Consider the following 41,731-nt stretch of genomic DNA (forward strand, 5'->3'; position numbering starts at 1 on the left):
GGGCGTCAAGGGTTAATTTGCGAGTTATTGAAATCAGCTGTTATTGCTCAAAAAACGCTCAACTCCTCCTCTCTTTTGGGCAATGCCGATTTCTACTGCTAATCGTCATTTTCTTCCTAGCTCGCCTTGCACGGCCAGCAGCACACTCTGCGCCGTTGCCACCCCTCAGTGGCTGCACACTTCATAACAATCACAACAAGAGGTGCCAGCGTGAAAATAGAGCGACTGGGTGTGAATGCACGTTATAGCCAATGCGTGATCCACGATGGCCGGATCGAGACAGCCGGCTTCGTCGCTCGCGATCCGAGCCAGGGCATTGCCGAACAGACCCGCGACGTCCTGCAGCAACTGGAGGACGTCCTGGCCCTGGCACAGGCGAACAAGTCCCACCTCACCCGCATACAGATCTGGCTCGCCAGCATGCACGACTTCGCGGCGATGAACGAAATCTACGACGCCTGGATCGATCCGCTCAATCCACCGGCCCGGGCCTGCGTCGGCGCCGAACTCGCCGATGCTCGCTACAAGCTGGAAATCCAGGCCTGGGCCGTTATCTGAGTCCATGCCGACCGCTCGACCCGGTTCTTCTCTCTATAGCCTCGCGAGGTGTTCATGTTGCATGACGTCGTATTCCTGGACCGTGACGGTTTCGCCGAGAGCGTGACCATTAAAGAGCTGCCATTCCCGCACCGCTGGACCACCCATGGCTATACAGCGCCCCAGGACATGGTCGCGCATTTGAAGAATGCCACGATCGCCATCTCCAGCGGAGTGCCGATTACAGTGCAGCAGCTTGAGCAACTAACCTCCTTGCAAATGATCTCGTTGGCAATGACCGGCACTGACGCGGTGGATATGGAGTATTGCCGCCAACGAGGTATCCAGGTTGCCAGTGTTCCCGGCTACGGCACCCATGCGGTGGCCGAGCACGCACTGGCGATGATCTTCGCCCTGATGCGCAACGTCGCTCGTTATCATCAGTTGCTGCTGAGCGAGCGCGAACGCGGCGGCCCCATGCGCAGTGCCTATTTCGATTTTCCGATCTTTGATCTGCGCGGCAAAGTGCTCGGCATCATCGGCCATGGTCCGATCGCCCTGCGTCTGGCGGAACTGGCCACACGACTGGAGATGGTCGTGCGCTTTCATGATCGCGACGGCCACTACCAGGGTGAACAGTACCTACCCCTCCAACAATTGTTGGCATCCAGTGACGTGGTCTCGATCAACTGCCCGCTCACGCCCCAGACTCGCCACCTGATCGGCCGCGAACAATTCCAGTGGATGAAAGCCAATGCCGTGCTGATCAATACAGCACGGGGCGCCATCATTCACGAACCTGACCTGATCTGGGCACTGCAAAGCGGCGAGATCGCCGGGGCGGCGCTGGATGTCGTGACCCATGAACCGATTCGTCTGGACGAACCGCTCTTGCAGCTCGCCAGCACCCACAACCTGATCCTCAACCCCCATGTTGCCTGGAGCAGCGTCGAGGCCATGCAAGGCCTGCTCGATGCCGCACTGAACAATGTCTCGGCGTTCGTCTGCGGACGCTAAACCTCAAACAAGCTCGTTATCCAACCAATAAAAACAACCAGGGTCATTACCATGGAAAACGTCGCTGCATCGAATGCCAGTTCCTTCGATCGCTCCCCCCTACGCGCTCTACATATCAAAGCCGCCGCCGGTGGCGTCGGCGGTCAGTTCTGCGATGGCTACGTGCTCGGCATCATCGGCATTGCCATCAGCCTTGCCACCACGCCTCTGGGCCTGGATGCCTTCTGGCTCGGCCTGCTCGGCGGCGCCGCACTGATCGGACTGTTCCTCGGCAGCCTGCTGACCGGACCACTGGCAGACCGCTACGGCCGGAAAAACATTTACCGCTGGAACATGGCGCTGTTCTGCCTGGTATCGGTTGCCCAGTTCTTCGCCCAGGACGCTTCGCAACTTCTGGTCTTGCGACTACTGCTGGGTCTGGCGCTGGGCTCCGACTTCGTCGTCGGAGTGTCGCTGGTGGCCGAACTGGTACCGCGCAGAGTACGCGGGCCATTGTTGGCATTGATGGCAGTGGCCTGGACGCTCGGTTTCACCATCGCCTATGTCGTCGGTTACATGTTGCAGTCCCTGGGTGATGACGCCTGGCGCTGGATCCTGTTCAGTAGCGCAGTGCCTTCTCTATTGGTCTTGCTGATTCGCCAGGGCACGCCGGAGTCACCACTCTGGCTGATGAAGAAGGGTCGCAATAAAGAAGCGCAGGCAGTGATCGAACGACTGGGCGGCCTTGAGTTGCCGGAGGTTGCCAAGGACGAAGTCAAGGCATCGTGGAGCCAGCTGTTCAGTCGCAAATGGCGGCGCAACACCCTGGTCGGCGCAGTGTTCTACACCTGCCAGGTGATCCCGTACTTTGCCATGAGCACCTTTATCCCGCGCATTTTCACGGCACTAAAAGTGGAGGACAGCTACACCGGCGGCCTGGTCTACAACATCTTTCTGCTGGCCGGCTCGGTCATCGGCCTGCTGCTGATCAACTTCCTGACGCGCCGGGCGTTTCTGATCGGCACCTTCACCATCAATGCCATTGCACTGTTCGTCCTGGCGACCTGGAGTGGCATGCCGGCCCACTATGTGATTGGCGTATTTGCCGTGTTCGCGTTCGTCATGGCAGCCTCGGGCGTGCTGGAGTTCGCTTACACCAGTGAACTGTTCCCCACGGAGCTGCGAGCTTCGGGTGTTGGCCTCTCGGTTGCCGCCAGCCGTATCGGCGCCGCGTCCTGCACCTTCCTGCTACCGGTGGCGATGGACCGATTCGGTGCTCCGGTCGCCATCGGCGCCTGTGTGGCGGCACTGGTCATCGGTGCCGTGGTCTGCCAGTTGTGGGCGCCGGAAACCAACCCGCGCTACGCCCGCTAAACCTGATCCCCTGCCCTGCTACATCAACCGCTCAGCCTTGTGCCGAAGTTTTCGGAACAGGCTGGGCGTTTCGCCATATTGCTTGCGAAATTGCTGAATGAAATGCGAAGCGTCGGAGAAGCCCGTCGCATAGGCAATCTGCGTCACGTGCAAACTGGTATCGCTGAGCAGCTTGCGTGCGTGTTGCAGACGCAGCTTGCGCCAGTACTGCGCAGGGGGCAGATCGGCGTTGAGCATGAAGGCGCGATGCAGTTGGCGTTCATTGCTGCCCAGTTGGCTGGCCAGGTCCTTGAGCGTGCAATGGCGTTCGAGGTTGACCTTCATATGGTCGATTGCCCGTTGCACCAGTGGATCCTCATAGACATGCACAGCCGCGGTTTCGCTGTTACCGACGCGGTGCTCGACCTCTTCGTCATCCACCAGTAAATACTCCAACCCTTTTTGCGCCCGCCGCTTGCCACAATGGCGACTGATGATTTCCGCCGCCAGGTCGAACGCGGTGCCACCGGGGCAGGTGAACAAGCCGTCGTCCTCGACATAGCTTTTGTCGACCACGATGCGCGTGTCGGGAAACATGGCGGCAAATTTGTCGCGCACAGTGAAGTGCACCGCACAACGCCGCCCCTTGAGCAAACCGGCCAGGCCAAGGGTGAAATAGGACGCGCACAGCGCGATGATCGGAACCTTGCGCTCATGCAGGCGGTGAATATAGTCGAGCAGTTGCGGCGCGGGATTGAGTACGCCCGATAGCAGCCCACCGGCCAGTACCACGTAGTCGTACTCGACTTCCGGATCGAGCAGACGGGTCGGCGCGATCGGCAACCCGCAACTGGCAGTAACCGGCTGACCGCTCACGGTCATCCAGTCCCATTGGCAGAAGATCTGCCGACTGTCGAAGGACTTGTCAGCGGCGAAACGCAAGGAATCGACGAAACCGGCAACGGGGGTCAGGGTGAATTGTTCGATCAGTACGAAACCGACACGCAGGTCAGGGCGCTGGCCGACTGGGAACAAGGTGTCATCCGGCGTATCGAAGAGACTCTGAGTCTTCATGTCCTGCTCGTTTTCCTCTATGCAGCAGAGGCTACATAATGCGCACTGCCAGTGCCAAGGCAAGCGAAAAACAATAGAGGTAATGACAGGGTGAAGTTATCCGGTGGCAGACTGCTGACAGGTATCGAGTTGGACCGCACGGGTTCGGTCCCCCTGTATCGCCAGCTCTACTTGCAAATCCGCCAGCAGATTCTCGCAGGCAGGCTGCCGGGAGGCACTCGCCTGCCCTCGACGCGCACCCTGTGCAAAGAACAGGACTTGTCCCGGATTACCATCCTCAATGCCTTCGACCTGTTGACCGCCGAAGGCTTCCTGACAACGCGCACCGGCTCGGGCACCTTTGTCTGCGCCGAATGGGAAGGTCGCGGCACAGCCGTCGACGAACCGCGCAAGCCCCCTCGGCTGTCGACCCTGAGCCAGTCCGTGCTGTCCCTGCGCAGCGACCACTTCAGTGGTATTTCATACGCCGCCTGGGAACCCGACTGCCCGACCTCGTTCCTGCCCAGCCACCCTGCGTTCGATGCCTTTCCGCTGCATGTCTGGAGGCGCCTGATCAACCGTCATCTGCGCCAGTCGACCAAGGCCATGCTTGGCTATGGCGAAGTGAAGGGACTGCTTCGGCTGCGCGAGGAAATTGCCAAATACGTCTATGACGCACGCGGCATCGACTGCAGCGCCGAACAGGTGGTCATCGTCTCCGGGGCCCAGCAGGCCTTCAATCTGCTGGGCATGCTGCTGCTCGATCCACAAGACAGCATCTGGATGGAGGATCCCGGCCATATTGCCGCACGCATCGCTCTCCAGGCCCAGGGTTGCCGGATCGTCCCGTTGCGCATCGACGCACAGGGCATCGACGTGCAACAAGGCTTGCGTGAATGCCCCGAGGCGCGCCTGGCGTTCACCACCCCTTCACGGCAACACCCCCTGGGCATCAGCATGAGTTACGCGCGGCGACTGGAGCTGATCGAGTGGGCCAGTCGCAACCACAGCTGGATCATCGAAGATGACTGCGACAGCGAGTTCCGCTACCAGAGTCGTCCGCAACCATCGCTCTATGCAATGGACCAGTGGGCACGGGTCATCCACGTCGGCACGTTCAGCAAGGTCCTCTACCCCTCCTTGCGCCTGGGCTACGTGATACTCCCGGAGGCGCTGGTCGGGCCCTTCTGCGCCATGCGCGCGGTCATGGATCGCAGCCCTTCCACCCTGCTCCAGGCAGCCACCGCCGACTTCATGAGCGAAGGCCATTTCCTCGGTCATATCCGCCGCATGCGCAGCCTCTACCAGGCTCGACAGGCTTGTCTGTTGGACAAGCTGCAACAGCGCGTGGGCAATTTCATGCAACTCAAGCCGGTGGATGCTGGCATGCATCTGATTGGCTGGCTGGCACCCGAACTGGATGATCAATTCATCGCCCAGGAGCTGGCCCGATATCAGACCCACACCTATGCACTGAGCGACTACTGCATGGAGCGCTACCTGCCACCCGGCCTGCTGATCGGCTTTGCCGGCACGCCTGAGGATCAGGCCGGGGACAAGGTCGAAGCCCTGGCCCAGGCGCTGCTGAAGATGGGTTACACACTCTGAGCCCGATGGATTTTCCAAAGGACTTCGTCGAACGCGCCACTCGCACCGCAGCCTCAGGCGGCAAAGTGGTCATAAAAACTAAAAAATAATGGATATATCGATAGCTCCAGCCTGGTGCGATAAAGGCGTCACCGGCCCGTCAGAGGCCTGCATCAGGAATAACTCTAATGAACTGTATCCAGGCACGCTTCAATGCCCTGCTAAGCAACAAAGTCCGTGGCGACCATCCGCCTCCCGCGCTGACCCCGCAACTTGCCCGCAAACTGATCGACAGGCTGGAGAGCCTTCGCCTGTTCGCCCATGGCTACCCCTTTCTGACCAACCTCACCCAGGGTCGCCTCACACCCGGTGACCTCCTGGACTTCGCCTGGCGTCACGAGCTCGCAGGCCTCAGCCTGCATGTACTCGATGGCGAACAGAACAGCCTGAGCCAGATGGGCTCGCAGCAACTGCGGGACTTTGCCGGCAAAGCCTCGGCGCTGGGGCTGGATGTGCATCTGGAAATCAGCAGCACACGCAAAGAGGATGTGGACCAGGTCATCGCCATCGCCAGAGCCATAGGCACGCGTAACATCCGTGTCTATTCGCGTTATGAAGGCCACCTCTCACGGGTCATGGACCTTATCGAGTCCGATCTGCATTACCTGGCCCAGCAGGCGGACCTGCACGATCTGTATTTCGACTTCGAGCAGCACGAAGAACTGAAGAGCTTCGAAATCGCTGAGCTGCTCAACCGTCTCGACCACCCGCGCCTGCACGCTCTGTTCGACTTCGGCAACATGATCAACGCCTGCGAACAGCCATTGCCGGCTCTGCAGGCGCTGGCTCCGCATATCCGCCAGGTTCATCTCAAAGGGGTACGCATCGTCCCCGAGCAGAACGGTTTCGGCCATTACGGTGTGCTGCAAGGCAGCGACGAAGACGACCTGCCCGGCGCGCGCATGCTGTTCGAGCTGTTGATGCTCGGTGAGCAAGCCCCACAGGTGATCGCCTTCATCCTGGAACAGGAAAACCACTACATCGCCCCCGCTTTCCGCCAGTCGGTGGAAGAACAGGACCCCTTCATCGCTTACCGGGAAATGAGCGAAACGGCGCTGCCCCCGGGTTACACCGCAGACCGAATGATGAGCGGGGAACAGCGCTGGGCGAACAACCAGGTTCGGCATGTACGCGACCTGCTCGGCGAATTGAAAGTCCTGGCCGAACTGACGCTGGCCAGCAGCTGACACCACCCAGCATTTGCAGACACAACCCTGATATCTGTGGAGAACAAAAATGACAGCACAGGCCAAAGCCAAATGGCTCAGATTCCTCATCCTCATTCTCGGCGGAGGAACCATCTACAAACTGGCGAATCTCAAAGACGCCTTCTACATACCCATGCAGGAATACATGGGGCTGAGCCACACGCAGATCGGCACGCTGCTCAGTGCCAACGCAATCATCGCCACTTGCCTGTTTGTCGTCGGTGGCTTCCTCGCTGATCGCTTCGACACGCGCAAGTTGATCCCCCTGGGGCTGATCGGTACCGGCAGCCTGGGGCTCTACCTGGCCACCTTCCCCGGCTTCAACATGCTGCTGATCGTATTCAGCCTGCTGGCGATCTGTGCCGACTGCATCTATTGGCCGGCCTTGCTCAAGGCCATCCGCAACCTGGGAAGCGACGGCGAGCAGGGGCGGATGTTCGGTTTCCTGGAAGGTGGTCGTGGCGTTGTCGATACACTCGTGGCCTTCTCTGCCCTGGGTGTGTTCGTGGCCATGGGCTCAGGCGAAACCGGGCTGAAGTCGGCCATCCTGTTTTATTCGCTGATCGACATCGTCGCCGGCATTCTCACCTGGTTCCTGCTCAAGGATGGCAAGAGCCAACCTGAAACCAGTCAGAAGTCCGGCCTGTCGGGTCTGCTCGAAGCCATCAAGGTACCTGGCATCTGGCTGGTCAGCCTGAATGTGTTCATGGTCTACATCGTGTACTGCGGCCTGACCTATTTCATTCCTTACCTGAAAGATATCTATGGATTGCCGGTTGCCCTGGTCGGCGCCTACGGCATCATCAATCAGTACTTCCTCAAGGTTCTGGGAGGACCTGCCGGCGGCTTCATGGCGGACAAACGCTTCAAGAGCCCTTCCCGTTACCTGAAGTGGTCGTTCCTGGCGCTGCTGCCCATCATGGCGATGATCTTGCTGATGCCAAAAGGACAAAGCTTCATCTATGCAGGCATGGCCGGCACCCTGTGCTTTGCGTTCATCGTCTTCACCATGCGCGGTGTGTTCTGGGCGCCCATGAGCGAAGTCGGGATTCCCCAGCACATCACAGGTTCAGCCTTCGGCATCGGCTGCCTGATCGGCTATGCACCCGGCATGTTCGCCTACATGATCTATGGTTCGATCCTCGACCATTTCCCCGGTCAGCAGGGTTACAACTATGTGTTCAGTCTGATGTGCGTGCTGGCGGTGATCGGCTTCATGGTTTCCAGCCTGCTGTATCGCGCCGTGCGCGACAGGGTCTCGGATGGGCATGGGGATGCGCTGGCGCAGGCTTGAATTTTGAGGGTTTAACCCGGCGTCCGTATTGCAGGATACGGACGCTTTATTCGTATCGCTCAGCGATCCTCTTCGTCCCAATCCACCCCATGGGTCAACACGTAGCTGTCGACAGCGGTACCTATGGTCGGGAAAAACGCCTGTTCGCCCAGCCTCGCGAAAAGTCCGAAGCGCTTGAGCTTGTCCTTGACCGGGTCTTTCATTTCGGCAATGCACAACTCAATCTCAGCGGCGTGCAGGGTCCCGACCAGTTCCACCAGCATGTCGGCGCTGGTCACATCCACGCTGGTGACCGGCTCAGCCGCAACCACCAGACAACGCACGGGTGTGGGCGATGCCGCCACGGCATCCAGCAGGCGGTCCTGGAACAGCTCGGCATTGGCGAAGAACAAGGGCGCATCCCAGCGAAACAGCACCAGCCCGGGAATCAGGCGCGCGTCGGGATAACGCTGGGTGTCATGGTAGCCCTTGATACCCTGCACGCGTCCCAGCACCGCGGAATACGGACGCCAGCCATCCCACAGGAATTCGATGACGGCAATCACGATCGCCAGGCCAATGCCCTGAATCGCACCAAACACGGCCACGCCCACCGTACAGGCGATCGACAACCAGAACTCCCAGCGCTGGATGCGATAAATCCGCCGCAGGTCGCTGAACTCGAACAAACCGATGGCCGAAGCAATCACCACCGCCGCCAGTGCGCTGGTAGGCAGGTACTGCAGCAGATTGGGTGCCACCACCAGCAGCAAGGCCACGGCCAACGCGCCGACGACGCCGGTCAGCTGGGTTTTGGACCCTGCTGCTTCGGCCACGGGGGTGCGGGACGAACTGCTGGATATGGGAAAGCCCTGGAAAAATCCAGCGGCCAGGTTGGCGATACCAAGCCCCACCATCTCCTGGTTGGGGTCGACATAGGTACGGGTCCGCGCCGCATAGACACGCGAGAGGACGCTGGTGTCGGCAAACGAGATCAGGGCCACGGCGCCACCGCCCATCAGGACGGGGACGATATCGGCGGTAGTGATCCAGGGGATGGCGAACGCCGGCAATCCTTGCGGAAGCTTGCCGAGGACCGACACCCCGGCACGTGCGGCGAGGTCCAGCACACCCACCGCGACGGTCGCCCCCGCCACGGCGATCAGAATGCCCGGCACGCGCTTGTAGCCCTTGAGCAGCAGGATCACCGCCAGGGTGGCAGCACCGACCATGAAGGTGGTCAAGTTGGTCTTGCCCTCCATCACCGCCGTGACAATGGCCCATATGTTTCTCAAGGGGCCGTCGCTGTCGATCGAAAAGCCGAACAGCTTGGGCAGTTGGCTGATCAATACGGTCAGGGCTATCCCGTTCATGTACCCGTAGCGGATCGGCTTGGACAGCAGCTCGGTGACGAAGCCAAGACGCGCTACACCGGCCAGGATGCAGACCGCCCCCGAGACGATTGCCATCATGCCGGCAAGGGCAACCGCGCGCTGCGGGTCGCCACCGGACAGCGGCAGGACGACGGCGAGGATTACCGCCACCAATGAAGAGTCCGGTCCCAGCACGAGAATCCGACTGGGCCCGCACAACGCGTAGGCGAGCAGCGGGACGATGGTTGCGTAGAGGCCATAGATGCCGGGGAGGCCCGAAGCTTGCGCGTAGGCGATGCCGACCGGCACCAGCATCGTGGTCAGCACCAGCCCGGCAACGATGTCGTGCCGCAACCAGGCCAATTGGTATTGGCGCAGCGTCTGCAGCCCCGGCATCCAGCGCGCCCAACCGGTCTGGTCGCCCGCCTTCACGCGGTGCGCTATCCGACCTGGTTCCGGGAGTGGATTGGAATCGTTCATGAGAATGTGGCCCTCTGCCAACGAGGAAAAGCATAGCTGCTCTTCTCACTCTTCTCGTTCCCACGCTCTGCGCTCATCGAGTGTTTTGTAGAACGGTGGGCGCGGAGCGTGGGAATGAGCTTAGCGACGAGTCAGTCGTTATGCCTTCACGCTATCGAGCAGAGCCTCAACCAGCGCCCGCGCTGACCCCACGCTTTGAATCATCGCAAACGCCAGAGCCTTGTCATTGAATTCAAGGTGTTCGACAGCTTGGCTGCTACAGAATTATCCGCATGCATTAAAGGAAATGTCTGGCTTACCCCATGCAGCATGTCGGGCACAGTCGAAAACATGATACCGCCACTTCTCTATGAAACGGCAGTACAAACCAAAAACCTCTCTAGATAAGGACTTTCAAAATGGCAATCCCAGCATACTTATGGTTGAAAGATGATGGCGGTTTGGACATTAAAGGATCTGTAGATGTTACCGATCGAGAGGGAAGTATAGAAATACTCGGATTCGGGCATGGACTATACCTTCCGACCGATAATATGACAGGAAAAATCACAGGCCCTCGTATTCATGCCCCTCTGACATTTGAAAAAGAATTCGATTGCTCCAGCCCCCTTCTCTACAAGGCAGTAGCAAAGGGGCAGACGCTAACATCAGCAGAAATAAAATGGTACAACATCAATCATACAGGGCAAGAACAAGAATACTTCAATATGCTTTTAGAAAACGTAAACGTTATATCTGTTTACCCCATGATGCACGACTGTAAAAACCCAACAATGGAAAAGCACAACCACCTCGAAGCGGTGGCACTCCGATACGAAAAAATAACATGGAAGCACTGCGACGGTAATATCATTTTTTCAGACAGCTGGAACGAACGATGATCAGGTGCACGTTTCATTTGAACGGAGGCGCCTTATCAACGCTGTCGTGTCCCGGGGTGGGCTTTTTTCCTGCCTACTCAGGAATGGAGAGCAGCCGAAATGACCCCCATGCCGTTTCAACTCCAAGCATCGGACCGCTTCCTCCCGGAAACTACTATATTGTTACGAGAGGAAGTGGTGGTCTAATAACCGGCATTCGAGATTCCTTCGCGTCTCTCGTATCCGGATCAGATCGGAGTATATGGTTCGCCCTGTATCGACAAGACTCCAACATAGATGACTTAACTTATATAGATAGCGTAGAGCGTGGGCATTTCCGATTACATCCAGCCGGATACAATGGTGTAAGCGAGGGATGCATAACACTACCTCGCTCTTCTGACTTCATGATTTTAAGGGAAGCATTATTGAAAACTGCGACCTTCAACCCTACGACAACATTAAAAGCCTTTGGTACAGTGCAGGTATACTAATGCGACCGATAAAGCATGCGATTCTATGGATTTCGGAATTCGCGACATTCACGCTTGTCTTGACAGTCTCCTTTTTGACCTTCCCAGAAGGCCCGCTTTATGAAATTTTTTCCAGGCACACAGGCGTTATACAAGGGGATAATTGGGACAAATATTACTTCCTGGGACTCTGCGTATTTTCGGTAGCCATTACCGCTTTGCTGGTCTTCTGTTTTGTAGCTGCGCTGGATCGACTTCGACGAAAACAGTGAGCTCGGCCACGACAGAAAATTAAAGCTGGCATAAAAAGCCGCATCAAGCGGGGTGCTTTCTTCTCGTTCCCACGCTCTGCATCATTGGTGTCCGGTAAAAAATAGTGAATCAGACAAACCGCATCGCCTGCCTCGCTGGCAAGCCAGCTCCCACAGTGGATAAAGCCTTGATCCACAAATTTTTGAACGACACAAAACTCTGTGGGCGCTGGCTTGCCAGCGATGCAGGCGACGCTGCTCTGGCTGACCAACCTCGACTTCAGCGTTCCGATATTGGACTACGCTGTACAAGCCAGTTTTGGATCAAGAAACGCCGACGCTTTGAACGCACACGGAAGCTGAGGAATTGCGATGAAAAAACCTAAATCCGTCAAACTCGATTCTGCCCCCAAACAAGAGCAAAAGCTCGGCCGCAAGGACTACGAGAAACAACTCGAGAAACTGCACGTCGAACTGGTCAAGTTGCAGCAATGGGTAGTGGCGACCGGGGCCAAGGTCGTTATCGTCTTTGAAGGCCGCGACGGTGCTGGCAAAGGCGGGACCATCAAGGCCCTGACCGAGCGCGTCAGCCCGCGTATTTTCCGCGTCGTGGCACTGCCGGCGCCCACCGATCGGGAAAAAAGCCAGATGTACCTGCAGCGCTACATGCCGCACTTTCCGGCAGCCGGTGAAGTCGTGATCTTCGACCGCAGTTGGTACAACCGGGCCGGCGTCGAGCGGGTCATGGGGTTTTGCGACGAAAAACAGGTGCGCAGTTTTCTCGAACTGGCGCCCAGTTTCGAGCAACTGATGGTCAACTCCGGTACCTACCTGCTCAAGTACTGGCTGGAAGTCAGCCCGCAAGAGCAGACGCGACGCCTCGAAGACCGCATCACCGACGGCCGCAAGACCTGGAAGCTGTCGCCCATGGACATCCGTTCCTACGATCGCTGGGACGACTATACCCGCGCCCGTGACGAGATGTTCGAAGCCACCGACACCCCATGGGCGCCCTGGTACGTCGCCCCTTCCGAAGACAAGAAGCGCGTGCGGCTGAACCTGCTCACTCACTTGCTGCAGCAGATCCCCTACAAGAAGATCGAGCAACCGAAGATCAAGCTGCCCAAACGCAAGATCGGTCGTTACAAGGCAATGGATTATCCATTCAAGTACATCGCCGAACCGTTTTGAGAGCCTGTTTCGACATACCCCGCACCCCATGAACGACAAGGCCGGCATCGATGCCGGCCTTGTCGTTCATGGGGAAAAAAGTACCCTCGTCAGCAGGTTTCCAGGGCCTGTTGGCTCAGTTCGTGTTCGCGGATCAGCCGCTTGTTGATCTTCCCGACACTGGTTTTGGGAATGTCGGCCACAATCCTGATCTGCCGGGGGATCGCCCACTTGTTGATGCGGCCACTTTCAACATACTGGAGCAGATGGGCCTCCAGCATTTTCGGATCAATGCTCTGTCCCGGAGCGCAAACCACCAGGGCAACGGGGCGCTCGCCCCATTGCGGGTCAGGAATGCCCACCACGGCAACTGAAGCGACGGCCGGGTGTTCGCTGATCAGGTTTTCCAGATCCAGCGAACTGATCCATTCCCCGCCCGTCTTGATGACGTCTTTGATCCGGTCCTTGATCTCCACCACACCGAGGGCATCGATCGAAGCGATGTCACCGGTGTGCATCCAACCATTCTCCCAGAGCTGCGCGCCCTGCTCCGGCTCCTTCAGGTAGCCTTGGGTCAACCAGGGCGCACGCACCACGATCTCACCCTGGGCCACGCCATCGTGAGGCGCTTCGTTGCCGTTGGCATCGATAATGCGCAAATCGACCATCGGCACCGCAACGCCGGTCTTGGTGCGAGCCGCCAGTTGTGCTTGCGCCGGTTGTTCCAGGTCCGCTTCACGCAGGTGAGTCAGGCACAGCAACGGGCAGGTCTCGGACATGCCGTAGCCGCTATGGACGCGCATGCCCCTGGCCGTCGCCTGGGCCGCGATGCCCTGGGTCAGGGCACTGCCACCGAGGAGCATTTTCCAGCCGTCGAAGTCAGTGTTCGTCGCCTCGTCGCAGCCCAGGATCATCTGCAGAATCGTCGGCACGCAATGGGAAAAGCTGACCTTCTCTTCGCGGTACAACCTGACCAGGGTATTAGGCTCGTAGCGCCCCGGATAAACCTGTTTGATGCCCATCAGCGTGGCGACATAGGGCACGCCCCAGGCATGCACATGGAACATCGGCGTGATGGGCATGTACACGTCGTCCGAGCGCAGCAACGGCAAGCCCTGGTACACACCCAGCGTACCCACGGCATTGAGGGTATGCAGCACCAATTGGCGGTGCGTGAAGTAAACGCCCTTGGGGTTTCCGGTGGTGCCGGTGGTGTAGAAAATGGTCGCGACCGAGTTCTCATCGAAGTCCGGGAAGTCGAACTGGCATGCTGCCTGCGCCAGCAGGCTTTCGTACTCGCCCAGCACCGGCAGCTCGGTCGGTTTCGCGTTGCTGTCGCTGAGCTGGATAAAGCCTTTGACGGTCGTCAGCTCACCCTGGATCTGCTCGACCAGGGGCAGGAAATCGTCATGCACCAGCACCAGGTCATCCTCGGCGTGGTTCATGGTGTAGAGCACCTGTTCCGGGGACAGCCTGATATTGACCGTGTGCAATACCGCGCCAATCATCGGCACGGCGAAGAAACATTCCAGGTAACGGTGGCTGTCCCAATCAAGCAGCGCCACCGTATCACCGGCTTTGACGCCGGCGTTGGTCAGGGCGTTGGCCAGTTGCCTGATCCGCTCGTTGAGCGTCCGGTAGTTGTAGCGCAGCTTGTCGGCGTAGACGATTTCCTGTTCGGGTGCGTAGCGCTCGCCCGAAAGCAACAGGCTCTTGATCAACAAGGGGTAGTTGTACGCGCCTTGCGCAGGTGCAATTATTTTTGTTGTTGCCACAGTGGTCTTCCTAATTCTGTTTAGTGGAGATCATCCAGTTCTCGGGGTCAGAACTGCTCGGCATCGAGCAAGTACAGCGATTCGCTACCGGCCTTGACCGACGCGGCCAACGAATGGACACGCGGCAGCAGGCGCGCGAAGTAGAAGCGCGCGATGCCCATCTTGCTGGCATAGAAGTCGTCCTGCGTTTCCTTGCCCATGGCGGTCCTGGCCATCAACGCCCACATGTAGGCATAGGCGGTGTAACCGAAGGCCTGCAAGTACTCCACCGACGCTGCGCCGATTTCGTTCGGGTTGGTCTTGCAGCGGTCCAGTACCCAGGCGGTCAGCTCGTCGAGGTTGTTCAGGGCGGCGTTGAGCGGCTTGACGAACTCGGCCAGCTCGGCGCCCGCAGTGAAGATGAAATGGCGAATCTCGTCGGCGAACAGCTTGTAGGACTCGCCGCCGTTGCCGACTACCTTGCGTCCGACCAGGTCCAGCGCCTGGATACCGTTGGTGCCTTCGTAGATCTGGGTGATGCGCACGTCACGCACCAGTTGCTCCTGGCCCCACTCACGAATGTAACCGTGGCCGCCGAATACCTGCTGACCATGGATGGTGGTTTCCAGACCCAGGTCGGTGAGAAACGCCTTGGCCACCGGGGTCAACAATGCCACCAGGTCTTCGGCGCGTTTGCGCGTGGTCGGGTCTTCGCTGTATTTGGCGGTATCGAGTTGCATGGCCACGTAGGTCGAGAACGCCCGGCCGCCTTCGTTGCTGGCTTTCATGGTCAGCAGCATGCGGCGCACGTCCGGATGCGCAATGATCGGGTCGGCCACCTTGTCCTTGGCTTGCGGGCCGGTTGGCGCACGGCTTTGCAGACGGTCGCGGGCATACTCGACGGCATTCTGGTAAGAGCGCTCGCCCGTGGCCAGGCCCTGGATACCGACACCCAGGCGCTCGTAGTTCATCATGGTGAACATGGCCGCCAGGCCCTTGTTCGGCTCGCCGACGAGGTAACCAACGGCTTCATCGAAGTTCATCACGCAGGTAGACGAGCCCTTGATGCCCATCTTGTGCTCGATCGAACCACAGTTGACCGGGTTGCGCGCGCCCAGGCTGCCGTCGGCATTGACCAGGAACTTGGGCACCAGGAACAGCGAAATGCCCTTCGGCCCCGCCGGCGCGTCCGGCAGTTTGGCCAGCACCAGGTGGATGATGTTCTCGGTCAGGTCCTGCTCGCCACCGGTGATGAAAATCTTGGTGCCGCTGACTTTGTAGGAACCGTCGGCTTGAGGTTCGGCGCGGGTGCGGATGATGCCAAGGTCGGTACCGGCATGGGATTCGGTCAGGCACATGGAGCCAGTCCAGACGCCGGCATACATGTTCGGCAGGTAGGCGGCCTTCAGTTCTTCGCTGGCATGGGCGTTGATCGCCAGGCACGCACCGGCGGTGAGCATCGGGTACAAGCCAAAGGAAAGATTGGCCCCGTTGACCATTTCCTCGACCTGGGCGCCGATCACCTTCGGCATGCCCATGCCGCCGTAGACCGGATCACCACCCACGCCAACCCAGCCCCCTTCGGCGAACGCCCGGTAGGCTTCGGGGAAGCCAGACGGGGTCTTCACCGCGCCGTCGGTCCAGGAACAGCCTTCTTCGTCGCCAGTACGATTGAGCGGCGCAATGAGGCCTGCGGCGACCTTGCCGGCTTCCTCGAGCACGGCATTGGCGGTGTCTTCGTCCACTACATCGGCCATGGCCGGCAGGCTGGCCCACAGCTTGGATACTTCAAAGACCTCGTTCAGTACGAAACGAATGTCGCGCAGGGGGGCTTTGTAATCAGACATGCTCTCTATCTCAGTCAAATTCAGGGCATTGCACATGCCCTGATCAGTAAATAAACGTCCGATGGGCTAGGCGGTGACCTGGATCGGCTGGGACCCGACCTTGCGCAGCAGGAACCAGGACAGTGCCGGGATGAGGATCAGCGCACCGAGCATGTTCCACAGGAACATGAAGGTCAGCAGGATGCCCATGTCGGCCTGGAACTTGATTGGCGACCAGGCCCAGCACACCACACCGGCAGCCAGGGTGATGCCGACCAGACCGACCACCCGACCAGTGAAGGCCACCGCATTGCGGTAGGCATCGGACAGCGACATGCCTTGGCGCTGGTAATGCAGCTGGACGCTGAGCAGGTACAGGGCGTAGTCGACGCCGATCCCGACGCCCAGGGCGATGACCGGCAGGGTCGCGACTTTCACGCCGATGCCCATGGCCACCATCAGTGCTTCACAGAGGATCGAGGTGAGCACCAGGGGCAGCAGCGCCACCAGCGTCGCCCGCCAGCTGCGGAAGGTGATCAGGCAGAACAGGGTCACGGCCAGGTACACGTAAAGCAGCATGGTGTGGTTGGCTTCGCGCACCACGATGTTGGTCGCCGCTTCAATACCGGCGGTGCCGGCGGCCAGCAGGAATTGACGATCGTCGCTGCTGTTTTCCTTGGCGAACTTGTCGGCAATGGCCACCACGGCATCCAGGGTCTCGGCCTTGTGGTCCTTGAGGAAGGCGATTACCGGCATCACCGAACAGTCGGTGTTGAACAATTCCGGCGCATTGACCGAGGCCTGTTGCGCGGCATAGTTCAGCACGTTCTGGTTACGCTGGATGCTGTTGAGCTTGGGGTTACCCTCGAAGGAACCCGCGGTGATCTGGCGTACCGCATTGACCAACGATGAAGTGGCTTGCACGCCCGGGTACTGCTGCAACTCCCAGGCCAGGCGGTCGGCCAGGATCAGCGTCTGATAATTCAGGCAGCCTTCGGGCGCGGTCTTGATCATCACCGCGAACAGGTCGCTGGACAGCGCGTAGTGGCTGGTGATGTAGGCGTTGTCGCGGTTGTAGCGCGAGTCGGCACGCAGTTCCGGAGCGCCACTGTCGAGGTCGCCGATCTTCAGATGTTGGCTGACCATAAAGCCGGCAGTTCCCAGCACCAACGCACCCAGTACAGTACCCACGGCCCACTTGGGTGTGGTGAAACGGTCGAGCATGTCCCACAGCTTGCCGAAGCCGCGATGCTCGGCGGCACGGGTGTCGATCTTCAGCGCACGCGCGGCGGCCTTGCTGCCGACACCGATGTAAGACAGCGCCACCGGCATCAGCAACAGGGAGGTAAAAATCAGCACGGCCACGCCGATACTGGCGGTGATGGCCAGGTCCTGGATCACCGGAATGTCGATCAGCATCAGTACCGCGAAGCCGACGGCATCGGCCAGCAGCGCGGTGACACCGGCGATGAACAGACGGCGGAAGGTGTAGCGCGCCGCGATCAGTTTGTGCGTGCCGCGGGCGATGTCCTGCATGATCCCGTTCATCTTCTGCGCCGCATGGGACACGCCGATGGCGAAGATCAGGAAAGGCACCAGCACCGAGTAGGGATCGATGGCGTAACCCAGCCAGGCGACGATGCCCAACTGCCAGACCACCGCCGTCAGCGAACAGAAAATCACCAACAGGGTGCTGCGGATGCATCGGGTGTACAGGTAGATAATGACGAACGAAGTGACCACCGCCAGGCCGAAGAACATCATCACCTGGATCAGACCGTCGATCAGATCGCCCACCAGCTTGGCGAAGCCGATCACGCGGACCTTGTACTTGCCCTCGCCTTCCTCTCCGGCCTTGCGCGCTGCGCTGTCACCGGCGAACTCGATCTTGTCGCGCAGGCGCTCTTCGAGCATCTGCGAGAACTGATGGTAGTTGATGCCCTGCCCTGTGGCCGATGCCTTGTCCAGCAGCGGCACGATCAGCATGGTGGATTTGAAGTCGCTGGCCACCAGGCTGCCGACGATGCCGGCGCGGTTGATGTTCTGGCGCAGTTGCTCGATGTCTTTTGCTGAGCCCTGGTAGCTATCGGGCATCACCGGGCCACCCTGGAAACCCTCCTCGGTGGCTTCGGTCCAGCGTACCGCTGGGCTCCACAACGACTTCATCCAGGCGCGATCGACACCCTCGGTGAGGAACAGCTCATCGTTGACCTGCTTGAGCACACTCAGGTACTCGGGGTCGAAAATGTCGCCCTGGGTGTTTTCCACCACCACGCGCACCGAACTCCCCAGGCCGCGCAACGATTTGCGGTTCTCCAGGAAATTCTGGATGTAGGGCTGGCTCTGCGGAATCATCTTCTCGAAGCTGGGGCGCAACTCCAGACGGGTTGCCATCATGTAGCCCAGCACCAGCGTGATCGCCGCCATCAACAGCATGAACAACGGGCGATGGTTGAATACCCACCGTTCCATGCGGTTGCCGGAGCTTCGATCGAAGTCATGCAAGTCGCATATCACCGGCATGGTGTCTTGCTGAATATTGCCCATGTCAGGGTACTCGCTCTAATTATCTGTTCTTATTCTTGGGAAAGCGTACGTGCACCACGACTGCCTACCACCACCAGCGAGCCATCGGCTGCCTGGATGGCGCCTGACACCGGTGACTGGTTCTGCTGTGCCACCAACTGCAGTCGTGCACCATCGGCCTGGCTGGCCAACATGTGCCCGGCCTGTGTAAACAGGCGGAATCGGCCGTCGGCGCCGACCGTGGCAGCGGTGATGCTGACCTGCAGGCCGGTATCGAGCGGGTTCCAGTTGGCACCGCCATCGGTGCTGCGAAACACATGCCCGCGCAGGCCGTAAGCCAGTACTTCGCCAGGCTTGCCGACGACACCGAAAAAGCTGCCCTGGTAAGGGGTCTGCAGGGCCATGAAGCGTTGCTGGGCGTCGTCCCACTTGAGCAGCAGGCCCTGTTCGCCAGCGATGTAGAGTCCATCACCCGTGGAGGCGATGGCGTTGAGGTGAAAGCCCTGCGGGTTATCGGTACGGTCCTGCAAAGGCGTCCAGTGTTCGCCACCGTCTTCGGTGCGCAGGATCAGGTTGAACACACCGACCACATAGCCGTGTTTGTCGTCGGCAAACCACACATCGAGCAGCGGCTTGTCGGCGCCCTCCTCGACCAGACGCTGGCCTTCGCCGGCGAGCTGGGCCCATTGTTCGTTGCCAGGTTCGGCGCTGGCCAATGCACCATAGTGCTGGACCAGCAAGGCACCGATTTCACGGCCATCGAGCTGTTTGCTCCAGGTCGCGCCGGCATCGCTGCTGTGCAGCACCACGCCATCGTTGCCGACCGCCCAGCCTTGCTGGGAGGAAGGAAAATTCACGGCATTGAGGTCAGCGCTGACCGGAACGCCGGCCTGCTGCCATTGCTTGCCGTCGTCATCGGAATACAGAATGTGGCCACGCTGCCCCACGGCGACCAGGCGGTTACCCGCACGGGCCGTGTCCAGCAAGGGACTGCGCACTGCCAGGGCGCTGGGCCTGGCCGGCAGATCGAGCACGTCAACGTAGGCGGCGGCCTGAGCAAATCCCTGCAACAGTGCCAGCGTGGCGCCCAGCGCCAGCAGCACGGACTTCTTGAACGAACACATACGGCGTCCTCATGAAGAAACTGCGCCGGGCGCACATCGCGTGCAACCCGGCGTTGATATCAGGCGTCCTTGACGCTCGACCACCCACCGACAGTGGACCGAGCGGACGCCTTGTCGCAGGGTGTTCAGCGAATACCGGCGCCCGCCAGGGACTCCGGCGACCATTGCGCCTTGGACAGGGACTCGATGTAGCGGATGCCGCCGTAAGGACCGACCACACCGTTGATGTTGTAGGAACCGCCGACCAGGTCATAGATCATGAAAGGCGTGGAGTCCGGAACCTGCTTGTCGTAGCTCTGGCTGAGGAAGGCGAAGGAGCCACGGTAGAGCTGACCACGTGCGTCGTATTGGTCGGAAGCCAGAGCTGCCCAGCTGTCTTCATCCAGGTAGAAGCGGCGCTTCTGGTAGACGTGACGTGCACCGGCCTTGAGGTTGCCCTCCACGACCCAGACACGGTGTTTCTCCCAGCGCACCATATCCGGTGCCAGATGGTTGGCAGTGGTCAGGCTCTTGGGATCCGCGGCGTAGGTCAGCTTGTAGGTGTTGTACGGCACGATCATTTCCTGCTTGCCGACCAGCTTCCAGTCGTAGCGATCCAGCGCGCCGTTGAACACGAACACATCGTCGTAGGTGCCGGCGCCCGCGGTACCGGGGTTAGGCGTGTCGTAAGCCAGGTTCGGTGCCAGCTTGACGCGACGCTGGCCCGGCAGGTATTGCCATGCGCGGCGCGGTTGCGCCAGCGGGTTGGCGGCGTCCTTGAGCATGATCGCCTCGCCGGCACGGCGCGCAGGACCGGTGTAGTACAGCTTCATCTGGTAGTACACGTCGGCACTGCTGATCGGCTGCGCCATGTTCTCGTAGATCGGGTAGGTAATGAACGCCTGCCCCGTGGTCGCCAGGCTCGCCTGGCCTGCCGAGTCGACGTTCCAGGAGTCGTACTTGGAGTTGATGTTGACGCCCTGGTAGCGCAGCAGGAAGTTCCACATCGCCTCGGCGCCCGATTGCGGGATCGGGAACGGCACGCCGGGCAGTACGTTGTCGATGGCCAGGCCACCTTCAAGGGACTTGGCGCCGGTGGCGTTTTTCACGCTGTTGTCCAGCACCGTCTGCGGCAGGGCAACGGTGCGATGGGTCGGGTAGACGTCGACACGGTAAGTCGGGAAACGCTTGGCCAGTTCCACCGTGGTGGCGCTGAGCATGCCCTTGTACTTATCGACGTTCTTGCCATCAATCACCAGCAGCGGCTTTTCGCTGGCAAAGGGGTCCGGGCGCATGCTGTCGCCGGACTTGAAATTGGCCGGAGCCGTGGTCAGGCCGCCGGCATAGGCGGGAATGGAGCCATCGGCATTCGCAGCTTTTTCAGCGCCTACCAGGGTCAGGCTGCTGCCCAGCTTGGCAGCGTCCTGTGCAGTAACGGCGGCCTGTGCATGGGCGCCGAGGGTCATGGCCAGGGAAGCGGCCAGCAGTGTTTTGACGAATTTCATTTTATTGTTCTCCTGCTTAGAAACTAAGCATTGGGTGTATCAAAAGGTGGTTTTCAGCGTCAGGTACACGGCGCCACGGTCTTCCGTGGTCGCACCGCCGCCCGAGAAGGCCGAATAGCCACCGGCGTAACACGCATAGTTTTCGTTACCGCTGAAGGCGTTCGGCGTGGAGCCGTCGCCACTGCCGGCGTTGGCAGCACCGGTGCTGTTACCGCTGACATTGCACTTGTCAGCCTTGCCAAAGGCGTCGACATACTTGAGGTCGACGAAGTACTTGTTGTAAACCGCTGCACCGACGCCGACCGCATAGTTGCCGGTGTCTTCTGCACCACCACCGGACACCGGTGAAACGCCGTCGAGACCCACGTTGACGGACATCGGCAGGCTCATGTCCACGCCCGGGAATACCTGGTACCAGGTCGGCGTGAAGTTGACCGCCAGGCCCCAGTTGTCACGGGTAGGCTTGTCGATGCCGCGGTAAGTGCTCTTGCCCTTGTAGAGCGCCTCGTTCTTGTCATCGAGCTCGAGCAAGTTGCTGTAATACAGCTCGGCGAGCACGACGGCCGAATCGAACACCGGCGTCTTGGGCATGGTCATCAGACCGTTGAGTGTCCAGTGCAGCGTTTCACCGGTGGCGCTCATGCTGTCGCCGTTGCTCGGGGTGTCGTAGATAACGCCAGTGCCCGCCGTACGTGCCGGCAACAGGCCAAGGCCCTGCCCCAGCCCGAGGGGGCTGGTGGTGCTGACAATTGCCGGGATACTGGCCAACGGCATGTTGTGGCGGATGTTCAAGTCGCTGCCGACGCTGATGCCACCGATATCCTTGGACAGGCTCAGGCCATAGATGTCGATATCGTCGGAGTACGCCAACTGATAGGTGGCAGTGCTCAACGAGTTCAGCGTGTTGACCACAGCCGGCACCTGGCCCGCAGGTCGCGTGCCATTGGGGTTGGCCGAGGTGATCCCCCGGGCGTCCAGCCAGGCCTGGGGCAGGATGTCCGACGTTTTGCGGTAATAGATACCGAGGGTGCCGTCCAGCCATGCTGGCGACCACTTGGCCATCAGCCCCCAGTCGCCGTGATTGCTCGGTGTCAGGTCATCGCCACGGCGCACGTTGGTCAGCGCGTTGCAGGGTGCGATGCCACAACCGAGCGGACTGCCGGGCGTGATGGAGTTGGTGTTGCCGAGCAGGAACGATTGCGCACCGAAGCCCACCAGGTCGGAACCGCCGTAGTAAGTACCGGCCTCAGGCAGGCGGGCAGCATTCCAGTCCAGGAAGTACTGGGCGCCAATGGTCAACTCGGGATTGATTGTGAAGGTGGTCGAAATCTGATCGCGCGGGACGAACAGCTCCTTGGCCTCGGTACCCGGCGATGCCGCCAGCTTCGCCAGGTCCAGGCCGGACTGGCCGTAGCTGATCGAGTGCACCGGGTTCAGGATGGTTTCACCCCAGAACACGTTGTGCTGGCCGGCCTTGATGCTGAACAGGGACTCTTCACCCACTTCGGTGCTGTAGAACACGAAGGCATCGAGAATCTCGCCCGAGGGACCGGTGTAGTAACGCTGGGCGTAGTTGCTCAGGTGCGGACTGCCGTTGCCGACATTGTCATTGGTGACGCCAGCCAGTCGCGGGTCATTGGCGATCAGGCCGGAGGTTTCGCCATTGCCGTTGACGAACGGATTGGAGTTGGAACCGGTGTTTTCATACGCCTTGTCGTACCAGCTCGCCGCACTGACGCGAAAACCCATGCTTTCCTTGTAGACAACATCCATCTCGGTCAGCAGGTCAACACGGTTGGTGATGTTGGTCCCGGCATGGCGGAAGTTGTAGTCGCCGTCGTTGTTGTTCGGCGTCCCAAGCATGCGCTTGTCGGCGTTTTCGGTACGCACGCCGTAGTTGTACTTGACGGTATTGTCAAAGCGCACAGCCCAGTCGGGGTTGCCGGTATCGAGTTCGAAACCATGGGCCACCGGCATGCCAGCAGCAAGGATGGCCAGGGCCAGCAGGCTGCGATGCGAGGGTTTGAGGCTGTGACTCTTATTGTTATGCATTACGTTGTCTCCGCCGTGTTGTACTTGTATTTAAGCGCAGCCGTCCTTGCGCAAGCCCTGGTGAAAGAGCCAGCGTGCGTCACGAGTCTAGGATGTGCCGGGCGTTTTTTTGGGCCAGGCTGCTATCTGACTAGCGATCCAGTTCTTGAATGAAGGCTTCGGCGCCCGGCCAGTGGCCAAAGCCCGAAGCGGGATTGAGGTGGCCGACCTGACCGAGATTGACCAGTTCGCTACCCCAGCCGCGAGCCATGCGGGCGACAGCTTCCAGGCTTGCCAGGTGATCGTTGGTGCTGCCGGCGACTACGCTGCGAAACGGCAGTGCGCCGGTGGGCAGAGGGTCCCAGCCATTGGCCCGGAGGGTTTCCGGGGTTGGATAGCCCTGGGGCCAGGTGGCATCCAGATCCGGCGGCGCGGCCAGCAGAGCGCCCTTGATCGGAGCGCTGTGCTTGGCAGCCCAGTGGGCCACCATCAGTACACCGGCGCTGTGAGCGACCAGAATCACCGGCCCGTCGATCTGCGACACTTCGTGCTGGATGGCGCGTACCCGCGCGGCGCAGTCGAGCTTGTCGGTTTCAAGTGGCGGCACACTGCGCACTTTGCTCAACCTGGCTTCAAGCAGCGTTTGCCAATGCTCGGCAACATGCTCGCGCAAGCCCGGTACAATCAGAACGGTCGCGTTAGTTTGTAGTTTGTCCACTTGAACACCTTCGCCTTCTCGATGACTCGACTGGCTGATTCGCCAGAAGCTTTTTGTAGTACCGACATTAAAGACCCCCCATCAGGGGTGCTTTTCATTTAACGTCAGCTGCTTTTCTTTTGATGACACATCGTCCGTTGAGACGATTCGCTCACGCGTTAAAGCGTTCAACCAGCACGTGTAGCGAATGGGCCGTGGCTTCCAGATCGCGACCCAGCAACTGGGAACGGTTGGTAAGCTCGGAATTGTTCTGCGCCGCCAGGGAAATCGTGCTGATCTGGCTGGAAACCGCCCCGGCAGCCTGGCTCTGTTGTTCCGCCGCGGCGGCCATCTGCTCGACCCGCTCGTGGATACCGCTGATCGCCAGCGTGATGCCGTCCAGGGCGCGTTCGGTATCGATCACGTGGGTCACGCCGGCACGGGCTTCGTCGCTGCCTTTGCCGGCAATGTCCACGGCCTGGCGGGCCTCGACTTGCAAGGCGCTGATGATCTGCTGGATCGTCTTGGTCGACTCCCCGGTCTTGGAGGCCAGTGCTCGCACCTCGTCCGCCACCACGGCGAAACCACGACCCTGCTCCCCTGCCCGTGCGGCCTCGATGGCAGCGTTGAGGGCCAGCAGGTTGGTCTGCTCGGCAATGGCCTGAATCATGTTGGCGGCTTGCTGGATCGACTGGGTCTGCCTGGCCAGGCTGTCCACCGAACGGCTGATGTCGTCCACGGTATCGGCCAGCTTTTCAATGACGCGGCGCGTCTGCACCACCCGTTGCGCGCCGCCGGTGGACAAGTGATTGACCTCGCGCGCGCTCTGCGCAGTTTGCTGGATATGCATGGACACCTCCCCGATCGAGGTGGCCATCTCCTGCATCGCGCCTGCCGCCCTGTTCGCTTCCAGCCGTTGCACCTGCAGCGCCGTTTGCGCCTGATCGACCAACTGGCCGTTGCGGGTCGCCAGAATGGCGGTCTGGTCGGCAAAATCGCCCAGGCGACTGAGCGCCGTGCGGATGCGCGCCCCTTCACTGATCAGTGCCATTTGCAGTCGCGCGACCGCACCGGTTTCGCTGCTGTAGGTCAGCGCCACCAGTTCACTGTCGAATGCCAGCGGCGCCGCTTCCTGGATCTTGGAGAGTGCACGCCGAACGAACCACAGGGACACCCAGGTTTGCGCAATCGAGAGCCCTATCAAGCTGGTGACGGCCGCTGTTGGCATGTCTGCGATCGACAGGAAGGTCCCCAACAGCCCACCCAGCAATGGCAACAGCAGAAAGCGCGACAACATGCCCAGGCGCTGCCACACACTGGCCGGCGAACGGCCTCCGCGCAGCCGTGCATAGAGCACGCAGGCGCGCTGCACCTGTTCGGCCTGCGGCCTGACCTGTACCGATTCGTAGCCGACCACCCGGCCGTCCTGATGAATCGGCGTGACATAGGCACTGACCCAATAGCCGTCGCCGTTGCTGCAACGATTCCTGACGATGCCCATCCAGGCCTTGCCGGCGCTGAGGTGACTCCACATATGGGCGAAGACGACCGCGGGCATGTCCGGATGGCGCACGATATTGTGCGCACTGCCAATGAGTTGTTCCCGGGTAAAACCACTGACCGCGACGAACTCGTCGTTGCAGTAAGTGATACGACCTTGGGGGTCGGTGGCTGAAATCAGGCGCTGTTCGGCCGGAAATCTGCGTTCCTGATCGGTGACGGGTGTATTGACTCGCATGCAGGCTCACTCAGGTTATCCGCCCTTCATGCCGTGGCTGCTGGGTACGCGCCATGCAAGAGGGGTCGATTGTTGTTTTACGGAGGCTGATAGGCATTGACGCCGGAGGCGGAAAATACTGGAGTCCGCGAGGAGTGAACCGCGCAGTTCACGTCAAAAACTTTTCATTTCATGACTTGGTGGATATAGTCGACAACGGATGGATTCCATAAGAACAACGCCAGGAAACGCCTCTGCATGACAAAGCTCGTTCGCGCTGCCGTGTTGACCAACTACCTGGAAGTGGCGCACTACCTGGGGTTGAACCCTCATGCCTTGCTGGCCGAAGTCGGTTTGAGCAAAACCCTGCTGCAAACCCCCGATCACCGTATTCCCATCGACTCAGCGGTGCGCCTGCTGGAAAACTCGGCCATCGCCAGCGGTTGCCAATACTTCGGCTTGAGCATGGCCGAATCGCGCCAGCTCTCGGACTTCGGTGTCGTCAGCCTGCTGCTCACCCACCAGCGCACCCTGCGCGACGCGTTGCAGGTGCTCGTGCATTACCGTCATCTGATGAACGATTCGCTGGCCATCTTCGTCGAGGAAGCGGGCAAGATGGTGATCATCCGCGAGGAAGTGGTCACCGAGGCGCCCATGGTCTGCCGGCAAGCCAATGAGCTGGCCATCGGCGTGATGTTCCGCCTGTGCGCCGCCCTGCTCGGCACCCACTGGCACCCCTACAGCGTCAACTTCACCCACCAGCCCCCCGACAACCTGCACCTGCATCGGCGGCTGTTCGGCTGCAAGCTGGAGTTCGGCAGCGAGTTCAACGGCATTGTCTGTCCCGACGCCAACCTGGACATGGCCAACCCCCATGCCGATCCGGGGATGGCACGCTATGCCCAACGCTACCTGGACTCGCTGCTGAGCAACGAGGGCTCGTCGACCCTGTTCGATGTCCGCAAGGCCATCTACCTGCTGCTGCCCATGGGACGCGCCACGATCGAGCAGATCGCCCAGACCCAGGGCATGAACGTGCGCACCCTGCAACGTCGCCTGAAAGAAGACGACTGCACCTTCAACGACCTGATCAACGACGTGCGTCGCGATCTGGTGTTGCGCTACCTGGAGAACCCGGCCTATTCACTGGGGCAGGTCGCCGACATGCTGGGCTATTCCATGGCGAGTTCGTTTACGCGCTGGTTCATCAGCCAGTTCGGCATGCCGCCGGCGGCCTGGCGCAGCGAGCACAAAAAACTGGCTCCCAAGCGCGATAGCTGAACAGCACAAGGTTTCCGGAAATACGCGTCGCCTGCATCGCTGGCAAGCCAGCGATGAGGTCACCGCGGTGACACAGACAAATTGATAGGTACAACGCCCATAAAAAAACGGGCGGCTGCCGTCACAGCCGCCCGCAAACGAACCAGAGATCGTGGCTCCGGTCCAGCGCCCCGCTACGTCATGGAGTCAACGTAGTGCGGCTCTGCTAGCGCAAGATCGGGCAGCTTGTGGCTGCCCCGGTTTTACAGCCCCCAGTGCAGCAACAGCAGCACCAGGGCGACGAGGAATACCGTTTCCCCCACCATCAGCAGGATCGGCTTGATGCCGACCGAAGCGAGCTCCTTGAGCTGGGTCTTCATGCCCAGTGCACTGATGGAAACCACCAGACTCCAGCGCGACAGATCATTGATCGAACCCTGCACCGCCGGGGCAATCCAGCCGGTACTGTTGATGCAGGCCAGAATCAGGAAACCGACGGCGAACCAGGGCAACAGCGGCGGCCGCTTGCCGGTCGGGTCGGCGCCTTGCATACGGGTGATCAGGGTGGCGCAGACAATCACCGGCAGCAGCATCGCCACCCGCATCAACTTGACCACCGTAGCCGTGTCGCCCGTCTCGGTGCCCATGCTGTAGCCAGCACCGACCACCTGGGCCACGTCGTGGATCGTGCCGCCAAGAAACACCCCTGCGGTTTGCGGCGACAGCCCGAACCAGTTGGCGATCATCGGGTAAAGGATCATCGCCGCCGTCGACAGCGCCGATACGCCGATCACGGTAAACAGCGTGGCGCGTTCTTTCTGTGGGTGGTTGGGCAACGCCGCCGCCAGCGCCAGTGCAGCCGAAGCACCGCAGATCGCGGTGGCACCACCGGTGAGCATGCCGAACAAGCGCGAGAAGCCCAGGGCCTTGGCCGCCACCACCGATACACTGATGGTCACCACCACCAGGATCACCACCAGGGCCAGGGGTTTCCAGCCCAACCCGACAATCTGTTCCAGGGTAATGCGCATACCCAGCAGGGCTACACCGATACGCAACACGGTGCGCGCGGTGAACTCGATGCCGGCCTTGCAACTGCTGTCGCCGGTGAGAAAATTCAGCGCCATGCCGAGCAGCAGGGCGAACAGCATCACCGGTGCGCCGTAGTGTTCGGAGAGGAAGGTGGCCGCTGCCGCGACGATCAGGCTGACGATAAAGCCCGGCGCCAATTCGCGCACGCGGCTGTTGATATGGGTAAGCGCAATGGCGCTCATGGCGCAGACTCCTCTGGAGCGATAACGATAAATGCCTGGCCGTCGACTACCTCGACCGGGTAGTTGGCGACCTTGAGCTTGGTGGAGTTGAGCAGGTAGCCACTGGACAGGTCGAAGCGCAGGCCATGGGCACAACACTGAATCACCCGTCCTTCGAGGCGACCGCCGCAGAGCGAGGCGCCCTGATGCGGGCAGCTGTCGTCGATGGCATATAACGCGCCCCCCACGTTGAACAGGGCGACGCTCCTGTCATCGAATTCGAACAGGCTGCGACCACCGTCCTGCGGGACTTTGCCGGCCGGCACTTGAATTCGCACGCTCATGACGGCTGCGGCTCGGGTTCGCTGTGCACCAGCGTTTCGCACATCGCATTGAGCAGCACCTCGGCCGGTTGGGCACCGGGCACTGTCCGGTTACGGTTGAAGTGGAAATACGGCACGCTGCTGACGCCCCTTGTGCTGGCGCCGACGAAGGGACTGGCGTCGCCGCACAGACAGTCGGCCACGGCTGCGTGGTCGAAGCCGCACGACTCGGCAATAGCCAGCAAGGTCTCGGTACAACCGATGTCCTCGTTGTGATGGAAATAGGCGGCGAACAGGCGCTCGATCAACGCATCGCGCTGCCCTGCACTACCCAGTTCGGCGCAGCGCTCCAGCAAGCGATGGGCATTGGCCGTATTGGGCATCGTGCCGATGCTGCTCAGATCGATAGCCACACCCGACGCCGCGGCGGCCTGCTGCACCTGGGCCTGGCGCGCGCGCACGGCATCGGCGCTGCCCAGCCGGTTGAGATAGAACGCGGCGAAAGGCTCGCCCTGGGCCGGCATGTGTGGCAGCAACTGCACACCCTGCCACGCCAACTCGACCTCGACATCCGGCCGCAGGAGCCGCAACTGCTCCAGTGCCTGCTCCAGCTGGCGCTTGCCGATCAGGCACCAGGGACAGATAAAGTCGAAAAACACATCGATACGCAAACGACGACTCACGATTTAACCTCGATCGACACCGGGCCGGTATTGACATTGACACCCTCGCCTTTCAGGCGAGCGATGTCCTTGTGGTAGTAACACATGGCATAGAAGAACACCGCCGCCGCCAGGACGCTGACCAGGGGCACCAGTTGGAACGCAGCATGCAGGCCGATGACATCGGACACCTTGCCGGTGATGAACGGCCCCGGGGCCAGCCCCAGCATGTTGTTGGCCAGGGTCAGGGTGGCGAAGGCCGTGCCGTGCACGGAGTAATGGGTCAGGTTGGCGACCATGGCACCGGCAGGGCCGGTGGTGCCTGCGGCAATCAGCATGCCCAGGCAGATCAACACCAGTTGCGCGGGCCCGGCCGGCAAGGCAAACGCCAGCGACAGCAGCAGGCAACTGCCCAGGCAATAGCCGATGGCCAGGGCCACCTTGCGCTCAGGCGATTGACGGCACAGGCGATCGCTGAGCATGCCGCAGAGAATCATCCCCGCGCCGCTGCACAGGACGATGATCGCAGCGATGCCACCGGCCTTGTCCGCGCCCATGTCGTAGTAGCGATTCAGGTAACTGGGCATCCACACAATCACCGTACCGCCGACGAACAGCTGCAGGCCGCTGCCGACATAGGTCGCGATCACCGATCGGCTGGAAAACAAGGTGCGCAGCGGCCGCTTGACCGCGGCAGTCGCCTTGCTTGCGGCCCTGGCAGCGCGCTGCGGGGCAATACGCGCTTCCTTGACGATAATCGGATAAAGCACCGCCAGCAGCAGGCCGAACAACGCCATACCGGCGAACGACCAACGCCAGCCCAGCTTGGCAGCAATCGCACCGCCCAGGGCCATGCCCAATACCGAGCCGAACATGCCACCGGCCATGAAGGCACTGGCGAGCGTTGCGCGCATGTGCTTGGGAAATACGGAAATCACTACCGCAATGCCGACGCTGCCGTAGGCGGCCTCACCGACGCCGACCAGGAAGCGGGCAATGAACATGTGCTGGTAGTCTTGCGCCAGGGCGCAGCCAAAGGTGGCCAGGCTCCACAGCAGCGCCATCAGCGCCAGGCTTTTGACCCGGCCGAAGCGATCGGCCATCAACGACAAGGGAATCGTCAGCAGGCCAACCATCATGGCGACGATGCCGCTGAGCAGGCCGAGTTGACCATCACTCAACGACCACTCGCTCTTGAGCAACGGGAATACTGCGTTGAGCACCTGACGCGACATGTAGTCGGAGATCAACAGGCCGAAGGTCAGCGCGAAAACGATCCAGGCGTAACGGCGTGCGATACCAACCGAAGTATCCTCATCATCGTCTGCTGTGCTGTGGTGAAAGGCCATGGTGCCTCCTCGGAGCTTTGCTTGTATTTATTTTTATAGGGCATTGAGCCCGTGACACATTTGAAACTTCGGGCGGGGCGAGAAGCCTTCGGCCTCCCGCCCGTTGCCGATCAACCGCGCTGCGGCACGCCTTTCTGACCAGGCTTGCGGTTTGGCGACATGCCATTGGCCAGCAGGGTTTCTTCGATGCTCGAGTACTCCACACCGATGCGGTAGATCTCGCGCGCTTCCTTGCCGGTGGCAATTTCACGACCCAGTTCATGGGCGATGCGCACGGTCTGCTTGATCTGCTGCACGGAAGAGAAACGCTTGCCTTGGTGGTCGATGATGGTGTCTTCGTTACCAACGCGTGGGTGCATACCCATGGCCATCGACATGGCGTTGAACGGCAGAACGTTCTTGAGCAGCGACTCGGAAGTCACAGTGCTGCCATCCGGTGCGCGGTGCAGGAAGTTGAAGAAGTTGAACGGGTTAGGACCGTCGAAACCACCACCGATGCCGATCCAGGTCAGGTTCAGCGGGCCTTTGTAGACACCCTTGCGAACCAGACGCTCGAGGGTTTCCAGGGCGTGCATGCCGGTCAGCTGGAAGTGCGGCTGAATACCGTTGGCCATCAGGCGCTTGAGGTGCTCTTCAACCCAGGCCGGGCCAGCCGGTACGGTCATTTCGCTATAAGCAGCCTGGTAGGCCGGGTTGGCCAGGGAGGTGCCTTCCAGGTATTCCGGATACAACAGCTCCATGATGTTCATCTGGGTGGTGTTGATCGCGACAGTAACCTGGTCTGGTTTCGGCGTCAGTTCGGCGAGCATGTGACGGGTGTCGTCGCTCAGCCACTTGGCCGCTTCGCCATCGCTTTCAGGGGCGAAGGAGATCGATCCACCGACCTGGATAATCATGTCCGGCACAGCTTCACGCACACCGGCAATCAGCTCGTTGAACTTGGACAGGCGCTTGGAGCCCTTACCGTCCAGCTCACGTACGTGCAGGTGCAACACGGTGGCACCGGCATCGTAGCACTCGACAGCCTTCTGGATCTGCTCGTCCATAGTGACCGGAATGTCTTCAGGGAAGTCTTCTGGTGCCCACTCTGGGCCGTACGGGGCGACGGTGATGACCACCTTTTCCATGTTTTCGGGGTGCAGGGAATCGTCGAAGAATTGCATGAATTACTCCTTTTATTATCGTGGTCCGCCTGGCGGGGTTTGCCGCAGCAGGCGGAAGTAGGCGAGCAGTCGGGGCTCTTCAGTAGGTCTTGTCGCCGATGATGCCCGCGCGCTCCATCTTGCGATGGCAAGGCGGGTAGTCCATGACGGCGTAGTGCTGGGTACTGCGGTTGTCCCAGATGGCAATGCTGTTGGGCTTCCAGCGCCAGCGCACTTGATACTCGGGGATGTAAGCCTGACTGATCAGGTACCGCAGCAGTTCCGGCGCGCCCGGGTTGGCGTCCTGGCCAAAGCGCACCCGTTCAGGGGTGTGGTAGTTGCTGAAATGGGTGGTGAAGGCATTGACGAACAATATCTTTTCACCGGTTTCCGGATGAGTGCGTACCACCGGATGCTCGGCGTCGGGGTATTGGGCCTTGAGCGCCAGGCGCTTCTCGATCGGCATGACCGCACCGAAGCTGGCCTCGATGCTGTGGCGGGCACGCAGGCCTTCGATCTTCGCCTTCACGTCTTCGGGCAGACGCTCATAGGCCACGGCCATGTTCGTCCACATGGTGTCGCCACCCACCGGCGGGCACTCGATGCAGCGCAGTACACAGCCCATCGACGGCGTCTCGCGCCAGGTACCATCGGTGTGCCAGGCGTTCTCGTAGCGGTCCATCGGCTGGTCCGGATCCTTGTAGATGCGTACCAGGCCCGGATGCTCCGGGTCGCTGCCAGCCACTGGATGGTCCTCCAGCTCGCCAAAGCGGCGAGCGAAGGCAACATGCTCGGCACGGCTGATGTCCTGGTCACGCAGGAACACCACCCGATGCTTGAGCAACTGGGCACGAATCTCGGCGAAAAGACCATCGTCATGGATAGCGTCGGCGAGGTTGACGCCGATCAGTTCCGCACCGATGTTGCAGGTCAATTGTTCGACTTTCATGGCAGGCAGCTTCCTTAAATGACGAAAATCGACGAGCCAGTGGTCTTGCGCGACTCCAGGTCACGATGGGCCTGCACGGCATCCTGCAAGGCGTAGTGCTGGTTGATCTCGATCTTGATCCGACCGTTGCCGACGTGGTCGAACAGCTCGCCGGCCAGGGCCGCTTTCTCCGCCGGATCGGCAATGTAGTCAGCCAGGGCCGGACGCGTCAGGTACAGGGAGCCCTTCATCGCCAGCAGTACCGGATCGAAAGCCGGGATCGGGCCGGACGCAGTGCCCACGCAGACCATCAGTCCGCGGCGCTTGAGGGAATCCAGGGAACCCATGAAGGTGTTCTTGCCGACGCTGTCGAACACCACGTTGACGCCAACGCCGTCCGTCAGATCGCGAACGCTGGTTGCAACGTCTTCGTGGCTGTAGTTGATAACGTGGTCACAACCGTGAGCCTTGGCGATTTCACCCTTGGCTTCGGTGGACACGGTGCCGATGACCGTCAGGCCGAGCAGCTTGGCCCACTGGGAGACGATCAGGCCGACGCCGCCGGCCGCCGCGTGCAGCAAAATGCTGTCACCGGCCTTGAAGTTGTAGATGCGACGCATCAGGTAGGATGACGTCAGGCCGCGCATGGTCATGGCCGCGGCAGTTTCGAAACTGATGGTTTCCGGCAGTTTGATCAGCGGCGCGGCCGGGATCAGACGCTCGGTGCTGTAGGCACCCAGGGTGTTGAGGAAGCCGGTGTAGGTGACGCGATCGCCAACCGCGACGTTCGTAACACCCTCGCCGACGGCCTGCACCACACCGGAAGCCTCGACCCCCATGCCGTTGGCCAGCGGGATCGGGTAGGTGCCGTTGCGAAAGTAGGTGTCGGCGTAGTTCAGGCCAACAGCCACATGACGAAGACGAACCTGACCCGGGCCGGGATCGCCAACCGCTACGTCTTCGTAACGCAGGACTTCGGGACCACCGGTTTCGTAGAAGCGTATGGCTTTGGCCATGCCTGTTTCTCCAATCTGCGATTTTGGCGTACTACGCCGTTTTGTTCTGATGGGATTGACTGTATGACGCAGGCTGGTTGGACGCTTCTCATCAGACGACAACAGCTTTTCATTTCGTGACAAACCCCGCGCGGTTGAAAACGCCTGAACCTGGCATACGGTTTGAATTGATGGCCTGCGCCACAGGACTATGCTGTAACCAGTTCAGGGGAACGGCATGCTGGCTGGCCAGAACCTGCGATCAGTCGTCATGGCCCAGAGCCCTGCGCCGACAGCAAGGAGATGCGCGGATGCCACATGAAGCAAGCCTGCTCCAGGCGACGGTTGTCTTTCTATTGGCGGTGGTGGTGCTGGTGCCCCTGGCTCAGCGCTTGAAGCTGGGCGCCGTACCGGGCTATCTCCTGGCCGGAGTCCTGATCGGACCCTCGGTGCTCGGGCTGATCGACAACCCCCACAATGTCAGCCGCCTTTCGGAAATGGGCGTGGTATTGCTGCTGTTCATCATCGGACTGGAGCTTTCACCCCGCAAACTGTGGATGATGCGGCGCTCGCTGTTCGGCATCGGGCCGATCCAGGTGATTGTCACCGCGGCCATTTTCGCGGCGATTGCGTATATCGCATTCGCCCAATCCCTCCAGGCTGCCATCGTACTCGGCCTGGCATTAGCCCTGTCATCCACCGCCTTTGGCCTACAGATACTGGCCGAGCGCAATGAGTTGGGCCGTCCCCACGGCCGTCTGGCAGTGGCTATTCTGCTGTTCCAGGATATCGCCGCCATTCCCCTGATCGCCCTGATACCCCTGCTCGGGGGTGGCGAAGCCGACCAGATGCAGGGCGGCGAGCTGAGGCAGGCCCTGACGGTCCTGGCCGGCATCGGTGCGGTCATCGTCGGTGGGCGGTATCTGTTGGGCCCGGTGTTCGGCTGGGCGCTGCGCCCGGGTCTGCGCGAACTGTCCACTGCCACGGCTTTACTGTGCGTGTTCGGCACCGCCTGGTTGATGGAGCACGTCGGCGTTTCCATGGCGTTGGGCGCCTTCCTTGCCGGACTGCTCATGGCGGAGTCGCCGTTTCGTCATGAGCTGGAGTCGCAGATCGAACCGTTCAAGGGAATGCTGCTCGGGCTGTTCTTCGTCGGCGTGGGCATGAGCGCGGACTTGCGCCTGCTGTTTGGCGAACCCTTGGCCGTGTTGGGCCTTACTGTGCTGCTGGTGGGCTTCAAGCTGCCCCTACTGTTCGGAATCGGACGCCTGGCCGGTGGCTTGTCGCGAGCCGACGCCACCTGCCTTGGCGTGGTCCTGGCCTCCGGTGGCGAGTTCGCCTTCGTGGTGTTCAAGCTGGCGCTAGACCACCGCTTGCTGGAACAGTCGGTCCATGACTTGATGGTGCTCGTCGTCACATTGTCGATGGCGATGGTGCCCCTGGTGATGATCGCCCTGGCACCCGTAATGCGCGCAAGGCCTGCCACGCCGGATGCACCGGAAACTCCGCCCGAGGTCGACGACGAGCCCAAAGTGGTGATCGCCGGCATGGGCCGGATGGGCCGGGTCATCGCGCAATTGCTGCAAGCCCGGGGGATCTCGCTCGTAGCCCTCGACACCTCGGTGAAGACACTCGGCCAGCGCGGTGCGACCGGGCGCCTGCCGGTCTTCTACGGAGACCCGACTCGGCCGGAGATTCTCCATGCCGCCAAGGTGGGTACGGCGGAGCTGGTCATCGTCACCACCGACGATCCGCAGATCAATCTGGAGACGGCTCGGGTCATCTCGCGGCTCTATCCTTCGGTCAAGGTTATCGCGCGGGCACACGACCACAAGGAAGCACTGAAATTGATGGATGGAGGCGCCCGACCGGTACGGGAAACCTTTCATTCCAGCCTGGAGATCGCGCGTCGCGCATTTCTGGCGCTGGGGGTAAGTGAAGAACAGGCTGCCGTGTGGGTCCGGCATTACCAGAAGCAGGAAATCGAGGAGCTGATCAAGCTGCACCGCGATGCCGTTGCTGACGGCTCCCGACTGGAGCCGAATACTGATGCGCCAAATGAAGAATGATGTCGCTCAGGCTTGGGAAATAAGCGTCCGGTCACTTGACCGATTCCAGTGCCGAATGCAAACGCGCTGCCCCCGACCTCGCTTCTTTCAATAACTGATCCCAATCATCGGGCGGATGACCGCTAGCCAGCATTTTCCTGAACACCAGGTAGGCGTCGTCACTGCTTTCATAGGCGCGCCTGGTGTTCTCATCGTTCACCCAAGCCAACACAATCACTCTGCTCGGCCCGTGGAAACGGAAGAACAGTCGATACTGTTGAAAGAACTTGGCCCGAAACCAGTGTTTATGATCTTCGCCCAACGTGCCGCCTTGCCGGTACTCGGAGCGGGTCGGATCTTGCGCAATCACGTCGAACGCCAGCCTGGCGATAGCCGCCAGCCGTTTAGTTGCATTCTTCTTGATGTAGCCCACCGGGTCTGTCTGCTTCAACACCTCAACACTCTGGATCAGGTGCTCGATCTGATCCAGAAACAAGGGGTGGGCAAAAACCGTCCAGCCGTGTACGACCAGTGGTACAGGCTTGCCTTGGCTCATTCATCATCCGCCGGCAGCGGCGCATCGAGGTCAACCTCGATGTTGCCGACCAGCGAATGGATGCGCGTTACGAGATTCGCATCGACAGCTTGCAGGTGCTCGGGATGGTTGGCGATGTCGCGTGCCAGAAAACCCAGAAACTGGCCGATCACCGGATCATCTTCCAATGCTTCGGCACGGGTCAGCACCACTTCTCCGCCGGGGCGTATGGTGTAATGGATCTTGTCGCGCTTGCTCAAGCGAAGCGCACGACGCACCGTTTCCGGAATCGTGGTTTGGTAACGATCCGTGAGAGTGGATTCGACTTCGAGTGTGGTAGCCATATCTAGCCCCAGATCGGTGTGGAGAATGACTTTACGGTAATGCACTTGCATTGTGCCGTCAATGCGAAGCGGTGCCGGAACACAATGGGCATAGACCATAGCGCTGCAGCATGAACCGAGCCTCATGCTCCATTCCTACTTGCGGATGCCGACGGCATTGCACTTAAGCTCGCGTTTACACCACTGATCGATACTACGCCATGGCACGCCAAGGTCTTTCCAGTCCTCCAGCCCGATTGAGTCGAACAGCACCAGCTTCTCGGTGCCTTCCGGGTAGAGCAAGACGCAACGGGTCGCGAGCATGCCTCAGGTGGAATGGCCGATGACGCTGACCCGATACAGCCATGCGGTCGAGGAAAGCCCAAATAAACCACGCTTACATCCTCGACTGATTTTTCTCGAGTTTAAATACGGCGCTACCGCCAAGTAGTGCAGCCCCATCGGATGGCCGTCATGCCATTATCGGGGCGATTCTAAAACCCCTTTTTCTTAAAAATGTTACACCAACCTGCATACCTGTTTCAGCTTTAAAACAGAACACTTTAGTAAGCATTAATGGACAACCAAATGTGTTTGATGAATGTAAATAATTTTTTAAAAAATTTATTAGGCAACTTGCCATCAACATGCTGCATGCTAGCATTTGGATAGCATTGTCAGTGTTCAGCTATCCGTTCACAGGCCGCCCCTGCATTCCGGCCTCTTGCAATGCTGCGGACAGGACTTGAGAAGTTCTCTTCACAACACAAAAGCAGCCCTGCCAGTCCTGGCAGTGGCTTTCGCACAACTATAAACAAGGGGCTCGACATGATGCTGAGGAAGTTCTTACTTATAATAATTCTATTTAATTCCGTGGTGATGGCTGGAGATAAAAAAGACACACAAAACACACAAGACACCCAGCCAGTTGATTGGAGTCAGGACTCTATCAGTATCACCTTGGCTCCCGGAGAAAGTATTGACGTACCCGTGACCCTTAGTTCTGCCAAGCGCTTGGGGCATGTTGAACTATCGGTGACGAAGGATCTCCTCAATCTGGTTACCGTGACGCCAAAAGATATCAAGGACGTGAGAGTTTCCGACGTTGTAAAAATTATCGTAAGGGTAAAATCACAAAGTACGACACCTCTTGGCAGCTATAATGGCATTGTGCAAATCAGTGCCGATACCAAGGGAAAGGGCAAAAGCTTCAGTTTCACACAACCACTGCCGGTCAATATTTTGATCCAGAACCCAGATACCGTTCCGGCGGCCGACAATGATGGAAATGGGGTCTGGGACTACATGGATATTTTCATTCAGCAGAAATACACCAATAGTCCTCCCACTCAAGCTGCGGCTCGGCAACTTTCACGAGCGCTCCAAACCGGCCTACTGAACGCTGATGACAAAAGAATCGCTATGGAGCAAGCCGGCGCAACGGATCGAGCGGTTGAGTGTATGTTTTTTGTCCAGCCACCGAAGGACGCTGCACGAATCATAAGTGAACTCGAGGGGGCGATTGTCAACAATGCTGCACGTAGTCGAGCCTATGTTACCTACGGCGAACAGTTAGCTGGCGAAGTTTTTCCAGGCCAGACCGCGTCGCAATTCTCAAACTCCTGTAATGAACAATAGTGGGAGAACCGCGATGAAAAACTTCAAAAAAGCCATGTTTGCCTTCTCCAGCGCCACACTGCTTCTTGCCCAGCCTGCCACTGCTGCGCTGGATCTGGACACGTTCTGTGCTGTGAAAGACACAGCGATCTATTTCGGCAACGGTATCGATACAACCGAGATATCGGCTAAGGTCAATCTGGTGGGCATGCAACTTGACCTGCGCAGCAAAATGGATGAAGACGAATACAAAAAAATTGAATTTGGCCTCTCTTACAACTCAACAAGCACCGTGATCGGAGATTTGTTGGAATCTGCGATTCAGTCGTTAGGGAGGGATATTGGGGACTTTTGGCGAATGCTCGCCCACTATGTCCCCATGCCGAACGTCCTCAGAGACGGTTATTTGCAAGGCGCCGCCCTCCTCGATGAGATAGCCCTGGTTGATGTTCAAGACAGAAACCGCCACGTCTCTGCGTATAAGGACAAACTGCTGCAGGGGAAAAAGGTAATCGTGGTAGCCCATTCTCAGGGGAATTTCTTCGTTAACCAGGAATACACAGCGTTGACGTCAGAAGAGCAAAGAGGCTTTGGGATTGTATCCGCAGCCAACCCGGATACCCGTGTCGTGAATGGCGGGCCTTACACTACCATCGCTGAAGACAAGGTGATCGAGGCAATCCGATTGTTCAAGGTCAGAAGTGGTTTGCCAGCTCCCCTAATCGTAAATGTACCAACCACAGGATTCGAGCTTCCTGACAATATTCTTGGACACTCTTTCCAGTTGGCTTATCTATGGGACAACACTGCTAGTAAGGAGAAGTTGCTCAGGGATATCATGAACACACGAAGAGATATGGTCCAGCCAACACCTTTGGTTATTCCGGGCATCATTACCGCCACATTAACCTGGGGCAGCCAACCTGACGTGGATCTGCATGCTTTCGAGCCAAATCGTTCGCATGTCTTCTATGCTGCACGTACCGGTCTCTCCGGAACATTGGACAGGGATGTGACTACCGGATTCGGTGCTGAGCATTATGTTGTTCCTTGTGAGAAGCTGGAGGCAGGAACTTACAACATCGGCGTCAATTACTTCAGTGGTTCCGGCCCGGAAATTGCCACGGTGTTGGTACAAGCCGGACTAAGTGCTTTTCCGTATACACTCTTCCTGCCAAATGCAGTCGGGGCAGTTGGAAATGACAGCCCGAAACACGTCGCCAGTGTAAAAGTTACTGGCAATAAAGAGGAGGGATTCAAACTGGAGATAATACCGTAGGAGATTGACAGGGTTCAGCTGGCGGCATAGTTCACCATGCTGCCAGTCTCAATAGGTGATTTCTATCGTGAATTTCCAGTGACTATCTAGCGAGAGACATTTTTTAGATCCTTCTCGACCTCAGCACGTAGGCGTGCACTTCCGGACGCTACTGACAGCAACACGCCCCCACACGGCAAAAACAGGATGCCGTGATTTCTACATCAGTCCGGGCCATTGCCAGGTCGAGGCGGGTCTGCGCGATGGCTGCCTCGGCGTCCCGGCCCAGTCGTTTCAGGCATTCCACGTAGCCGTGGAGGCTCCACACATTGTCCAGATGCCAGGACGCACGACTGAGGGTGTTGTCCAGGCCCAGATCAGCCTGATAAGCCTGCATGGCTTCTTCTACCCTGCCCTGCTCCAACAGCAGTGCCCCCAGCGCATGCCTGACCGGTTGCATCCAGCCCCATGGCTCGTCATAGGGCAAATTATCGTCAAGTGATAGCGCGTGGCGCAAATGGGCAAAAGCGCTGTCGTAGTTGCCTTTGCGATACTCGATTTCCCCGCGCAGCATGGCGTCGGCCACCCCCAGAATATCCACGCATTTGTTGTTGAAGATGTAGCGTGTTTCCGGCACTCGGTTCAGGGTATCAAGGAAGAATTGCTGTTCGGCTTCTGCGGCAGCTATATGCCCACACGCCGCGTGCGCCAGGCCTCTGGCGTAATGCAGCATCGCCGTGGTCACGCAGTACAGCACCTGGTCGTTTGGCAGAGGGGTGGTCAGTATGTCCTGCCATTTGCCGAAGCGTATCTGCACATGCACCTTCATCGACATGAAGCCCTCCAACCAGTCGGCCATGGGCGGCTGCTCCACGCGCAGCAGTTCTTCCTTGATGGTCGACATCAGTTGGTCGGCGGCTTCCAGGGCCGGTCGGTATTGCCCGAGGAACATCGCCGAGTAAAGTTTGAAGTGGTAGTTGTGGCTTCGATACAGGGTGTAGAAGTTGAGTGGCCCTTCCTGCTCCAGGTATTTGCTGTCGGCCTGGATCGCCCGGCTATTGGTGACCATAGCCCCACGGTAATCACCACAGAGCACGTCGATGTGCGACGGCATATGGCGCAAATGTCCGGCGTCCGGCACCAGGTCACGCAGGAGATCGCCGGCTCGCAGCGCTCGCTCCGGGTAGGGCGACATTTCCATGGTGTGGACGTACATGTGCAATATGCCCGGATGCGGTGCATCCCCATGCTGCTCCATCCGCCGCAGCGCCTGCTCCAGTACGGCCACCGCCTCAAGCGTGTCAGCGCCAGGTGCCGGTGCACCGGTTTTCAGGTCCCACAACTGCCAGGGTGTGCGGTCGATCATCGCTTCGGCAAACAGCGCAACGACGTCGGGATCATCGGAAAAGGCTTTGTAGACACCCCGCATGGATGCCGCGTAGGCATCGTTCCAGGTGAAGAGTTGATCATGACTGGACGCCTGATCGGCCGGGTAGCGTTGTTCCAGCGCCCGGATCAGCGCCTGCTCCACCGGTTTTGCACCCTCGATATGCGCCAGCGCGGCTTGCGTCGCCAGTCGGGCCTGGACCACGGCCTCTTTCAACTCCTGTTCGATGAAGGCATCCCAGCGCTTGTTGTAATTTGGGCCCGAGGCATAGGCGATGCCCCAATAGGCCATTGCGCAATCGCGGTCGTGTTCGATCGCCTTGCGGAAACAACGGATGGACTCGTCGTGGTTGTAGCCGTAGCACCATAACAATCCACGATCGAACCAGAGCTGGGCCTGGGACGAGTTGGTCGTCACCGGGCGGCTGTAGGTGCCCAAATCGTAATAGTCAGGCATCGGTTTATCCTCTCGACCAGAGCGTGAGAACCAGCATACCCCGGCGGTAATGAACGAGCGGTACAACCGACGACAGGCGAAAGTCAATCTCCTTCCCACGCTCCGCGACGCGATACCGGAATTTCTCGAACCAACGCCGGACCCGTAGCCGCTGCCGCAGGCTGCGCTCGGCCGCGTAGCGGTCGCAAAATTCCGAGATCGCCCGGGAGCCCCTGCGGGACTCCAGCGCAGCCATGCGGCAGCGGCTACGGGGGGTGCTGGCGTCCGGGCTTTTCACGGGGCAAAAACAAAACCCCATCTGCTTTCGCAGATGGGGTTTCGGAATTTAATCTTGACGATGACCTACTCTCACATGGGGTACG

Annotated in this window: 33 protein-coding genes and 2 pseudogenes; 13 read left to right on the forward strand and 22 right to left on the reverse strand. The window is 59.6% G+C overall.

Going from position 1 to position 41,731, the window contains the following annotated elements; all coding sequences use genetic code 11:
* Positions 1 to 210: 210 nt before the first annotated feature.
* Genes F2S13_RS11725 through F2S13_RS11735 form a run of 3 tightly spaced genes read left to right on the forward strand, consistent with a single transcriptional unit; the run spans position 211 to position 2,907 of the window.
* Entirely contained in the window at positions 211 to 558 is a 348-nt protein-coding gene (locus tag F2S13_RS11725; RefSeq protein ID WP_343047421.1) for a RidA family protein, read from the forward strand.
* Positions 559 to 612: 54 nt separating this feature from the next.
* Entirely contained in the window at positions 613 to 1,554 is a 942-nt protein-coding gene (locus F2S13_RS11730; RefSeq protein WP_166360865.1) for an NAD(P)-dependent oxidoreductase, read from the forward strand.
* Between the two features lie 51 nt (positions 1,555 to 1,605).
* Complete coding sequence (locus F2S13_RS11735) at positions 1,606 to 2,907, forward strand: MFS transporter (RefSeq protein ID WP_166360866.1); 1,302 nt, start codon at positions 1,606 to 1,608, stop codon at positions 2,905 to 2,907.
* An 18-nt stretch (positions 2,908 to 2,925) separates the two neighbouring features.
* On the opposite strand, the gene F2S13_RS11740 is transcribed toward F2S13_RS11735, so the two are convergent.
* Positions 2,926 to 3,960, reverse strand: coding sequence for a GlxA family transcriptional regulator (locus tag F2S13_RS11740; protein WP_166360867.1), 1,035 nt, complete (start codon positions 3,958 to 3,960; stop codon positions 2,926 to 2,928).
* A 90-nt stretch (positions 3,961 to 4,050) separates the two neighbouring features.
* Between F2S13_RS11740 and pdxR the strand changes: the two genes are divergently transcribed.
* The 3 genes from pdxR (at position 4,051) to F2S13_RS11755 (ending at position 8,088) form a co-directional block, all read left to right on the forward strand.
* A complete protein-coding gene (gene pdxR / locus F2S13_RS11745; RefSeq protein WP_166360868.1) occupies positions 4,051 to 5,547 on the forward strand; it encodes a MocR-like pyridoxine biosynthesis transcription factor PdxR in 1,497 nt (498 codons plus the stop codon).
* 167 nt (positions 5,548 to 5,714) lie between these two features.
* Positions 5,715 to 6,773, forward strand: a complete 1,059-nt coding sequence (locus tag F2S13_RS11750) for a sugar phosphate isomerase/epimerase family protein (RefSeq protein ID WP_166360869.1) — start codon at positions 5,715 to 5,717, stop codon at positions 6,771 to 6,773.
* Positions 6,774 to 6,822: 49 nt separating this feature from the next.
* Complete coding sequence (locus F2S13_RS11755; protein WP_166360870.1) at positions 6,823 to 8,088, forward strand: MFS transporter; 1,266 nt, start codon at positions 6,823 to 6,825, stop codon at positions 8,086 to 8,088.
* Between the two features lie 59 nt (positions 8,089 to 8,147).
* On the opposite strand, the gene F2S13_RS11760 is transcribed toward F2S13_RS11755, so the two are convergent.
* Positions 8,148 to 9,920 carry a SulP family inorganic anion transporter gene (locus F2S13_RS11760; protein ID WP_166360871.1) on the reverse strand — a complete coding sequence of 591 codons (1,773 nt, stop codon included), beginning with the start codon at positions 9,918 to 9,920 and terminating at the stop codon, positions 8,148 to 8,150.
* Between the two features lie 398 nt (positions 9,921 to 10,318).
* Between F2S13_RS11760 and F2S13_RS11765 the strand changes: the two genes are divergently transcribed.
* From F2S13_RS11765 to ppk2, 3 genes are all read left to right on the forward strand, one after another.
* Positions 10,319 to 10,801 (forward strand): Hcp family type VI secretion system effector, encoded by a 483-nt coding sequence (locus F2S13_RS11765; RefSeq protein WP_166360872.1) that lies wholly within the window; start codon positions 10,319 to 10,321, stop codon positions 10,799 to 10,801.
* A complete protein-coding gene (locus F2S13_RS29800) occupies positions 10,798 to 11,274 on the forward strand; it encodes a DUF2778 domain-containing protein (protein WP_166360873.1) in 477 nt (158 codons plus the stop codon). Before F2S13_RS11765 ends, F2S13_RS29800 begins: the two co-directional genes overlap by 4 nt.
* Before the next feature lie 602 nt (positions 11,275 to 11,876).
* The gene (gene ppk2, locus F2S13_RS11775; protein WP_166360874.1) at positions 11,877 to 12,695 is read left to right on the forward strand and encodes a polyphosphate kinase 2; all 819 of its coding nucleotides are present in this window, start codon (positions 11,877 to 11,879) and stop codon (positions 12,693 to 12,695) included.
* A gap of 89 nt (positions 12,696 to 12,784) precedes the next feature.
* On the opposite strand, the gene F2S13_RS11780 is transcribed toward ppk2, so the two are convergent.
* The 9 genes and pseudogenes from F2S13_RS11780 to F2S13_RS29805 all read right to left on the reverse strand — a co-directional run.
* Complete coding sequence (locus F2S13_RS11780; protein WP_166360875.1) at positions 12,785 to 14,449, reverse strand: long-chain-fatty-acid--CoA ligase; 1,665 nt, start codon at positions 14,447 to 14,449, stop codon at positions 12,785 to 12,787.
* Between the two features lie 47 nt (positions 14,450 to 14,496).
* Entirely contained in the window at positions 14,497 to 16,275 is a 1,779-nt protein-coding gene (locus F2S13_RS11785; RefSeq protein WP_166360876.1) for an acyl-CoA dehydrogenase C-terminal domain-containing protein, read from the reverse strand.
* Positions 16,276 to 16,341: 66 nt separating this feature from the next.
* Complete coding sequence (locus F2S13_RS11790) at positions 16,342 to 18,801, reverse strand: efflux RND transporter permease subunit (protein WP_166360877.1); 2,460 nt, start codon at positions 18,799 to 18,801, stop codon at positions 16,342 to 16,344.
* A 29-nt stretch (positions 18,802 to 18,830) separates the two neighbouring features.
* A complete protein-coding gene (locus F2S13_RS11795) occupies positions 18,831 to 19,904 on the reverse strand; it encodes a WD40/YVTN/BNR-like repeat-containing protein (RefSeq protein ID WP_166360878.1) in 1,074 nt (357 codons plus the stop codon).
* A 125-nt stretch (positions 19,905 to 20,029) separates the two neighbouring features.
* On the reverse strand, positions 20,030 to 21,388 hold the full coding sequence (locus tag F2S13_RS11800) for a DUF1329 domain-containing protein (RefSeq protein ID WP_166360879.1): 1,359 nt from the start codon (positions 21,386 to 21,388) through the stop codon (positions 20,030 to 20,032).
* Between the two features lie 39 nt (positions 21,389 to 21,427).
* The gene (locus F2S13_RS11805) at positions 21,428 to 23,440 is read right to left on the reverse strand and encodes a DUF1302 domain-containing protein (protein ID WP_166360880.1); all 2,013 of its coding nucleotides are present in this window, start codon (positions 23,438 to 23,440) and stop codon (positions 21,428 to 21,430) included.
* A 130-nt stretch (positions 23,441 to 23,570) separates the two neighbouring features.
* Positions 23,571 to 24,137, reverse strand: coding sequence for an alpha/beta hydrolase (locus tag F2S13_RS11810; RefSeq protein ID WP_166360881.1), 567 nt, complete (start codon positions 24,135 to 24,137; stop codon positions 23,571 to 23,573).
* Positions 24,138 to 24,288: 151 nt separating this feature from the next.
* Positions 24,289 to 25,413: a methyl-accepting chemotaxis protein gene (locus tag F2S13_RS11815; protein WP_425500226.1), complete on the reverse strand. Its 1,125-nt coding sequence runs from the start codon at positions 25,411 to 25,413 to the stop codon at positions 24,289 to 24,291.
* A 114-nt stretch (positions 25,414 to 25,527) separates the two neighbouring features.
* Positions 25,528 to 25,854: pseudogene (locus F2S13_RS29805) on the reverse strand (PAS domain-containing protein); the annotation flags it as partial.
* Between the two features lie 237 nt (positions 25,855 to 26,091).
* Between F2S13_RS29805 and F2S13_RS11820 the strand changes: the two are divergent.
* Positions 26,092 to 27,114, forward strand: a complete 1,023-nt coding sequence (locus F2S13_RS11820; RefSeq protein WP_166360883.1) for an AraC family transcriptional regulator — start codon at positions 26,092 to 26,094, stop codon at positions 27,112 to 27,114.
* A gap of 242 nt (positions 27,115 to 27,356) precedes the next feature.
* On the opposite strand, the gene F2S13_RS11825 is transcribed toward F2S13_RS11820, so the two are convergent.
* The 7 genes from F2S13_RS11825 to F2S13_RS11855 all read right to left on the reverse strand — a co-directional run bounded on the left by F2S13_RS11825 (position 27,357) and on the right by F2S13_RS11855 (position 33,766).
* Positions 27,357 to 28,367, reverse strand: a complete 1,011-nt coding sequence (locus F2S13_RS11825) for a YeiH family protein (protein WP_166360884.1) — start codon at positions 28,365 to 28,367, stop codon at positions 27,357 to 27,359.
* Positions 28,364 to 28,690, reverse strand: a complete 327-nt coding sequence (locus F2S13_RS11830) for a Rieske (2Fe-2S) protein (RefSeq protein WP_166360886.1) — start codon at positions 28,688 to 28,690, stop codon at positions 28,364 to 28,366. The genes F2S13_RS11825 and F2S13_RS11830 overlap by 4 nt, the downstream gene beginning before the upstream one ends.
* Positions 28,687 to 29,352: a DsbA family protein gene (locus F2S13_RS11835; protein WP_166360888.1), complete on the reverse strand. Its 666-nt coding sequence runs from the start codon at positions 29,350 to 29,352 to the stop codon at positions 28,687 to 28,689. The genes F2S13_RS11830 and F2S13_RS11835 overlap by 4 nt, the downstream gene beginning before the upstream one ends.
* Positions 29,349 to 30,680, reverse strand: a complete 1,332-nt coding sequence (locus F2S13_RS11840; RefSeq protein WP_166360890.1) for an MFS transporter — start codon at positions 30,678 to 30,680, stop codon at positions 29,349 to 29,351. Before F2S13_RS11840 ends, F2S13_RS11835 begins: the two co-directional genes overlap by 4 nt.
* Positions 30,681 to 30,790: 110 nt before the next feature.
* A complete protein-coding gene (locus tag F2S13_RS11845; protein ID WP_166360892.1) occupies positions 30,791 to 31,843 on the reverse strand; it encodes a beta-keto acid cleavage family enzyme in 1,053 nt (350 codons plus the stop codon).
* A gap of 79 nt (positions 31,844 to 31,922) precedes the next feature.
* The gene (locus F2S13_RS11850; protein ID WP_166360894.1) at positions 31,923 to 32,771 is read right to left on the reverse strand and encodes a TauD/TfdA dioxygenase family protein; all 849 of its coding nucleotides are present in this window, start codon (positions 32,769 to 32,771) and stop codon (positions 31,923 to 31,925) included.
* 14 nt (positions 32,772 to 32,785) lie between these two features.
* Entirely contained in the window at positions 32,786 to 33,766 is a 981-nt protein-coding gene (locus F2S13_RS11855; protein WP_166360896.1) for a quinone oxidoreductase family protein, read from the reverse strand.
* Between the two features lie 290 nt (positions 33,767 to 34,056).
* Between F2S13_RS11855 and F2S13_RS11860 the strand changes: the two genes are divergently transcribed.
* Positions 34,057 to 35,814, forward strand: a complete 1,758-nt coding sequence (locus tag F2S13_RS11860; RefSeq protein ID WP_166360898.1) for a monovalent cation:proton antiporter-2 (CPA2) family protein — start codon at positions 34,057 to 34,059, stop codon at positions 35,812 to 35,814.
* A gap of 31 nt (positions 35,815 to 35,845) precedes the next feature.
* Here the strand turns inward: F2S13_RS11860 and F2S13_RS11865 are convergent, their stop codons facing one another.
* From F2S13_RS11865 to F2S13_RS11875, 3 genes and pseudogenes are all read right to left on the reverse strand, one after another.
* On the reverse strand, positions 35,846 to 36,349 hold the full coding sequence (locus tag F2S13_RS11865; protein ID WP_166360900.1) for a type II toxin-antitoxin system YhaV family toxin: 504 nt from the start codon (positions 36,347 to 36,349) through the stop codon (positions 35,846 to 35,848).
* Entirely contained in the window at positions 36,346 to 36,723 is a 378-nt protein-coding gene (locus F2S13_RS11870) for a type II toxin-antitoxin system PrlF family antitoxin (protein ID WP_246237878.1), read from the reverse strand. Before F2S13_RS11870 ends, F2S13_RS11865 begins: the two co-directional genes overlap by 4 nt.
* A gap of 90 nt (positions 36,724 to 36,813) precedes the next feature.
* Positions 36,814 to 37,008: pseudogene (locus F2S13_RS11875) on the reverse strand (alpha/beta fold hydrolase); the annotation flags it as partial.
* Between the two features lie 471 nt (positions 37,009 to 37,479).
* Between F2S13_RS11875 and F2S13_RS11880 the strand changes: the two are divergent.
* Both F2S13_RS11880 and F2S13_RS11885 read left to right on the forward strand, forming a co-directional pair.
* On the forward strand, positions 37,480 to 38,289 hold the full coding sequence (locus F2S13_RS11880; protein WP_166360904.1) for a hypothetical protein: 810 nt from the start codon (positions 37,480 to 37,482) through the stop codon (positions 38,287 to 38,289).
* Positions 38,290 to 38,302: 13 nt separating this feature from the next.
* Positions 38,303 to 39,547 carry a YfaP family protein gene (locus F2S13_RS11885; RefSeq protein ID WP_166360906.1) on the forward strand — a complete coding sequence of 415 codons (1,245 nt, stop codon included), beginning with the start codon at positions 38,303 to 38,305 and terminating at the stop codon, positions 39,545 to 39,547.
* Between the two features lie 148 nt (positions 39,548 to 39,695).
* Here F2S13_RS11885 and F2S13_RS11890 read toward each other — a convergent pair whose 3' ends face one another.
* Entirely contained in the window at positions 39,696 to 41,369 is a 1,674-nt protein-coding gene (locus F2S13_RS11890) for a tetratricopeptide repeat protein (protein WP_166360908.1), read from the reverse strand.
* Positions 41,370 to 41,731: the final 362 nt, after the last annotated feature.

It is taken from the genome of Pseudomonas akapageensis, from assembly GCF_011355085.1.
Taxonomy (GTDB): domain Bacteria; phylum Pseudomonadota; class Gammaproteobacteria; order Pseudomonadales; family Pseudomonadaceae; genus Aquipseudomonas; species Aquipseudomonas akapageensis.

Excerpts from the sequence above, each read along its gene's own strand:
- F2S13_RS11765 (WP_166360872.1), top strand. The coding sequence starts at position 10,319 with ATGGCAATCCCAGCATACTTATGGTTGAAAGATGATGGCGGTTTGGAC.
- F2S13_RS11840 (WP_166360890.1), bottom strand. The coding sequence starts at position 30,680 with ATGGCCTTTCACCACAGCACAGCAGACGATGATGAGGATACTTCGGTT.
- F2S13_RS11735 (WP_166360866.1), top strand. The coding sequence starts at position 1,606 with ATGGAAAACGTCGCTGCATCGAATGCCAGTTCCTTCGATCGCTCCCCC.
- F2S13_RS11850 (WP_166360894.1), bottom strand. The coding sequence starts at position 32,771 with ATGAAAGTCGAACAATTGACCTGCAACATCGGTGCGGAACTGATCGGC.
- F2S13_RS29800 (WP_166360873.1), top strand. The coding sequence starts at position 10,798 with ATGATCAGGTGCACGTTTCATTTGAACGGAGGCGCCTTATCAACGCTG.
- F2S13_RS11825 (WP_166360884.1), bottom strand. The coding sequence starts at position 28,367 with ATGAGCGCCATTGCGCTTACCCATATCAACAGCCGCGTGCGCGAATTG.
- F2S13_RS11785 (WP_166360876.1), bottom strand. The coding sequence starts at position 16,275 with ATGTCTGATTACAAAGCCCCCCTGCGCGACATTCGTTTCGTACTGAAC.
- F2S13_RS11855 (WP_166360896.1), bottom strand. The coding sequence starts at position 33,766 with ATGGCCAAAGCCATACGCTTCTACGAAACCGGTGGTCCCGAAGTCCTG.
- F2S13_RS11815 (WP_425500226.1), bottom strand. The coding sequence starts at position 25,413 with ATGTTGTCGCGCTTTCTGCTGTTGCCATTGCTGGGTGGGCTGTTGGGG.
- F2S13_RS11795 (WP_166360878.1), bottom strand. The coding sequence starts at position 19,904 with ATGTGTTCGTTCAAGAAGTCCGTGCTGCTGGCGCTGGGCGCCACGCTG.
- F2S13_RS11790 (WP_166360877.1), bottom strand. The coding sequence starts at position 18,801 with ATGGGCAATATTCAGCAAGACACCATGCCGGTGATATGCGACTTGCAT.
- F2S13_RS11760 (WP_166360871.1), bottom strand. The coding sequence starts at position 9,920 with ATGAACGATTCCAATCCACTCCCGGAACCAGGTCGGATAGCGCACCGC.
- F2S13_RS11830 (WP_166360886.1), bottom strand. The coding sequence starts at position 28,690 with ATGAGCGTGCGAATTCAAGTGCCGGCCGGCAAAGTCCCGCAGGACGGT.
- F2S13_RS11750 (WP_166360869.1), top strand. The coding sequence starts at position 5,715 with ATGAACTGTATCCAGGCACGCTTCAATGCCCTGCTAAGCAACAAAGTC.
- F2S13_RS11865 (WP_166360900.1), bottom strand. The coding sequence starts at position 36,349 with ATGAGCCAAGGCAAGCCTGTACCACTGGTCGTACACGGCTGGACGGTT.
- F2S13_RS11880 (WP_166360904.1), top strand. The coding sequence starts at position 37,480 with ATGATGCTGAGGAAGTTCTTACTTATAATAATTCTATTTAATTCCGTG.
- F2S13_RS11885 (WP_166360906.1), top strand. The coding sequence starts at position 38,303 with ATGAAAAACTTCAAAAAAGCCATGTTTGCCTTCTCCAGCGCCACACTG.
- F2S13_RS11805 (WP_166360880.1), bottom strand. The coding sequence starts at position 23,440 with ATGCATAACAATAAGAGTCACAGCCTCAAACCCTCGCATCGCAGCCTG.
- F2S13_RS11740 (WP_166360867.1), bottom strand. The coding sequence starts at position 3,960 with ATGAAGACTCAGAGTCTCTTCGATACGCCGGATGACACCTTGTTCCCA.
- F2S13_RS11870 (WP_246237878.1), bottom strand. The coding sequence starts at position 36,723 with ATGCAAGTGCATTACCGTAAAGTCATTCTCCACACCGATCTGGGGCTA.
- F2S13_RS11800 (WP_166360879.1), bottom strand. The coding sequence starts at position 21,388 with ATGAAATTCGTCAAAACACTGCTGGCCGCTTCCCTGGCCATGACCCTC.
- F2S13_RS11820 (WP_166360883.1), top strand. The coding sequence starts at position 26,092 with ATGACAAAGCTCGTTCGCGCTGCCGTGTTGACCAACTACCTGGAAGTG.
- F2S13_RS11755 (WP_166360870.1), top strand. The coding sequence starts at position 6,823 with ATGACAGCACAGGCCAAAGCCAAATGGCTCAGATTCCTCATCCTCATT.
- ppk2 (WP_166360874.1), top strand. The coding sequence starts at position 11,877 with ATGAAAAAACCTAAATCCGTCAAACTCGATTCTGCCCCCAAACAAGAG.
- F2S13_RS11845 (WP_166360892.1), bottom strand. The coding sequence starts at position 31,843 with ATGCAATTCTTCGACGATTCCCTGCACCCCGAAAACATGGAAAAGGTG.
- F2S13_RS11860 (WP_166360898.1), top strand. The coding sequence starts at position 34,057 with ATGCCACATGAAGCAAGCCTGCTCCAGGCGACGGTTGTCTTTCTATTG.
- F2S13_RS11730 (WP_166360865.1), top strand. The coding sequence starts at position 613 with ATGTTGCATGACGTCGTATTCCTGGACCGTGACGGTTTCGCCGAGAGC.
- F2S13_RS11890 (WP_166360908.1), bottom strand. The coding sequence starts at position 41,369 with ATGCCTGACTATTACGATTTGGGCACCTACAGCCGCCCGGTGACGACC.